General features: G+C 54.7%; 53 protein-coding genes and 2 pseudogenes. 28 read left to right on the forward strand and 27 right to left on the reverse strand.

The window, feature by feature from the left end; genetic code table 11:
- Positions 1–114: 114 nt before the first annotated feature.
- The gene (locus SK62_RS10885) at positions 115–1,614 is read right to left on the reverse strand and encodes an aldehyde dehydrogenase family protein (RefSeq protein WP_017384522.1); all 1,500 of its coding nucleotides are present in this window, start codon (positions 1,612–1,614) and stop codon (positions 115–117) included.
- Positions 1,615–1,855: 241 nt separating this feature from the next.
- Here SK62_RS10885 and feaR point away from each other — a divergent pair, with 241 nt between their 5' ends.
- Positions 1,856–2,764 carry a transcriptional regulator FeaR gene (gene feaR, locus SK62_RS10890; protein WP_032653456.1) on the forward strand — a complete coding sequence of 303 codons (909 nt, stop codon included), beginning with the start codon at positions 1,856–1,858 and terminating at the stop codon, positions 2,762–2,764.
- On the opposite strand, the gene SK62_RS10895 is transcribed toward feaR, so the two are convergent.
- The 3 genes and pseudogenes from SK62_RS10895 to SK62_RS10905 form a co-directional block, all read right to left on the reverse strand.
- Positions 2,765–3,082 (reverse strand): YdbL family probable chaperone protein, encoded by a 318-nt coding sequence (locus tag SK62_RS10895; protein WP_047719591.1) that lies wholly within the window; start codon positions 3,080–3,082, stop codon positions 2,765–2,767.
- Between the two features lie 7 nt (positions 3,083–3,089).
- The gene (locus tag SK62_RS10900; protein WP_003857369.1) at positions 3,090–3,281 is read right to left on the reverse strand and encodes a YnbE family lipoprotein; all 192 of its coding nucleotides are present in this window, start codon (positions 3,279–3,281) and stop codon (positions 3,090–3,092) included.
- Positions 3,278–5,916: pseudogene (locus SK62_RS10905) on the reverse strand (YdbH family protein). The gene SK62_RS10900 and the pseudogene SK62_RS10905 overlap by 4 nt, the downstream one beginning before the upstream one ends.
- A gap of 210 nt (positions 5,917–6,126) precedes the next feature.
- On the opposite strand from SK62_RS10905, the gene SK62_RS10910 reads away from it, so the two are divergent.
- The gene (locus SK62_RS10910; RefSeq protein WP_017384525.1) at positions 6,127–7,116 is read left to right on the forward strand and encodes a 2-hydroxyacid dehydrogenase; all 990 of its coding nucleotides are present in this window, start codon (positions 6,127–6,129) and stop codon (positions 7,114–7,116) included.
- A gap of 180 nt (positions 7,117–7,296) precedes the next feature.
- On the opposite strand, the gene SK62_RS22250 is transcribed toward SK62_RS10910, so the two are convergent.
- Positions 7,297–7,470, reverse strand: a complete 174-nt coding sequence (locus tag SK62_RS22250) for a GnsA/GnsB family addiction module toxin (RefSeq protein ID WP_006808842.1) — start codon at positions 7,468–7,470, stop codon at positions 7,297–7,299.
- A 305-nt stretch (positions 7,471–7,775) separates the two neighbouring features.
- Positions 7,776–8,054 (reverse strand): YdgH/BhsA/McbA family protein, encoded by a 279-nt coding sequence (locus tag SK62_RS10915; protein WP_003857380.1) that lies wholly within the window; start codon positions 8,052–8,054, stop codon positions 7,776–7,778.
- A gap of 227 nt (positions 8,055–8,281) precedes the next feature.
- Between SK62_RS10915 and SK62_RS10920 the strand changes: the two genes are divergently transcribed.
- Complete coding sequence (locus SK62_RS10920) at positions 8,282–8,872, forward strand: DUF4142 domain-containing protein (protein WP_017694065.1); 591 nt, start codon at positions 8,282–8,284, stop codon at positions 8,870–8,872.
- Positions 8,873–8,946: 74 nt separating this feature from the next.
- On the opposite strand, the gene SK62_RS10925 is transcribed toward SK62_RS10920, so the two are convergent.
- Complete coding sequence (locus SK62_RS10925; RefSeq protein WP_045344786.1) at positions 8,947–11,043, reverse strand: pyrroloquinoline quinone-dependent dehydrogenase; 2,097 nt, start codon at positions 11,041–11,043, stop codon at positions 8,947–8,949.
- Positions 11,044–11,053: 10 nt separating this feature from the next.
- Complete coding sequence (locus SK62_RS10930) at positions 11,054–11,419, reverse strand: hypothetical protein (RefSeq protein WP_047719593.1); 366 nt, start codon at positions 11,417–11,419, stop codon at positions 11,054–11,056.
- Between the two features lie 632 nt (positions 11,420–12,051).
- Here SK62_RS10930 and SK62_RS10935 point away from each other — a divergent pair.
- Together SK62_RS10935 and SK62_RS10940 are read left to right on the forward strand one after the other, a co-directional pair.
- Entirely contained in the window at positions 12,052–13,314 is a 1,263-nt protein-coding gene (locus SK62_RS10935) for an amino acid permease (RefSeq protein ID WP_080346152.1), read from the forward strand.
- An 87-nt stretch (positions 13,315–13,401) separates the two neighbouring features.
- Positions 13,402–13,641 (forward strand): DinI family protein, encoded by a 240-nt coding sequence (locus SK62_RS10940; RefSeq protein ID WP_003857390.1) that lies wholly within the window; start codon positions 13,402–13,404, stop codon positions 13,639–13,641.
- 320 nt (positions 13,642–13,961) lie between these two features.
- On the opposite strand, the gene SK62_RS10945 is transcribed toward SK62_RS10940, so the two are convergent.
- Together SK62_RS10945 and SK62_RS10950 are read right to left on the reverse strand one after the other, a co-directional pair.
- The gene (locus SK62_RS10945; RefSeq protein WP_033486758.1) at positions 13,962–14,708 is read right to left on the reverse strand and encodes a molybdate ABC transporter permease subunit; all 747 of its coding nucleotides are present in this window, start codon (positions 14,706–14,708) and stop codon (positions 13,962–13,964) included.
- Between the two features lie 14 nt (positions 14,709–14,722).
- The gene (locus SK62_RS10950) at positions 14,723–15,637 is read right to left on the reverse strand and encodes an extracellular solute-binding protein (RefSeq protein WP_047056683.1); all 915 of its coding nucleotides are present in this window, start codon (positions 15,635–15,637) and stop codon (positions 14,723–14,725) included.
- A gap of 325 nt (positions 15,638–15,962) precedes the next feature.
- Between SK62_RS10950 and SK62_RS10955 the strand changes: the two genes are divergently transcribed.
- The gene (locus SK62_RS10955; protein ID WP_023296544.1) at positions 15,963–16,466 is read left to right on the forward strand and encodes a DUF1543 domain-containing protein; all 504 of its coding nucleotides are present in this window, start codon (positions 15,963–15,965) and stop codon (positions 16,464–16,466) included.
- Positions 16,467–16,785: 319 nt separating this feature from the next.
- Here the strand turns inward: SK62_RS10955 and fhuE are convergent, their stop codons facing one another.
- The gene (gene fhuE, locus SK62_RS10960) at positions 16,786–18,954 is read right to left on the reverse strand and encodes a ferric-rhodotorulic acid/ferric-coprogen receptor FhuE (RefSeq protein WP_047719595.1); all 2,169 of its coding nucleotides are present in this window, start codon (positions 18,952–18,954) and stop codon (positions 16,786–16,788) included.
- Positions 18,955–19,118: 164 nt separating this feature from the next.
- Between fhuE and SK62_RS10965 the strand changes: the two genes are divergently transcribed.
- On the forward strand, positions 19,119–20,177 hold the full coding sequence (locus SK62_RS10965; protein WP_017694072.1) for a YncE family protein: 1,059 nt from the start codon (positions 19,119–19,121) through the stop codon (positions 20,175–20,177).
- Positions 20,178–20,438: 261 nt separating this feature from the next.
- Here SK62_RS10965 and dcp read toward each other — a convergent pair whose 3' ends face one another.
- The gene (dcp, locus tag SK62_RS10970; RefSeq protein ID WP_040117595.1) at positions 20,439–22,472 is read right to left on the reverse strand and encodes a peptidyl-dipeptidase Dcp; all 2,034 of its coding nucleotides are present in this window, start codon (positions 22,470–22,472) and stop codon (positions 20,439–20,441) included.
- A gap of 143 nt (positions 22,473–22,615) precedes the next feature.
- Here dcp and ydfG point away from each other — a divergent pair, with 143 nt between their 5' ends.
- Positions 22,616–23,362, forward strand: a complete 747-nt coding sequence (gene ydfG, locus SK62_RS10975; protein ID WP_040117594.1) for a bifunctional NADP-dependent 3-hydroxy acid dehydrogenase/3-hydroxypropionate dehydrogenase YdfG — start codon at positions 22,616–22,618, stop codon at positions 23,360–23,362.
- A 90-nt stretch (positions 23,363–23,452) separates the two neighbouring features.
- Positions 23,453–24,139 carry a GntR family transcriptional regulator gene (locus tag SK62_RS10980; RefSeq protein WP_003857403.1) on the forward strand — a complete coding sequence of 229 codons (687 nt, stop codon included), beginning with the start codon at positions 23,453–23,455 and terminating at the stop codon, positions 24,137–24,139.
- A gap of 35 nt (positions 24,140–24,174) precedes the next feature.
- On the opposite strand, the gene SK62_RS10985 is transcribed toward SK62_RS10980, so the two are convergent.
- Positions 24,175–24,606 carry a universal stress protein gene (locus SK62_RS10985; RefSeq protein ID WP_015570611.1) on the reverse strand — a complete coding sequence of 144 codons (432 nt, stop codon included), beginning with the start codon at positions 24,604–24,606 and terminating at the stop codon, positions 24,175–24,177.
- Between the two features lie 287 nt (positions 24,607–24,893).
- Between SK62_RS10985 and ydfZ the strand changes: the two genes are divergently transcribed.
- Complete coding sequence (gene ydfZ / locus SK62_RS10990; protein ID WP_003857405.1) at positions 24,894–25,097, forward strand: putative selenium delivery protein YdfZ; 204 nt, start codon at positions 24,894–24,896, stop codon at positions 25,095–25,097.
- A 44-nt stretch (positions 25,098–25,141) separates the two neighbouring features.
- Here ydfZ and SK62_RS10995 read toward each other — a convergent pair whose 3' ends face one another.
- From SK62_RS10995 to SK62_RS11025, 7 genes are all read right to left on the reverse strand, one after another.
- On the reverse strand, positions 25,142–26,605 hold the full coding sequence (locus SK62_RS10995; protein WP_047719596.1) for a mannitol dehydrogenase family protein: 1,464 nt from the start codon (positions 26,603–26,605) through the stop codon (positions 25,142–25,144).
- A 223-nt stretch (positions 26,606–26,828) separates the two neighbouring features.
- Complete coding sequence (locus tag SK62_RS11000; protein WP_015570613.1) at positions 26,829–28,367, reverse strand: MFS transporter; 1,539 nt, start codon at positions 28,365–28,367, stop codon at positions 26,829–26,831.
- A gap of 27 nt (positions 28,368–28,394) precedes the next feature.
- On the reverse strand, positions 28,395–29,801 hold the full coding sequence (uxaC, locus tag SK62_RS11005) for a glucuronate isomerase (RefSeq protein ID WP_047719597.1): 1,407 nt from the start codon (positions 29,799–29,801) through the stop codon (positions 28,395–28,397).
- Positions 29,798–31,183: an MFS transporter gene (locus tag SK62_RS11010; RefSeq protein WP_040117592.1), complete on the reverse strand. Its 1,386-nt coding sequence runs from the start codon at positions 31,181–31,183 to the stop codon at positions 29,798–29,800. Before SK62_RS11010 ends, uxaC begins: the two co-directional genes overlap by 4 nt.
- Before the next feature lie 73 nt (positions 31,184–31,256).
- Positions 31,257–32,276, reverse strand: coding sequence for a Zn-dependent oxidoreductase (locus SK62_RS11015; protein ID WP_033486750.1), 1,020 nt, complete (start codon positions 32,274–32,276; stop codon positions 31,257–31,259).
- A gap of 14 nt (positions 32,277–32,290) precedes the next feature.
- The gene (gene manD, locus SK62_RS11020; RefSeq protein ID WP_017384541.1) at positions 32,291–33,505 is read right to left on the reverse strand and encodes a D-mannonate dehydratase ManD; all 1,215 of its coding nucleotides are present in this window, start codon (positions 33,503–33,505) and stop codon (positions 32,291–32,293) included.
- Between the two features lie 111 nt (positions 33,506–33,616).
- Complete coding sequence (locus tag SK62_RS11025) at positions 33,617–33,943, reverse strand: YnfA family protein (RefSeq protein WP_047719598.1); 327 nt, start codon at positions 33,941–33,943, stop codon at positions 33,617–33,619.
- 150 nt (positions 33,944–34,093) lie between these two features.
- Here SK62_RS11025 and SK62_RS11030 point away from each other — a divergent pair, with 150 nt between their 5' ends.
- Together SK62_RS11030 and speG are read left to right on the forward strand one after the other, a co-directional pair.
- Positions 34,094–34,432, forward strand: a complete 339-nt coding sequence (locus SK62_RS11030) for a DUF1283 family protein (RefSeq protein WP_006808856.1) — start codon at positions 34,094–34,096, stop codon at positions 34,430–34,432.
- Positions 34,432–34,992 carry a spermidine N1-acetyltransferase gene (speG, locus tag SK62_RS11035; RefSeq protein WP_003857416.1) on the forward strand — a complete coding sequence of 187 codons (561 nt, stop codon included), beginning with the start codon at positions 34,432–34,434 and terminating at the stop codon, positions 34,990–34,992. The genes SK62_RS11030 and speG overlap by 1 nt, the downstream gene beginning before the upstream one ends.
- 17 nt (positions 34,993–35,009) lie before the next feature.
- On the opposite strand, the gene SK62_RS11040 is transcribed toward speG, so the two are convergent.
- A complete protein-coding gene (locus tag SK62_RS11040) occupies positions 35,010–35,720 on the reverse strand; it encodes a YnfC family lipoprotein (protein WP_047719599.1) in 711 nt (236 codons plus the stop codon).
- 192 nt (positions 35,721–35,912) lie between these two features.
- Here SK62_RS11040 and SK62_RS11045 point away from each other — a divergent pair, with 192 nt between their 5' ends.
- From SK62_RS11045 to SK62_RS11075, 7 genes are all read left to right on the forward strand, one after another.
- On the forward strand, positions 35,913–36,767 hold the full coding sequence (locus SK62_RS11045; RefSeq protein WP_003857421.1) for a glycosyltransferase family 17 protein: 855 nt from the start codon (positions 35,913–35,915) through the stop codon (positions 36,765–36,767).
- A 102-nt stretch (positions 36,768–36,869) separates the two neighbouring features.
- Positions 36,870–37,175 carry a DUF1161 domain-containing protein gene (locus SK62_RS11050; RefSeq protein ID WP_003857424.1) on the forward strand — a complete coding sequence of 102 codons (306 nt, stop codon included), beginning with the start codon at positions 36,870–36,872 and terminating at the stop codon, positions 37,173–37,175.
- 129 nt (positions 37,176–37,304) lie between these two features.
- On the forward strand, positions 37,305–39,743 hold the full coding sequence (gene ynfE, locus SK62_RS11055) for a selenate/tellurate reductase subunit YnfE (protein WP_047719601.1): 2,439 nt from the start codon (positions 37,305–37,307) through the stop codon (positions 39,741–39,743).
- Between the two features lie 10 nt (positions 39,744–39,753).
- A complete protein-coding gene (locus SK62_RS11060) occupies positions 39,754–40,371 on the forward strand; it encodes a DMSO/selenate family reductase complex B subunit (protein ID WP_048249541.1) in 618 nt (205 codons plus the stop codon).
- A gap of 1 nt (position 40,372) precedes the next feature.
- Complete coding sequence (locus tag SK62_RS11065) at positions 40,373–41,227, forward strand: dimethyl sulfoxide reductase anchor subunit family protein (RefSeq protein ID WP_048249543.1); 855 nt, start codon at positions 40,373–40,375, stop codon at positions 41,225–41,227.
- A 44-nt stretch (positions 41,228–41,271) separates the two neighbouring features.
- A complete protein-coding gene (dmsD, locus tag SK62_RS11070; RefSeq protein WP_015570619.1) occupies positions 41,272–41,886 on the forward strand; it encodes a Tat proofreading chaperone DmsD in 615 nt (204 codons plus the stop codon).
- 109 nt (positions 41,887–41,995) lie between these two features.
- Positions 41,996–42,307: a YebG family protein gene (locus SK62_RS11075; RefSeq protein ID WP_017384548.1), complete on the forward strand. Its 312-nt coding sequence runs from the start codon at positions 41,996–41,998 to the stop codon at positions 42,305–42,307.
- A gap of 114 nt (positions 42,308–42,421) precedes the next feature.
- Here SK62_RS11075 and SK62_RS11080 read toward each other — a convergent pair whose 3' ends face one another.
- The 3 genes from SK62_RS11080 to SK62_RS11090 all read right to left on the reverse strand — a co-directional run bounded on the left by SK62_RS11080 (position 42,422) and on the right by SK62_RS11090 (position 44,422).
- Positions 42,422–42,736 (reverse strand): hypothetical protein, encoded by a 315-nt coding sequence (locus tag SK62_RS11080; RefSeq protein WP_045339618.1) that lies wholly within the window; start codon positions 42,734–42,736, stop codon positions 42,422–42,424.
- 38 nt (positions 42,737–42,774) lie between these two features.
- Positions 42,775–43,452: a type A chloramphenicol O-acetyltransferase gene (gene catA / locus SK62_RS11085; RefSeq protein WP_047719425.1), complete on the reverse strand. Its 678-nt coding sequence runs from the start codon at positions 43,450–43,452 to the stop codon at positions 42,775–42,777.
- Between the two features lie 85 nt (positions 43,453–43,537).
- Positions 43,538–44,422 (reverse strand): LysR family transcriptional regulator, encoded by an 885-nt coding sequence (locus tag SK62_RS11090; protein ID WP_017384550.1) that lies wholly within the window; start codon positions 44,420–44,422, stop codon positions 43,538–43,540.
- Between the two features lie 114 nt (positions 44,423–44,536).
- Between SK62_RS11090 and SK62_RS11095 the strand changes: the two genes are divergently transcribed.
- The 8 genes and pseudogenes from SK62_RS11095 (at position 44,537) to clcB (ending at position 52,899) form a co-directional block, all read left to right on the forward strand.
- Positions 44,537–45,664, forward strand: coding sequence for an alpha/beta hydrolase (locus SK62_RS11095; protein ID WP_047719424.1), 1,128 nt, complete (start codon positions 44,537–44,539; stop codon positions 45,662–45,664).
- 57 nt (positions 45,665–45,721) lie between these two features.
- A pseudogene (locus tag SK62_RS11100) lies at positions 45,722–46,905 on the forward strand (MFS transporter).
- A 146-nt stretch (positions 46,906–47,051) separates the two neighbouring features.
- Positions 47,052–47,801: a YoaK family protein gene (locus tag SK62_RS11105; RefSeq protein WP_047719423.1), complete on the forward strand. Its 750-nt coding sequence runs from the start codon at positions 47,052–47,054 to the stop codon at positions 47,799–47,801.
- A gap of 250 nt (positions 47,802–48,051) precedes the next feature.
- Positions 48,052–48,762 (forward strand): osmoprotectant ABC transporter permease OsmY, encoded by a 711-nt coding sequence (osmY, locus tag SK62_RS11110; RefSeq protein WP_047719422.1) that lies wholly within the window; start codon positions 48,052–48,054, stop codon positions 48,760–48,762.
- An 18-nt stretch (positions 48,763–48,780) separates the two neighbouring features.
- Positions 48,781–49,680, forward strand: a complete 900-nt coding sequence (osmX, locus tag SK62_RS11115; protein ID WP_017694085.1) for an osmoprotectant ABC transporter substrate-binding protein OsmX — start codon at positions 48,781–48,783, stop codon at positions 49,678–49,680.
- Positions 49,681–49,688: 8 nt separating this feature from the next.
- Entirely contained in the window at positions 49,689–50,336 is a 648-nt protein-coding gene (osmW, locus tag SK62_RS11120) for an osmoprotectant ABC transporter permease OsmW (protein ID WP_022647970.1), read from the forward strand.
- The gene (gene osmV, locus SK62_RS11125; protein ID WP_003857446.1) at positions 50,336–51,484 is read left to right on the forward strand and encodes an osmoprotectant ABC transporter ATP-binding protein OsmV; all 1,149 of its coding nucleotides are present in this window, start codon (positions 50,336–50,338) and stop codon (positions 51,482–51,484) included. The genes osmW and osmV overlap by 1 nt, the downstream gene beginning before the upstream one ends.
- A gap of 104 nt (positions 51,485–51,588) precedes the next feature.
- Complete coding sequence (gene clcB, locus SK62_RS11130) at positions 51,589–52,899, forward strand: voltage-gated ClC-type chloride channel ClcB (RefSeq protein WP_045339624.1); 1,311 nt, start codon at positions 51,589–51,591, stop codon at positions 52,897–52,899.
- On the opposite strand, the gene bioD is transcribed toward clcB, so the two are convergent.
- The 3 genes from bioD to SK62_RS11145 form a co-directional block, all read right to left on the reverse strand.
- Positions 52,834–53,529 (reverse strand): dethiobiotin synthase, encoded by a 696-nt coding sequence (gene bioD, locus SK62_RS11135; RefSeq protein ID WP_015570628.1) that lies wholly within the window; start codon positions 53,527–53,529, stop codon positions 52,834–52,836. The genes clcB and bioD overlap by 66 nt on opposite strands.
- Positions 53,530–53,658: 129 nt before the next feature.
- Positions 53,659–54,879 (reverse strand): sugar metabolism global transcriptional regulator Mlc, encoded by a 1,221-nt coding sequence (mlc, locus tag SK62_RS11140; protein ID WP_003857451.1) that lies wholly within the window; start codon positions 54,877–54,879, stop codon positions 53,659–53,661.
- Positions 54,880–55,000: 121 nt separating this feature from the next.
- Positions 55,001–55,906, reverse strand: a complete 906-nt coding sequence (locus SK62_RS11145) for a LysR family transcriptional regulator (protein WP_047719421.1) — start codon at positions 55,904–55,906, stop codon at positions 55,001–55,003.
- A gap of 121 nt (positions 55,907–56,027) precedes the next feature.
- On the opposite strand from SK62_RS11145, the gene SK62_RS11150 reads away from it, so the two are divergent.
- Positions 56,028–57,281 carry an MFS transporter gene (locus SK62_RS11150; protein WP_017384556.1) on the forward strand — a complete coding sequence of 418 codons (1,254 nt, stop codon included), beginning with the start codon at positions 56,028–56,030 and terminating at the stop codon, positions 57,279–57,281.
- The last annotated feature ends 7 nt before the right edge of the window (positions 57,282–57,288 follow it).

Consider the following 57,288-nt stretch of genomic DNA (forward strand, 5'->3'; position numbering starts at 1 on the left):
ATCGGTGGTCGCTGTAAGTTACGCCGGGTGGCGCTGCGCTTACCCGGCCTACAAAACCAACCTTTTCCTCGATCCCGTAGGCCGGGTAAGGCGTAGCCGCCACCCGGCGTTTTTTTAATACCGCACACACACCGACTTGGTTTCACACCAGCCGTCCAGCCAGTCGGGGCCGAAATCGCGCCCGGTGCCGGACTGCTTCATGCCGCCGAACGGCAGGTTGGCGTCTATCAGCGTGTGGCTGTTCACCCACACGGTTCCGGCCTGTAACCTGTCGGTATACGCCAGCGCTTTACTGATGTTCTGCGTCCAGACGCTGGCCGTTAAGCCATATTCAGTGTCATTCGCCAGCTGAAGCGCCTCTTCCCCATCGGCCACACGAACCAGGTTCACCACCGGCCCGAAGACCTCTTCACGCGTCAGCCGCAGATGATTATCCGGGTTGACCACCAGCGTTGGCGAAACGTAATAACCTTTGCCGTCTGGCCCCCGGTTCCCGGCGATCAGCTCCGCATTGTGCGCCTTCGCCTCATCCAGGAACGCCTGAACCTTATCGCAGTGGGCGCGCGACACCAGCGGGTTGATAAACGCCTCCGGCGACATGCCCGGCCCGACGCTGAGGGATTTCACGGCCTGTTCAAACCCACTGACCAGCGTGTCGAACAGCGGAGCCTCAATATAAATGCGCGAGCTGGCCGCGCAGACCTGCCCCTGGTTCAGGAAGCTGCCGGTCATCAGCCCTTCAATCACCCACGCCGGATCGGCATCTTTCAGCACGATGGCCGGGTTTTTGCCGCCCAGCTCCAGCGTCACACCCGTTAGCGTGTCCGCCGCCGCGCGGGCAATCTGCTTGCCCGTCGCCGTCGAACCGGTAAAGCTCACTTTGGCAATGCGCGGGTGCGAGGTCAGCGCCGCGCCACAGACGGCGCCACTGCCAGTCACCACGTTGAACACACCCTCCGGGATCCCCGCCTCGCTCGCCAGTTCCGCCACCCGTAACAGGGTGAGCGGCGTGGTTTCAGACGGTTTGATCACGATGGAGCAACCTGCCGCCAGCGCGGGCATCACTTTCCACATGCCAATCATCAGCGGGAAGTTCCACGGCACAATCCCCGCCACGACTCCCACCGGCTCTTTACGCGTCCACGCCTGATAACGCGCGCCCTGCGGCAGTGGAATCGAGAGATCGAGGGTTTTACCGGCAATTTTGGTGGTCAGCCCTGCCGTGTAGCGCATCCAGTTCAGGGTGCAGCCCACCTCGAAGGCGCGGGAAATGTTAATCGATTTCCCCTGCTCCAGGGTTTCGAGCTGTGCCAGCTCTTCGCCATGCTGTTCCACCAGATCCGCAAACCGCAGCAGGATGCGTTCCCGCTCTGCCGGCAGCCGTCCGGCCCAGCTTCGGGCGACAAAGGCGCGCCAGCCAGACATCACCGCACGATCGACATCATCGACGCTGGCATCGGCGGTAGAGGCAATAACCTCTCCGGTCGCCGGGTTGTAGACGTTCAGACGCTTTTCGCTATCGGATGCCGCCTGACGCCCTTCGATCCACAGGCCGTGCTGGCGATCTAAAAACTGCTGCACGCCCGGCAGGATGGCGACATGTGATTCGGACATAGAATACTCCTTCGTTATGCTTCGCAGGGTGTGTATGCAGTCTAAGAGGGGATTCGCATTCCTGCTTTTGTCTGTGTGACATTCGCTTTGCCAGCTGTGACAGGGTCCGCAAATCGTGATAATTCCCGCTTATATCGCTGTAACCGTTGAGTGTTCTTTCCTATAGTCAGCCTCGTAGCCCTGACAAAATGCAACATAAATGCAACAATGCGAAAACAGTGACGGTGCAGCGAGAACATCAATGGCGTGTGCAAGCGAACAGGACAATTTTCAGCAGTGGCTGGCGCAAATTAACCAGGTTTGTGGGCGCTTTGCGGCACGTCCGTTAGAGGGGGCGTTTCTCGGCGAGCTGGAAACCAGCTACACCCAAAGTCTGAAGCTGAGCACGGTGACCGCCGCAGGCGTTAACCTGTTTCGCACCCGTCAGGAGATCAAAAACGGCAACGACGCCTGGTTCTACACCGTGTTTCAGCTGGAAGGCAGCGCCGGAATCGAACAGGACGACCAGCGCGCGATGCTGAAAGCCGGGGATATCACGCTGATTGACGCCTCCCGCCCGTGCTCCATTTACTGGCAGGAGCGTTCCCGCCAGATTTCGCTCCTGCTCCCGCGACAAATCATTGAGCAACACGCGCGTTTTCAGGAAGTGAGGTGCGCGCTGCCCCTCTCCCGCAATCTGCCTACCGTACAGCTGAGCTACCGACTGCTACAGGAGAGCATGGGCAATGCCGATCTCAGCGCCAGTGAAAGCGAAGCGGCGCTTGAGGCGATGGTGTGTCTGCTGCGTCCGGCCTTCCAGCAGCGTGACGAGGTGCTGCCGCGCAAGGAGCGTCAGTTCCGCCACGTTCTGTCCCTGATTGATGATCATATTCAGTCGGAGGCGTTAAGACCGGAGTGGATAGCTTCAGAGAGCGGCATGTCCGTGCGTAGCTTGTACCGCATGTTTGCCGGGAAAGGGCTGGTGGTAGCGCAGTATATTAAGAACCGTCGCCTCGATTTATGCGCTCAGGCGCTGCGTTCCATCAGCGATGACGAAAAGCTGGCGGGGATTGGCTACAGCTGGGGTTTCACCGACCATAGCCATTTTTCCACCGCCTTTAAGCAGCGTTTCGGGGTTTCGCCGGGCGAATACCGCAGGCGTTATCGCTAGCTATTTTTTCAGCCACTTGCCGTTAATTCCCATCACGTACTCACCCGGCTGCGCGCGGGCCACCAGCTTTTGTCCCGCCATTTTCGCCACCTCGTCGACGGGTAAATTATTACTGTCAGCCAGCTGCTGGTAACTTTCCGTGCGTGCGGCGTTGATACGGTTCACCAGCGCCAGGGTTTCAGCGTCGTGCTGAACGGGCGCAAGATAGCCGCTCAGGGTTTCCCCTACGCGCCCCTGGGCACGCGCATCGTTGAGCGTAAGCGTGGCGGCGTGAACGTTCATCCCCAGCGCCAGTAAGATCAGAGCTAATCGTTTCATGACATCCTCAGAACAGATCGCTGCGGGATTTCAGCAGGGCTTCAACGTCTTTATCCACCTTGATATGGATTTCATGCTCGATTTTCACGTTCATGTTGATGGTGATCGGCTCTTTGGGCGCCGCCACTTCAATGCGCGGCGTGCAGCCTGACAGCAGCGCGACGACGGCCACGGTGAGTACACCAGCCCTCTTTTTCATTGTTGTTCCTCACTTTCCTTGCCTGTCGAACCGCGGAGAAGGGGTATCGCCGCATGTTGCTCAAACCATGTTTGCAGATTGTCCCCAAAGCGCAGGCTGCGCCAGAGGGTAAAAATGTTCTCTTCATGGGTGTAATTCAGGTTTACGAAACTGCTTTTGCCCTCGACGCGGCTGGTGCCTTTAATGGCCGCCTGCATGGTTAACACACCCAGATTATCCACATTGAGTTTTGTCCACGACTGCGAAATTTCCATATAGCGGAGCCAGTTGATCGCCGCCCCGGCAACCATGTTGTCTTTCACAATGGCATCCGCCGTGTCCTGGTCGATGCGCAGCGTCATCGGCCCCGGGTTGGTCAGCCAGCCATCTTTAATGATCCATTTTTCATTGTCCAGCCAGAACGGCAGCGCGCCGCTCACCGGGCCGGACATGGCAAACTGCTTCGGATTCACCGCGCTTATCAGTTCGCTGGAGGAAATATTATCCACGCGCAGTAAAGCCGGATCATGCTGCGGCATTCTCAACTGCTGCATGGTGATTTTCCCGCCGAGCGCTTCCACCTTCACGTTGGTGAGCAGGAGCGGGTTCGCTTCGGTCCAGGGATAATCGCCCTGGAGATCCGCGGTGATATTTCGGGCTGTGACCAGGTTTTTCACCTCGTCGATTCGTAACGTTACCGGCCCGCGCGTGCCCAGCGACCAGGTACCCTGGCTTAAGCGGAACGGCAGAACAAAATCCACGCCGTTGATTTCGTTATCCGGCATCCACGCGCTGCCCGCTTTCAGCACCCCGTGCCCCCGGCCTCAAACCCCTGATCGGGCGCCGCAGAGAAAGCCACCTGCGCGTACATTTCGCCGCCGCGCAGGGTCATTTTCCAGTCTGGCGGGATCAGCGGCTGAAACACCGTAAGAGACTGTTTTGGCCACCAGGCCTGACCGCGAAGGCGTTCGCCGTCCCAGCGTCCATTCACCTGGACCGGGCCGATGTCGTCCGCGTGCAGGTTCCCTTTAAACTGGAACACCGTCGGGTCTGTCCCGTCAACGCTGAAGGTCAAAACGGACGGCGGCAGCACGCTTCCGCCTGAAAAGCTTGTTTGCCCGGCGTTAAGCGCGAGCGCGCCGCTAAAGGTGGGGTTATCCGGGTCCCGCGACCAGCGCACCGGGTGATCCAGCACCAGGCGCGGCTTGCTGACCAGCATCGTACCGTACTGCAATTTGTCGAACCCCGTGGAAAGATCGGTCAGTTCGATAACGTTGTCGCGCCACTCCCCGGTTCCCCGGACATCCCAGCGCGCGTTCATCGGCGTGAAGTTCCCTTTACCCCAGTAGCGCCACTGCCACAAACCGTTGTCCGGTAAAAAGTCGTTAGCCTGGCCGTCCAGATGCAGCTCAAAATCGCCCATTTCGTTTTCATGCGCCCGCAGAATGGCTTGCAGGCGGCCGTCCACGCCCTTCTGCGTGAGCTTCACGCCCGCCAGCGGCCAGCGGATCTCATCGATATCCAGCGAGTCGATGATGCGCCCGCGCGAGCGCAATAAAGCGCCGGGTTCAAACGTAAGCTGCGGATCGTAAAGGCTGCCGGTCAGCATCGCCGGGAGCCTGGCATACAGGATCAGATCGTTTTGCTTGGCTTCCCCGCTCAGGTGCAGCGGCATAGCGCTGTTATCCATACTGAGCGAGCCGGGACCGATATTCAGCACCGCGTTGCCCTTACCCGCATCCCCCTGGGTCAGCACGTTGAGCCGCCCCGTGAAGGTGGCTTTCTCCAGCCCCTGCTGCCAGTTATCCACTTTCAGTCCGACGCGTCCGCTCATTGGCACGCCGGAGGCTAACCAGTTCCAGCGTCCGTCGCTGATGGTCAACTGCTGAGCGGTGATCTGCCACGGTAAATCGAGCAGCGGATCGGGGTTGTCCCGCGCCATGACCACCAGCTGGCCCTGATTGTCCTCCCAGTCCAGATCGGCATCGACCAGCGAGGATAACTGTGGCACGTTAAAGGTCGCGACCGTATGCCCTTTCACCGGCACGCCGTCCGGCACCAGCGGCAGGGTAAATTCACCGACCAGCTTCACGGGCTGCGGCTGATCCGGCAGTTGCACATCGAACTGGCTGATGGAGAGGGTCTGGCCGCGCAACTGCCCCTTAATGCTCACCTGCTTGCCGTTATAGGTGATGTCCTGGCGGGCTGGCGTCAGTGAGGCATGCAGCTCACCCTCCCACTGCTGCCAGGGAGAAAGGGTAAAGCGATGGATGGTCAGCCAGGTGTTGGGCAGGATGGCCTGCCACTGCGCCAGCGTTTTCGGCGCCACCGTAGATGGCGCCGATTGCGGTAATTTGCTCAGGCAGACAGAGTTAAGTTCAAGTGCGCCAATATCCAGATCCCAGCGGCTGGGGTGTGACAGAGTCACGTTTTCCACGCGGGCAATTTCACACTCTTCTACCAGATAGCGGAGATCGGGGATGATCAGGGCGTGACGCGTGAGCCGTGGGCTTTTTTCAAACGCGATGCGCGTTCCAACGGGGAGCCAGATCCCGGCGAGCGTGGGTACCCACTGGGCGAGCGTCATCAGCAGCGTCAGCGGCACAAGAAATAGCAGCAGTAATAGCGCAATTGCGGCTTTGTATTTACCCTTCATGGGCAGTTAATATCCTGATTTTGCGAAAAAAATAAGCCGTTCTTGCCGCTCATTGTCGCATGTTTAGCCAGTCAGTTGAAGGTAATGCCATTTTTAAGAGTAGATGCTCTACAATAATTCATAGAACTTATTGATTTCAATGAATTTTGAAAAATTGTAAGATAATTTTAAACATGCTAACGTGGTTCCAAAATCACTGGAGAAAGTCTTATGAAACTCGCGGTATATAGCACAAAGCAGTACGACAAAAAGTATCTGCAACATGTTAACGAGACGTACGGTTTCGATCTTGAATTTTTCGACTTTCTGCTAACTGAAAAGACGGCTAAAACCGCCCACGGCTGCGAAGGCGTGTGTATCTTCGTTAACGACGACGGTAGCCGACCGGTGCTGGAAGAGTTGAAAAAACAGGGCGTGAAATACATTGCCCTGCGCTGCGCGGGCTTTAACAACGTCGATCTCGATGCCGCCAAAGAGCTGGGTCTGAAGGTCGTTCGCGTCCCGGCCTATTCTCCGGAAGCCGTGGCAGAACATGCGGTCGGGATGATGATGTCGCTCAACCGTCGTATTCACCGTGCCTATCAGCGAACCCGTGATGCTAACTTCTCTCTGGAAGGGCTGACCGGCTTTACCATGTACGGTAAAACCGCAGGCGTCATCGGTACCGGCAAAATTGGCGTGGCCGCCCTTCGCATCCTGAAAGGATTTGGCATGCGCCTGCTGGCGTTTGATCCGTACCCAAGCGCCGCTGCGCTGGAGCTGGGCGTGGAGTATGTCGATTTGAAAACGCTCTTCTCGCAGTCTGACGTTATCTCCCTGCACTGTCCGCTGACCCCGGAGAACTATCATCTGCTTAACCAGTCGGCGTTCGATCAGATGAAAGACGGCGTGATGATCATCAATACCAGCCGCGGCGGGCTGATCGACTCTCAGGCGGCTATCGAAGCGTTGAAAACGCAAAAAATCGGCGCGTTGGGTATGGATGTGTACGAGAACGAACGCGATCTGTTCTTTGAGGATAAATCTAATGACGTGATCCAGGACGACGTGTTCCGTCGCCTGTCTGCCTGTCACAACGTGTTGTTCACCGGACACCAGGCGTTCCTGACCGCCGAAGCGCTGATCAGCATTTCGGAAACCACGCTGGGGAATTTGCGTCAACTCGAAAAGGGCGAAGCGTGCCCGAACGCGATAGTGTAAGCCTGGTAAGCCGGGTGGCGGCTACACCCTGCCCGGCCTGCGGATTGCGTTAATTGTAGGCCCGGTAAGCGCAGCGTCACCGGGCTTTTTGGGCTTCAATCCTGCCACGCGCAGGATAGTCCTGGCTGACGTTTGCCGCTCTGCTTTATCCAGTGACCCGAAAACAGGTAATATTTTTGATTAAATAAGTTTGATTTTTACCTCATATCCCTCGAGGCCTGTCATGGCTTCACGAGCGATAAACTCAATTTCAGACACTTCCTGCCCTGTTTTTTTACGTAACTCTGAAATTTTTTTGGTTATAAGCGCTGAAATTTCTTCTTCTGCCTTTTGCGTCAGTGCGTCAACGTTCATGTTTACCTCTTGCAACCGTTTACTGTTTCCATTCTCCAGCAGGCGACAGCTAACGATTAACTGCCTTTCACCATAACTGTATGTAAAGAGTAGACTATCTGTGTAACGTATGCAGCCGTCGCATTTAAATATGCATTTAGATTGCATTATTTGAACAAGGTGTTATTGTCCCAAAGCCTTAGAGCAAAAAATAGATAAATATAAGAAAAGCTTTGACTCACACTCGCCCCGCATCAGGGGCATTTTTTTGGCTGTCTGTAAGCAAAAAACCCGCCAGAAGCGGGTTTTTGTGTTATTTGAGAAAATTATTTAAAGACTTCTGCGACGGCCTGGAAGTTAGGGCCATGCTCGCGGGCAGCAATGATGACGTAGTATTTCCCGCCCTTCTCGTCTGCCAGTTTTGAGAGTTTTTGATGAAGATCTGAAGGTGAAGAAATTTGTCCACCTGAAGCCCCTACAGATACATTACCAAGATATTCAAGCTTGAAGTGGTGCGCTTCATCCTTGGAAATCATATCTGCCGCAGACGCGCCGAAGCTTGCTACTGTTAAAGCCAATACACTCCCTAATAGTGCTTTTTTCATATCATTCCTCCTGTTGATGAATCTATATATTTAACATTAGCAGCAAATATGTAAATGATCCGTATCAATATTGTAGAAGGATTGAGCATCACGACCAGCCATTACTGACCTGAACAGCGGGTACAGCAGGTTCATCTACTATACTGACCTGTGCAGTCGTCATTTATCTGCCGGTTGCGCCTGAAGCAACCGAAACTTACCTGTACCATGACCATCAGGAGAACAATATGCACACGAGTAAAACCCTGAAAAGGCTGCTAGCCGTATCAGCAGTTGCAGCAATGTTCAGCACCGTTGGCGTACAAGCCCAGACAACCAGTGCCGCGCAAACTCAAACTGCGGGCCAGGCTCAACCGGACGCCAGACTCAGCTCCGGCGACGAGAAAGCATTGAAGGACATGGCGCAGGCCAATATCAACGAAGTTGCCGCCGCCAGGCTCGCCCTCGACAAGGCCCAAACCAGTGAAGTGAAAACATTCGCCCAGAAAATGGTCGACGATCACGGCGCCGCGCTGACCAAAGTCAAGACCGTTGCCCAGAAAAAGGGCGTGGAGCTGCCGACCGAACCAGACGCCGCGCATAAAGCCCTGAACTCAAGGCTGGAAAACCAGCGCGGTGACGCTTTTGACAAAATGTATATGGAATATGCTGGCGTGAAGGACCACGAGAAGGTGCTGTCGAAGCTTAAGAGCGACGCCAGTAAAATCGACGATCCGGATGTGAAGGCTCTGGCCAACGAGCACACTCCGGTCGTTGAGCAGCATCTGAAGTCCGCCGAGCAGATGTCAACGCGTGCTGGCGCATCAGCCGATAAATAACGCGTCGGTAAAACGACTACTGCAAAATAAAGTGGGGCCCGCAGGCCCCACGCTTATTTCCCCTTCCTGCTGAATTATTCCGGCAAGGCGTAGACCACCACCTGATCGCCCACCTGATCCTTCAGGATCGTATTCCCGCCTGCCACGAAGGCCACATACTGGCGACCTTTATATTCATAGACGGACGGGTTCGCTACCGCCGGAGCTTCGGCCTGATCGGACCACAGCTCTTCACCGCTCTCTACCGAGTAGGCACGCACTTTGGCATCCATTGAAGCACCGATGAAGATCACGCCGCCCGCCGTCACTGCCGGACCACCAATGGTAGGCGAACCCCAGCTTTCCGGCATGAAGAAGCCATACTGCTGGGAGGCGCCAACCGGACGACGCCATTTCACATCGCCCGTGTGCATGTCCAGCGCCACGATTTCACCAAACGGCGGTTGCCAGCACGGCATGCCCAGCCAGTTGCTCGCCACCAGCAGACGCATACCGTACGGGGCGCCTTCCTGTGGGGCAAAGCCGCTTTCGTTGCCGGAGTCTTTGTCTGCGTTATCGTAATCCTCACGGCTGTACAGCTTCACGTACTGGACGATATGTGAGGTGTTGACGATAGCGATCTGTTTTTGCGGATCGAACGCCACCCCACCCCACTGGACGCCGCCGGCGCTATCGGGATAGGTGAGCGTGCCTTCGCCTTTGGTGGTTGGCGGGGTATACATTCCCTCATAGGTCAGGTTATCCCACAGGCGGGAGCACTGGCCGCCACCGACGATATCCGCCAGCTTCCAGATTTCCGGTTTTTTCGACTGGTCGAGCAGCGGCGCGGGTTTGGTCGGGAATGGCTGCGTGGGCGAGAGAACTTCACCCTGAACCGACCCATCACCCTGCGGAACCGGACGTTCTTCGATTGGCCATACGTCCTCCCCCGTCAGGCGGTTAACCACAAACAGGAAACCCTGCTTGGTGGCCTGCACCAGCGCCGGGATCTGCTTGCCGTCTACGGTGATGTCCATCAGCGTCGGGGCGGAGTTGATATCGTAATCCCAGACGTCGTGGTGTACCCACTGACGGGACCAGACCACTTTACCGGTGTTGATGTCCAGGGCGGTGGTCGAGGTGCCAAGCGGAATAGCGTCCACGCGGTTGCCGCCCCAATAGTTGGGAGACGGCGATGAGACCGGGAGATAGACCAGCCCGTTGGCCTCATCGGCGGACATGTGCGTCCAGACGTTGGCAGTACCGGTACGCTTGCGGATCTCTGCCGGGATCGCCTCAAAGGTCCACTCAAGCTTACCGGTCTGGGCGTTGACTGAAAATACGGTGCCCGGAGGGGCTTCGGCATAGGCCCAGTCCTTCCCGGCCCAGCCCACCAGCAGATGGTTGCCGACAACGGTTGGCGGTTGCAGGACAGAGAGCGGATACTTCGCGTTAACGGTATTCCACTGGTTCAGATCCAGCACGCCGTTGTTCGCAAAGCCGCTGCACGGTTTGCCTGAATCGGCGTCCAGCGCAAAGAGCTTGCCGTCAACGGTGCCCATATAGACCATCTTCTGGCATGCCTCACCTGTCACCGGATTTTTGGCCTGCCAGTAGGAAACGCCGCGATTTTTCAGCACCGGCTGGGTCAGCGCCTTGCGCGACGATTTGGTGTCATAGTGCCACTTCTCTTTACCCGTCCCCGGATCCAGCGCAATCAGGCGATCGAATGGCGTGCCGATGTAGAGCGTATCGTTGGCGAAAATGGGCGTTGCGGACCAGACGGTAGCTGGCGTATCGCCTTTACCGTCCGAGACGTCGCCGGTATGGAACTCCCAGACTTTCGTTAATTTCCCGACGTTATCCGCCGTAATTTGGGTCAGGGGACTGTATTTCTGCGCGTTAAGCTGGCCGTGGAAGCTGTCCCAGGTGGCGGTGCCGGGCACCAGCGGCGTCGCTGGCTGGCTGGCCGAGGCGACTTTCTTTCCATCACCGCTGCCGGTTGAGGCATCGTCGGTGGTTTTTGTGGTTCCGGGCGCCTGCTGATCGGCCGCATCAATGTTCAGTGATTCCTTTGTCCCCTGAGAGGCTTCAGCGGCCTTATCCTGCGCCTGTAGCGCGAGCGGAGCGACCAGCAGCGCCAGCGCCGTCATGCTGACTTTTATGAAGGGATAATGCTTATCGTTGTGCACGGGCGGCTCCTCAGCTTCTGACGGGATGGTTGTAACGAGCGGAATGGCTGCTCAGCATAATCAGACCAATCAGGCCGACCACCATGACTGCCGTTATGATGTACTGGTGCAGCAGCGCGGCGGCGAAAGCAATACCCGCCAACACCATCAGGGTGACAATAATCAGAAAAACGCGCGCCCCGCGACGCGATGCCGCACGTAACATAAAGGTCAGTATCGCCAGCACTACGCTGGCAATGACCACGCCCAGTGCGCCAATGGTGCCAGTGACGCCGGTAAGCGGCGTCCACCAGGCGTATAGCGCCACCGCGAAGGCTATTATCGCGGTCAGCAGCAGCAAAATGCTGCCGACCCGCGAGGATTGAGAATGCAACATACCAGGAAACCCCCTCTAAAATGCAAAATTGACCATTATTCAGGCGTTTTCGTGAATATATACCCCTGCTGCCCGCCGCTATTAAGGGAACGCGACGTGTGGAGCGGCGGCATATTTCACTAAACGTAACTGAGTATAGAAGAGGATTTTCTTATGGGGCGTTTAATAGCAGGCATACGACGTCCTTAACCCCTTCGCCACCATAAAGAGAGCGTTATGTTACAAGACGGTTCGAAAGCTACGAGCGGGTTACGCGATTGTCTACATTCTGTTTTTTAATTTCAGGCATAAAGGGATAATTTCACGCCCAATAAAATAATTAAATAAGCCCCCCTTCAATATGATGGCGCCTTATGGTACTTAATAAAACAGGGTGTTTATTCTTTAATTAACAGACGTGCAGGCAGGGAAAGTCAGTCGTTATTCGTTCGTTAATTTAACAAATCCCTTTCTTAATTAACCGCCTGTTAAAGCATCGTCAAAGAATAACGATAGTTATTGCAGGCATACACATAAGGTTTTCGGTATGCAACATCAAACCCCTCCCACCCGTGACGTAATGGCGCAGCGACGACTACAGACAGATAAAAACTAAATAAGTCGTCGCCCCTCTAACAACGCGGTAAAATATGATGAATAAAGCCACAACTCTCTCAGCTAATATTACAACACGCTCTAACTGGCACTGGCAGGATAATATCTGGACGCTGGGCCTTTATGGTACAGCCGTCGGAGCGGGAACACTGTTCCTTCCCGTGGAAATCGGCACCCGTGGTCCGGTTATTTTTCTGGTTATGCTCCTGCTGGGGCTGCCGTTATCCCTGATCCCCCATTTACTCCTTTGTCGTGTATATATGCGTGAAGAGAAGACTGAAAACGGCACGTTGCCGATCTTCGGCTCCTTCTTCAGCGGAAGGGGTGAAAAGCTGATCACCCTGTTCTATTGTGTGACCTTCTTCCCGGTAACCCTGGTTTACGGGGTGGCGCTGATTAATGCGCTGAGTAATTTACTGGTGGAGCATCTGCATATTACCGCCCTCAGCCGTGGGCCATTGTCGTTTATCGTGGTTGCTGCGCTGTATGTGGTGCTTAGCAAGGGCCGGGACAGAGTCGTGGCCATTATGAGCGCACTGGCGCTGCCGTTCGCGGCATCTGTACTGCTGATCGCCGTATCACTTATCCCGGGATGGCATCTGTCTAACCTGACCGATACGGCCGCTGAAATGAACGCCACGCCGCTGCCGGTAACGCTGAAAAATATCTGGCTGACGCTGCCGCTTATTACCTTCTCGTTTTGCTGTGCGCCTATGGTCTCCCCGCTGAGCTCTTACTACCGGGAGAGGAAAGCGGAGGGTGAGAAAAAGGCACTGTTCGTGATCCGTATCGCCTACTTAGCTATCTTCGCCAGTATCCTCTTTTTCGTGCTGAGCTGCGTGCTGGGGATCCCCCATGACAACTTTGTGCGAGCGAAGGCGGAAAACCTGAATGTGCTGTCGGTGATGAAGGGAAACGGTGATTTCAGCCTGATTTACCACTTTGCCCCGCTCATCGCTATCATCGGTATGACGAAATCCTTCCTCGGCGTAGGTCTGTCGGTCGCACAAACGTTTGGTCAGCTGGCTGCCAGCGTATCCGGCAAAAAGGCCAACGCCAGCAAGCGGCTGGCCTCTCTGGCGCTGTTCCTGCTGACCTATGGCATTGTTTATGCCAATCCGGATGTGCTCAGCCTGATTGAAATGTTCTGCGGACCACTGATCGCGGTGATTCTGTTCCTTATCCCGGCGTACCTCATATACACCCGCCCCTCGCTGGCAGAGCTTCGCGGCGTGACGGTGTTTTTGGTTGTTCTGGGCGGGCTGGCAACGCTGTCTGCATTGCTCTGGACAATGCTTTAGTCTGAACGCCGTTTGACTGTACCCATATACAGTAGTATTTTACGTTCAGGCTGAATCACATGCGTAATATCCATAAGGTAAACAATCATGTTTGTGGAACTGGTTTATGACAAGCGAAACGTACAGGGGCTGGAGGGAGCCAGGGAAATCATTCTGGCTGAACTGACAAAACGCGTGCACCGGATTTTTCCTGATGCCAGCGTGACGGTTAAGCCAATGCAAGCGAACGGCCTGAACAGCGACGCCAGCAAAAGCGACCGTGAAAAGCTCAACCGCATGCTTGAGGAGATGTTCGAAGAGTCGGACATGTGGTTAATACAAGAGTAACCGGGCGCAAAGCCCGGTTCTGGCTTCGGGAGACAAAGAGCATACAACGTTAACTTTTCGTAATTTCTTCCGCTATCGCGACGTACCGATTTACGCCTCCATGGTTCCCCCAGCATAATCCCACCGATCCGATTGTAAGACATATCCAGCGCGCGCCACATTTTCTTCCTGCCCTGCACTTTCAGTCTGACTGACTGGAGGTTTCTGTGTGTGGCCTTTTGTGAAGAATCCGGTTTGGGGTTATTCGAGGTAGCCCGCTGAAATGGAAACGTGAGCAAGCTCATCCGCTATGAACGAGGAACGGACGATCTAAGGGGTGTTCATTTCCTGGCCATTCGTTTGCCAAGAGCAAAGCAGACCATTGGCAGGGGAAGCGTCACTACCAGCAGCATCCATAGCAAAGTATATACTGTGTCCACCCCGTCATTTTGCAGATTGGTATACAGCTTTACCGGTATACCCTGCGGGAAATAAGCAAAGATCATCACGATCCCGAACTCGCCTACCGCGCGAACCCAGGCGAGTGTTACGGCAGAAGCCAGCCCAGGCAATGCCAGGGGTAATGTAAGAAAACGAAAGCGGTTCCAGGGAGAAGCTCCCAACGTTTGTCCCGCTTCAAGAATATTTTTGGGAACAGTGGCAAACGCCGAACGCGACACCACGATAAAATAAGGCAAAGCGCCGTAAACCTGAGCCAGCACAAACGCCGCCGGATTATTTACCAGCGTAGCTCCCAACAGTGAAAGCCAGCGGCCAATCACGCCATAAGGCCCGAAAGCCGAAACCAGCAAAATCCCCATTGCCAGCGGTGGCGTCAGCAGTGGGATCATCACCAGCAGTTCACCGATCAATCGTTTTCGACCCGTGGCTTGTGACAGCCACCATGCCACCGGCATGCCAATAAGAATGATAATTCCGAGTGCCAGCACACCCAGTCCCATAGAGACGACAATGGCGCTGTCGTCGCGCCAGGCCAGCTTCAGATGATGCCAGGGCGTGACGCTAATCAGCGTGATAAAGGGGATACTTAACAGCAGGATAGCGGGCAGAGATAACCACCCCGCCACCCAGCCCGGTTTTCTTAGCGGGCGTATAAGCTGTCTCCTTTAGGTTCGGCGTAGCCAAACGCTTTGAACAATTTCTGCCCCTCGGCGCTTTGCATGAACGATACGAACTTTTGTCCCTGTTCTACACCATTCGGCGCGTTTTTCAGCACTGCCGCATAGAACACCATTGGTTGAGTGTGCAGGATTTGATCCTGGCCTTTGCTGTCTTTAATGGTAAAACTGACAGTGTCATACCACTGTTTCGTCATCGCCGGGTTGCTGAGGTTTATTTCATCCGGCAGCGCGACATACGGCAAATGCGCTGAGCGAACTTCACTCTCGTATCCCGCTGCTGCATCCACCTGACCGCTTTCCAGACGCGCCAGCAGCCCTCCTTCCTGATGAGTCTGCTGTGGGTTTTGCAGCGAGCCTAAAATTTTATCGGTGATGCCCGGCATGTTGTAATACTTTTCCGCCAGCATCAGGCTAAACACAATATTCTGGCCTTTTGGGTCGACATAAGGATCGGTGCGGCCAAATAAGACATCTTTCTGCGTCAGCAGAGTCAGCCACGAGCCGTCTTTCTTTCTGTTGGCCTGTTCAAACTGCGCTGCATATTTACCTTCAGGACTGTAAGCGACCACCATGCTGGTACTGGCGACAGGGACCGCCTCATCTATCAGCCCGGCGTCTTTGAGAATTTGCATCGGCCCCGGGGTGATGGAGACAAACACATCGGCCTCAATTTTGTGGCTTGCAAGCAGGCGTGCCATCCCGTATGCACCCTGGCCCTGCCCCTGATAGCCGTCGTTATTTGCTCTGGAAAAAGCCGGACCTAACCCCTGGTCCATTACTTTGCCCATGGAACCGGCATAAGTCACCCTGATATCCTTTGCCAGCGCCATGGATGGCATTTGCAGCAGCGCAACCGCCACCAGCACAACCTGCATTCGTTTCCTGGCCATAAACACCCTCTCGTTATATATTCTTTTATATATCGAATTTTCCAGAAAAATCACCGCAATGACAACCTCCTCAAGCGCGCCGTTGATGCAAGGTTGAATAAAAGGAAATCGGTCTGGGTGGTGCATGGTCGACTTAGTCAGATGTTGTCATCCAATTGTGGGCAATTGTTCATGAAACATGCTGCGTAAACTCCTCGTGGCTTTGCGTAGAAGAATCTTGAACTCATTGTCATCAATGTCTTTTGCACAGTTGTAGCCCAACTCGCTATATAGTTAAATATATAGCGATTAAATAACTTCTGAGGGTTGTATGAATTTGTATATGTTTTATGTCGGCGGAAATGCCGGTAAATCCAATATTGAGGTCCACGACATCCAGTTTGTGGCGGCACGTAAGCCCAATGATGCCTGGCCTGCACTGCGTGAAGCATGGTTTGGTGATAGTGATAAAATTCATATAGACGGCTATAGCCGTATCACGTGGGCCGACGGATACTCTGTCACGCTTTCCCCGGAGCCGCCCCAGTCTACGAAGAGATTATTTTTCGTCAATGCGGGTGGTTACAGGCCGGATACGCTTGCAGAACTGCACGAATATGATCTGTTCGTCGCCGAAAATGCCCGGCAGGCTAAGGAGAAAGCATTACTAACGCTACTTTGCGGTGTCGATCAACAACATAAGGATAATTTAAAAGAGGTTGATGATTGCCTGTTGCTTGAAAAGGTTGGAGGGTTGTTTATTCATCTGACACCCTGCGATACAGGGCACCGCGATCTTCCAGAGTGGCAGGGATATCTACCGATAGGCGCATGAAACTGCATAAAGAGACGCATCGCTTCAGGATGAAACAGGTCCCCTTTTAGTATTGCTCAGGATGCCCCTCGAGTCTGAGGGCGTCCTGTTCATTGAATATTTACGCTTTTGCGTCTGGCTGTTTTACTGCATATCCAACATACGTCTTCTTTAACTGATCCAATGTTTCCGGCACCAGGCTCGTCCCCCGTTCAAACCGGCACATTATTCGTTACCAGGATGGCAATGGCATGGCGGCCATCGCCGTGTCGTTGCCGCTGGTGGGGCTGAAGCGCATTTCGGAACAGGTGATGGCCAGGATAGCGATAAGCTGATTAGATCAGAATGTGTAACTCATGCTTACCGAGACGCTACGCGGTTCGCCATAGACGGCAGAGTCATCAAGGTATGAGTAGTATTCGCGGTCGAACAGGTTACGAACGTTTGCCTGCACCGCCAGCTGTTTCGTCAGCTGATACTGCGCGAACAAGTCGACGAGCGGATAGCTGCCCTGATAGAGGCGCTGCGTCTCGCCGTCCGGACCAGTGACATCTTTGTACACCTGATTCTGCCAGTTCACGCCGCCGCCTAGGGTCAGATCCGGAAGCGCCGGGACGCGGTAACGGCTGAACAGCTTAAGCTGCGTCTGCGGCGCGAAGCTGTTGAAGCGGCCATCTGAATCACGGGCAACATAGCGGGTCGCGCTGAAGGTAAGCTGTAGATTGTCGGTAACGGCACCGTTCACCTCAAATTCCGCCCCTTTGCTCACTGCGCCTTTGGTTGCCTGATAAGCTTGTTCGCTGGATCCATTAACGAATACCCCGCTGATTTCCTCCCCCGCGTTCTCCTGTTCTATGCGGAATACGGCAACGTTGGTGGTCAGTCGACCGTCCATCCAGTCTGCCTTCAGGCCGGTTTCATAATTTTTACCGGTGACGGGAGAGAGCCATGCACCCTCTTTCGTGCGTTTGGTTTGCGGGGCAAAAATTGAGGTATAGCTGGCGTAAGCGGAAAGGCTGTCGTTGATGTCATACACCAGCCCGCCGTAAGGGGTTGTGTTGTATTTACGCATATCGCCGCTGCTGCCATCTGAGCTGTACTGGGTATAACGTGCGCCAACGATTAGCGACAACGGATCCGCCAGCGACAGGCGTGCCGCCGTATACGCCGATTTTTGCCGCACGATATCATCCGCATTTTGATACCAGTCGCCCCACTCCGGCTCGGCCACGCTGCCGTCCCAGCTGTTGTTGAAGATGCCAATCTGAGCACTGTCCATTGGCCCGTCTTTGCTGAAGGTAGCATTGTGCTGTCGGCTATAGTTGGCTCCGGCCATCAGCTGATGTTGACGCCCGAGAAGTTCAAAAGGCCCGCTGGCGTAGGCATCAAAGGCGTCCAGAGTGCGCTTGCCGCGATCCTTACTACCCCAGCCTGATGCGCCTTCTCCGGTGGTGGCGTCCGGATTGCCCATCACATAAAGCAGGGTATCATTGAACGTTTGCTCGCCGTGGGTTCCATTGAAACGCACCGACCAGCCGTTATCCCAGTTGTGGGTGAGGTTAGCAAAAACTTTACGCGACTCAACGGAGTATCCCGTCCAGTCTGCCGAGGTATTGACGTTGCGATCGTAATGGGTACGGCTGCCGTTACTGTACAGGCTGGGTAATCCGCCCCAGGTCGGGTTGGCTGTGTTTGTTTGCTGATAGTCCCAGCCCAGCGAGGCCGTCGTGTGTTCCGTTACATCGCCTTCAATGACGCCATAGAGAAATTTCTTGCGCTTGCCATATCTGTCAAGCCAGCTGTCCTGATCCTGATAACCTGCCACGACGCGCCCACGCAGGCTGCCGTCGGAATTGAGGGGCGCGGAGATGTCGCCCACATAACGCTGTTTGTTCCAGCTTCCGTAACTTGCGCTGACGTTGCCCCTGAAGGTTTTACTGTCGGCACGTTTACGCACCATGTTCACCGTTGCTCCCGGATCGCCAGCGCCGGTCATCAGGCCGTTTGCGCCACGCACAATCTCTATACGATCATAAATGGCAGTATCTTCCTGCGCATCGCCAAAGTTCCACGCGTCGCCCATTGATGTGGGGATCTCATCGTAGGCGAAATTGGTGATTTCAAAGCCGCGGGAAAAGTAGCTGGAACGCTCGCTATCAACCTGCTGCGACGAAACGCCGGTGGCATTGGTAAGTACCTGGTCAATGGTTTGCAGGTCTTGATCCTGCATACGCTGGCGCGTCACGACGCTGACTGACTGGGGGATATCGCGCGGGGTCAGCAGCATTTTGGTGCCTGAACGCGTGGTTTTTACCGCATAATCCTGCTGCGAGTCGGCGCTCCCGTTCCCGTCACCGTAGACAACCATCTCTTGTTCTTGCGTATTTTCATCCGCCTGTGCCGGGTGCATGACGGCGGACATTGCCAGCGCAAGCAGTGAAAGTGAGAAGGAAGCAGGAATTAACCCTGCGGGCGCTTTCGCGCGATTAGCCCTGCCTTTAAAAATCATCATGTTACCTGTCTGTTGTTGTCGTTATGTGCAAATCATTCATCCAAATAAGAATGGAAATGATAATTATTTGCTTTATTATGCACAGGTAATTTTGTAAGTTAAATGTAAATAAATGTATATTTATCAAAATCAGCGCGGCTCGCGCATGACAGGAACAAAAAATGAACACATTCCATTGGCTAAAAGGAAAGACATGGGGCTTAAGCATTCTTACCGCGGCGTTAACCCTGAGCGCAACGGCGTCAGCAGCCCTCCCGGGTTCGGCTGAGCTCAAGCAGCGCGAACTCGCTGACGGTCTGTATGAGATGGTTTACTCCCCAACGGCAAACGCGTTGTACGTTGCGAGCGCACAGAGTTTCAAAAACGTCAACGGCGGGGTGCTCTATAAACTGGATCCCACAACGCTTGCCACGCAAGGTGAAACCCACACCGACCTGAAAAACTTCGGCATGGCAGCGGACGATAATGGCAAGGTCTACTACACCACCAACACCCTTGATGGCGGGGTATCGAAAGTGGACGTGCAAAGCGGCAAGGTGCTACAGCGCCTGATGTTTGAAGGCAAAGACAAGGATGGCGACCCGGTTGGTGCGCGTGAAATCCTCTTCCACAAGGGACAACTGTTTATCGGCGGCGTTGCCGACCCTGGGTTTATCTCCGTGGTTGATGCCAACACCATGACGCTAAAAGCCCGAATCGAAAATGCCGGGAAATGGGTGACGGGGATTATTTATTCGCCGCTGACAGACCGCCTTTATGCCGCCAATGGCGGCGGTGAAATTCTGGTGATTAACCCGGAGACGTATAAAATCGAACAGCGCTGGACGCCGGGAGATAAAAAAGCGTATTTGTTCCTGAATATGGCAGAAGATCCGGCCACCGGGCGCCTGTTCGTGACTGATGATTCAAAAGCCAAAACCACACTGGTATTTGATGAGCGCAGCGGGAAAGTTATCAAGCGTCTTAAAGGCGATGCGCTGGGAATTAAGTTTAACGCTGAGCGCAACGAAATTTTCATCACTCAGCGCGAATCCAGGAAGGTGTTGCAGCTTGACGCCGGGAGCTATGCTGTGAAAAACAGCTGGACGTTCACCAGCCATCCCAACAGTCTTCTGGTAACACCGGACGGTAAAACGTTATACGTAACCGTGAAGCAGGACTTCAATGACGACAACACGACGAAAGGCCCGGATAGTGTGGTTCGTATTTCATTAAATTAAACAATATACAGCCATCCTGTGAGGGATGGCTGACTTATAAACGTGGACGCTGAAGCAGTATCTTTAGTCCGGCCAACGGATAAAGTCGGGTTAAAGCGCCAGATGTTCTAAAGTCGCGGGGATCCTTACTGGGTAAAAGTAAAGGTGTAGCTACGTGAAGCTGGCCCCTATCCTCCTGCAAATTTCGCAGAATTAAGGATTCATTTTGGGAAAGAAAAAACCGGGCCTCGCGCCCGGTTCTGTTCCCACACTAAAAAAGCCTTACGCACTCAATCCGCGATTCTCCAGCATCGGTTCGATCTTCGGATCGTGCCCGCGCCAGTTCCGGTAAAGTTCAGCTAAATCAGTGCTGTTGCCGCGGGACAAAATCGCCTCGCGGAATTTCTGTCCGTTCACGCGCGTCAAACCGCCCTGCTCGACAAACCACTGATATCCATCGTCCGCCAGCATCTGCGTCCAGAGATAGGCGTAATAGCCCGCCGCGTAGCCGCCGCCGAAGATGTGGGCGAAATAGCTGCTGCGATAGCGCGGCGGTACGGCTGGAAGATCCAACCCCTCTTTTTTCAACGCGGCGGCTTCAAAGGCTTCCACGTCTTCAACGGGCTCCTGAATGCCGTGCCAGTTCATATCCAGCAGCGCGGCGCTCAATAGCTCCGTCATGTCATAACCCTTATTAAACTGGGTCGCATTGAGCATTTTTTCCCGCAGCGCATCCGGCATCGGTTCGCCGGTTTGATAGTGACGAGCAAAGTGCGCAAACACCTGCGGATGGCTGGCCCAGTGTTCATTGATTTGCGAAGGAAATTCAACGAAATCACGTGGCGTGTTGGTGCCTGAAAGCGTGGCATAGCGCTGGCTGGCAAACAGGCCATGCAGGGTATGGCCAAACTCGTGGAACAGGGTAATCACATCATCCCAGGAGATTAGCGCGGTCTGCCCGTTCGCCGGTTTTTGATAGTTGCAGACGTTATAAATCACCGGACGCGCGGCAAACTCGTAAGACTGCTCAACAAAATTCCCCATCCACGCGCCGCCCGCTTTGGAATCACGCGCGAAAAAGTCGCCGTAGAACAGCGCCATGCCTTCACCCGTGTGGTCGAAAATCTCCCACACGCGAACATCCGGGTGGTAAACCGGAATATCGAAACGCTCGACAAAGCGGATACCGAACAGCTGCGTGGCGGTCCAGAATACGCCATCTTCCAGCACGGTATTGAGCGCGAAATAGGGTTTGATTTGCGACTCATCCAGCGCGTATTTCGCTGAGCGCACGCGTTCGGCATAAAACGCCCAGTCCCAGGCCTGTACCGTAAAACCACCCTGCTCGTCGTCGATGACCTTCTGAATATCCGCCTGCTCCAGCGCGGCCCTGCCGCGTGCCGCAGGAACTATCCCGCGCATGAATTCGAGCGCGGCTTCCGGCGTTTTCGCCATCTGATCGGCAATGCTCCAGCTCGCATAGTTGTCAAAGCCGAGCAGCTGCGCCTGTCTTGCCCGCAACGCGGTAAGCCGACGGATCAGCTCGCGCGTATCGTTTTCGTCGCCTTTCTGAGTGCGTTCCCAGCCCGCGCTGAACAACTTTTTACGGGTCTCGCGCAACGACAGCGCCGCCAGCGCGGGCTGTTGCGTGGTATTCAAAAGCGGGATCAGCCAGCGATCCGTCAGCCCTTTTTCTGCGGCAGCGTGAGCCGCGGCAGCCACCTCCTCCGCACTGAGCCCGTCAAGCTGGTGAACATTGTCCACCACCAGCCCTCCCGCCTTGTTCGCCGCCAGCAGGCGCTGGTTGAACTGGCTGGTCAGGGTGGCGGCTTCGGTATTCAGGGCTTTCAGCTCGGCTTTTTCATCGGCGTTCAGACGCGCGCCCGCAAGAACAAAGTGCTGATACATCTCCTCCGTCAGTCGTCGGGATTCGGCATCCAGCGCCTCGCGATCCTGCCAGACGGCTTCCACGCGGGCGAAAAGCGTATCGTTTAGCCAGATATCGTTCGCCAGCCCGGCCAGTTCGGTGGAGAACTGCTCGTCCAGTGCCTGAAGATCATCGTTGGTGTGTGCGGACGTCATGGCGAAGAACACGCTGCTCACGCGCGACAGCATGGCCCCGCTCTTTTCCAGCGCCAGCACGGTATTGTCGAAGTCCGGCGCGGCGCGCTGCGCGATAATCGCGTCAATGTCTGCACGCTTCAGGCGCATTGCTTCATCAAATGCCGGACGATAATGGCTGTCGTTAATCGCATCAAAACGTGGCGCCTGATAAGGCAACAGGCTAATTTCAAAAAAAGGATTGTTGACCGACATCGTTTACTCCTGAGCACGGTATTTCTCCCCAGAGTAGGCCAGCCTGCGCTAGCCTGCAATGGCGTCATACAAATGTTGCCTTAACGACGTGCCGGAGAGCGTGCTATGTTAGTACAACACAAAAAGCGTTGAGGAACAGTGAGATGATTATTTTAGTTACCGGGGCGACAGCGGGTTTTGGTGAAAGCATCACGCGTCGCTTCGTCGCCAACGGACACAAAGTGATTGCAACAGGGCGTCGTCAGGAGCGTTTGCAGGAGCTAAAAGACGAGCTGGGTGACAGCATTCTGACCGCACAGCTGGACGTGCGCAACCGCGCCGCCATTGAAGAGATGATTGCCAACCTGCCTGCCGAATGGCGTGAAATTGACGTGCTGGTCAATAACGCTGGCCTGGCACTGGGCATGGAGCCTGCCCACAAAGCCAGCGTGGAAGACTGGGAAAACATGATCGACACCAACAACAAAGGGCTGGTGTACATGACCCGCGCCGTGCTGCCGGGCATGGTTGAACGTAACCGTGGCCATATCATTAACATCGGTTCCACCGCCGGAAGCTGGCCTTACGCGGGCGGCAACGTCTATGGCGCGACCAAAGCCTTTGTCCGCCAGTTCAGCCTGAACCTGCGCACCGACCTGCACGGAACCGCGATCCGCGTGACCGATGTTGAACCGGGTCTGGTAGGCGGAACTGAATTCTCCAACGTGCGTTTCAAAGGCGACGACGCGAAAGCGGATAAAACCTATGAAAACGCGAATGCGCTGACGCCGGAAGATATCACCGAAACCGTCTGGTGGGTCGCGAATCTGCCGAAGCATGTCAACATCAATACGGTTGAGATGATGCCCGTCAGCCAGTCCTATGCCGGACTCAGCGTGCATCGCGGTTAATTTACCCCACCCGGCCTGCGGGCCGGGTATGTGATGGCAGGGAAAAGAATGGTAGTATGTTCAGGTTAACTCTCTGAGAAATCACAACCCATGGCCGCTGAATCGCAACTTAATCCTACCCAGCCCGTTAATCAGCAAATATATCGCATCTTACGCCGTGATATTGTCCGCTGCCTGATCCCACCGGGAACGCCACTCTCAGAAAAAGAGGTTTCGGTACGTTTTGACGTTTCCCGTCAGCCCGTACGTGAGGCGTTTATTAAGCTCGCAGAAAACGGCCTTATTCAGATCCGCCCTCAGCGCGGCAGCTACGTAAATAAAATTTCGCTTTCGCAGGTACGGAATGGCTGTTTTGTTCGCCAGGCCATCGAGTGCGCCGTGGTGCGTCGCGCCGCGTCGCTCATCAACGATAACCAGTGCTACCTGCTGGAGCAAAACCTGCATCAGCAACGAATCGCCATCGACCGCAAACAGTTAAACGACTTTTTCCAGCTGGACGACGAGTTCCACCAGAAACTGGCGCAGATCGCCGAGTGCCAGCTCGCGTGGGATACCGTCGAAAACATCAAAGCTACCATCGACCGCGTGCGCTACATGAGCCTCGACCATGTTTCTCCGCCAGAGATGTTGCTGCGCCAGCATCATGATATTTTCAGCGCGCTGGAAAAACGCGACGTGGAAGCCGTAGATAAAGCGATGACGCTTCACCTTCAGGAAATTAGTGAGTCAGTTCAGTTAATTCGCCAGGAAAACCGCGAGTGGTTCAGCGAAGAATAAAACCTTGCCGCCCCCTTACGGTTGCGGCGAAGTAATTAGCGGACCACTAATACCGGAATAGTGGCGTAGCGCAGAATAGTTTCAGCATTTGAACCCAGCAGATGGGTTGTAATGCTCGGATTTTTTGATCCGATAACAATGACATCATATTTCCCCTCTTTGCTGAGCTTGATGATTTCATCGCGTACGTTGCCGAAGCGAACTTCACAGTCAATATTGTCCGGGGACATATCAAAGAGCCGTTTCAGCGCCTTCATCTTCTTATCAGACTCGGCGGTCATATACTCTTCGAACTTCTTAATATCGGCATTGAACCCCCGCAGTAACGAACGGCTGCTGTTAGGGAGAATGTTGACCAGGGTGATCGTCGCGCCTTCCGCCTTCGCGAGGTTGACCGCGTGGCGTACCGCTTTATCGCTCAAATCCATTTCAAACACATCAACAGGCATCAAAATTTTCTTATACATAAGCCTGACTCCTTTTCCGATGAAGGGTTATTTTCTGCCTCCAGAATGACATTGTGGATATAAACAAAGCCTAAACTCTTGCACCCGGAAACTATCAATTAAGGAAAATAACTGTCCGCTTTGTAAAGTGGTGTCCTGAACCGTCAACGCCTGCATGAAATAAGAAAAAAGTGTGAGCTTGATCAAAAGCAAATAATTTCGTTAAAGAGAGGCGTATTAATAGTGCCCCGTGAACGGCAGCCGTTGAATTAGCGCCGTAACGGATAAGTACGAGAGGAGAAAATACCATGATGACATACGACCGTAACCGAAATGCAATCACCACTGGCAGCCGCGTCATGATTAGCGGCACAGGCCAGTTCGGCGTGATTAAAGCGATCCACAGCGACGGCCTTAATGCCGAGCAGGTGCGTCGTGGTAAAACGGTTGAAGTCGAAGGATGCGAAGGTAAGTTCGAACCGATTGAGCTGATTCGCCTGGGGATGCACTAAGCTGCGCCCCGACATGCCGCCGCGGACGGCGGCATGTCATCGCGTTAAAGCCGGGAGGCGTACTCAGCAACCGTGGCCTTCGCGCCTTTTTGCAGCAACGTTTGATAGGCCTGCATGACCGCAGCCACAAACACCGCGTCCTTCGGCAGCTCGTTACCGAAAATAGCCTCAATGCCCAACAGCGCGCTAACGCGGCTTTCGCCTTCAGCGCTACCGTTTACCGCCGCCTGAATCACCGCCAGCTGCGGATCGCTCACCTCAATCGCGTTACCCTGCTCATCCACACCGCCGACATAACGCATCCAGCCCGCAACACCGAGGGCCAGCAGCGGGAAGGGTTTCTGGTGGACAAGGTGCCAGCGAACGGAATCGAGCATCCGCTGCGGCAATTTCTGGCTACCGTCCATGGCGATTTGCCAGGTGCGGTGGCGCAGGGCCGGATTGCTGTAACGTGCGATCAGCAGGTCGGCATAGTGAGCTAAATCCACCCCCTTCACTTTCAGCGTCGGCGCCTGCTCTTTCAGCATCAGCGCATGCGCGGCTGCGCGATAATGTTCATCTTCCATGCAGTCGTTAATGTGCTGATAACCGGCCAGGTAGCCGAGATAGGCCAGGAACGAGTGGCTGCCGTTAAGCATACGCAGCTTCATCTCTTCAAACGGAATGACATCAGAAACCAGTTCCGCACCGGCCTTTTCCCACTGTGGACGTCCGGCGACGAAATTATCTTCTACCACCCACTGGCGGAACGGCTCGCAGGCGACACCTGCCGGATCGCGTACGCCGGTTAGCTGTTCAATTTTATCCAGCGTTTCAGCCGTGACGGCGGGCACAATACGGTCCACCATGGTTGACGGGAAGGTGACGTTCGCTTCAATCCAGTCGGCCAGTTCGCCGTCAACAGCGCGCGCGTAGGCGCAGGTGACATTGCGCATCACGTGGCCGTTTTCCGGCATGTTATCGCATGACATCACGCTGAATGCTGGCAGCCCCGCCGCCTTACGCCGCGCCAGCGCTTCAACCACTACGCCTGGCGCAGATTTCGGCTGATGGGGGTTTTGCATGTCGGCAACGATTAACGGATGATCGAACATCAGTTGTCCGGTTGCCGGGGAGTGGCAATACCCTTTCTCGGTGATGGTCAGGGAAACAATGGCGACCTGCGGATCGCACAGCGCCGCCAGCACGGTTTCAAGGCCGTCGACCTGCGCATGCAGCGCATTTTTGACGACGCCGACCACGCGCGCCGTCCACGCATCGGCAGACATCTCTGCTACGGTATAAAGATTATCCTGTGCCTTCAGATCGGCGATCTGCTGTTCGCCGCCAATCAGGTTAACTTCGCAGTAACCCCAGTCGCTGCCCTGTTCTGCGGCGAGTATATCGGTGTACACCGCCTGGTGCGCACGGTGAAACGCGCCAAACCCTAAATGAACAATGCGTGCCTTGAGGCTGTCGCGATCGTACTGAGGACGCGTTGCCTTCGCCTGTAATAAACGGTTTTCCATGATTGAGACTCGTTAATTATGAACGCTGAGATCCGCAGCCGCTCTGGTGACAGTGCGGCTGCGCCGGTTGACTAAACCAACTAGAATGGCAGTGTCATTACTTTATCCTGCCGATCACAATACTGGTTATGCTGCCATGAACATTGATTTACATTAACTTTCGGCCAAGTGGTGTGATATAAAAATTAAGTTGTGTGACATCTGGCAAAAGATATAAACCAGATCATACAGGGGTGCGCACCGTCTGCTCGCCGGACCGGACCGTCGGCTCACGCCACAACCTGTCGTAGGAATAGCCTGTTAAATCTTCCACGACCCGGCGAGCTTCGGCGGATACGCGTTGGGGAGAGCCGTTGGCTTTCAGGCGATCCAGCTCATCCACAAAGATTTTGTGCGTACGCTTGTTCAGGTTAAATGTCAGAGCCTGCCACAGGGCCAGGATAAGCAAGGCAGCAGTGCCGATGAACATCAGCATTGCGATGGTGTGGATGGCTTCGGTTGGCTGCGTCTGGCTCCCTTTTACAAATCCGCCGCTTTGTAACAGGAGACCCACAATAAAGGTGGCAATAGCGACCGTGGTTTTTCGGGAGAATGTCATTACCGCGGCAAACAGTCCCTCACGACGCTGACGGCTGACCATTTCATCGATATCTGGAATGAACGGGAACACGTTCCACGGTGTAAACTCAAGGACGCAGCGCCCCACCTGATACACCCCGGCCAGAATGACCAGCGTCGCGACGGTATTCAGCGCAGGGATCTGGTACACGGCAAAGAAGCCCCCCAAACAGAGCAACATCAGTGAATAGGCAAATACATATAGCTTTGATGGCCCATATCTGATGATCCCTATACCCGCAATTAACGTGACGGGCAGCCCCACAATACTCATCGACAGCAGCGTGCCTGCCAGTGAGGAAGAGACATTCAGACAGTACACGCAGAAAAATACAAATACCGTGTTGTAGACATCTTTGCCGGTAAACGACAGCAGATAGATGGCGAGATGTTTCCTGAAGGCCCGGATTTTCAGGGTGGAACCATACTCCTTAAAAAGTCGTCCAAAGGCAGCCAGCTTCTCCCCTGCTGTTTGTGGGCGTGTGTTTTTTTCCAGCCCGGAGAGCATTTCCGGCGTCAACTCGCGTTCCCAGGTCACTTTCCACGAGATGAATACACATACCATAAACAGTACAGCAAAAATAACGCCGTTTATGAGGTAGGCATGGGCGCTGTTTTCCCCGAAATAGCCTATCAGTAATCCGGGAATAAATGTCGCCAGAAACGTCCCGGACGCTGAAAGAAACATGCGACAGGTAGAGAGTTTGGTCCGCTGGTTAAAGTCTTTTGTCATTTCTGACGGTAACGTTTCCCACGGGATCAGTACCATTGCAGCAATAATTTCAAATGCTAGATAGACGGCGAGATAAAAACCGTATGTCATGCCATCAAGCCACAGCAATGCATAGACCAGCATCAACGGTGCACCGATCAGCAAAAAGAAACGTCGGCGACCAAATTTTTTACCAAAATAGTTTTTGTAAAAATGGTCAGTGAAACTTCCCATAAACAAACTAACGATAGCATCGACAATGCGCGCTATAGCAACAATAGACGCCGCTTCAACCGGTGACAACCCAACAAATGTCGTATAGAAGAATAATAACCAGGCACCGATAACGGTAAAGGCACCGCCGCCCATAATATCCGTTAGTCCGTAGCCGATACTAACCGGAATAGTAATTTTTTTTGCAGTACGAGACATGTTCCATCCCCACTCAGTGAGTAGAATTTAGAATCTGAAATAGTTTTCAGCATTATCATGGCAAATATTTTTAACCATCTTCGTTAGGATGGCGTTATTATCCGGAACTTCACCACGCTCCACCCAGCCAACAATGATATTGCACAAAATACGTCGGAAATAATCGTGGCGAGTATACGAAACCAGACTACGGGAATCGGTTAACATACCGACAAAATTCATTAATAGCCCCTGATCCGCAAGGCTATGTAGCTGGTTTTCCATTCCGCGTTGAGTGTCGTTAAACCACCATCCGGAGCCAAACTGTATCGGCGATTTAACGCCCAATTCCGCAGTCTGAAAATTAGCGATAGTCGTCGCGACAATATCGTTATAGCTGGCGTTGAGGTTATATAGAATGGTTTTGGGCAAAGCTTCAGCCTGCGCCATTGCATCCAGGAGTTGGTTGAGATTGGCCGCAAGATTCGACTGATCGGTCAGCGAGTCAAAACCAGTATTACTACCCAAAGAACGGTACATGCGGGAATTATTATTGCGAATCGCACCGAAGTGTATCTGCATTGCCCAGTTATGCTGCCTGTAATTATGCGCCAGCATAATAAAAATGGCACTGTCAAGAATCGCATTATTACGGGCGTCCAGATTTTCACCCCGGCGCTTTCGGGCAAACACGGATTCAACCTGTCTTTCATCTGCTGACTGAAAATGGATCTCCACGGGTCCGTGATCGGAAATTCGGCACCCCATTTCGTGGAACCAGGCAATACGCTGGCTCATTCCCTTAACAAAATCGCTGAATGTCTGGATTTTAGATCCTGTCGTCTCACCTAATCGATCGATAAAGTCGGCAAACTGTTCCGCGTTTTGCGCAAAAACATCGTCCGGACGAAAGGTCGGTAATACCTTAACGTTGAACGTCGCGTCATCACGCAATAATTGATGGTAGCGTAAATCATCAAGCGGAGCATCTGTCGTGCAAATAACTTCTACCCTGGAGCGTTTAATGAGTTCCCTCGGCGTAAAATCAGGCTGCTGCAATAGCAGATTACAGTGCTCCATTATTTCACGCCAGTTATGCCTGCCCAGCGGTTCGTCACAGTTAAAATAGTGGTGAAGTTCTAAATGAGTCCAGTGATAGAGCGGATTTCCATAGCTCGCTTCGACCGTTTCAGCCCATGCCGCAAATTTATCCTCCGCCGGGGCATCGCCCGTAATGTATTTTTCGTCAATACCGTTGGCGCGCATGGCGCGCCATTTATAATGATCGCCAGCCAGCCAGAGTTCGGTAATATTATCGAGATTTTTATTCTCGAAGATATCTTTCGCGTCCAGGTGACAGTGATAATCAATAATTGGCAGCGCTTTCGCGACGTTTCGATAAAGTTCAACACCTCTCGCATTGCCAATCATAAAGTTATCGTTAATAAAACTCATGACAGGGCTCCATATTTCCGCTGCTTCGCTGCGGTATCGCTCTGGCGCAGGGGTTCAGCTGCATCTTCCACCAGGCTCAAATCGCGGTCGCGCACTTCTGGCATCAGCAAAGCGGAGACCAGCCCAATCAGCGAGTACGCCACCAGCATCGCCACAATCGGCCACCAGGACCCGGTCATATTGCAGAAGATCCCCGCCAGCACCGGACCAAAGCCTACCGCCACGAGACCGCCCGCCTCTTTGGAGATCGCCATGCGGGTAAAGCGGTTCCGCGATCCAAACATCTCCGCCATGGTGATGTTTTCCAGCGCAAACAGCCCGAGCACCGCAAAGTTATGAATAACGATGATAGAGAGCATAATCACGCCCGGCGCGTAACTCTTATCGACGATAATCGACAGCATCGGGTAAGCCAGAATAATGGCTGAAATGTTAAGGATGATATATGGCAGACGGCGCCCCACTTTATCGGACAGCCAGCCCAGCAGCGGGATAGAGACGAAGCCAAGAATCGAGCTGATCATCAGCGCATCGGTTGGGATCGCTTTATCAAATAACAGCGTCTGTACCAAGTACCCGGCAAGGAAGGTCTGGATAAGCCCAGAGTTACCGGCCTGACCAAAGCGCAGCCCCGTCGCCAGCCAGAACGATTTGCTCTTAAACATCGCGCCGACCGAGGTATCCTGCACAGCAACCGGCGCAACGGCTTCGGCATCGTTTACCTTCTCAAACACCGGGCTCTCTTTAAGGTTCATACGCAGCCAGATGGCGAAGATCATCACCACCACGCTGGCGAGGAACGGCACGCGCCAGCCCCAGGCAATAAGTTCTTCACGATCGAGGGCAAAGAACATCACGGCCCAGATCGCCGTGGCGCTCAGCGTCCCGCAGTTGGTGCCCATGGCCACCAGCGAGGAGATGATGCCGCGTTTACCCTGCGGGGCGTATTCGGCCAGCATGGTGCCTGCGCCGGAGATTTCAGCCCCCGCGCCCAGCCCCTGAATAATACGCAGCGTCACCAGCAGCACCGGTGCGAAAATCCCGATCTGCGCGTAGGTTGGCAGGACGCCGATTAAGGTGGTGCAGATCCCCATCATGGTGATGGTGATAAACAGCACTTTTTTACGGCCAATTCTGTCGCCCATTCTGCCGAAGATAAATGCCCCGACAATACGCGCGATGTAGCCTGCGCCGTAGGTGCCCATCGCCAGGATCAGCGCCATGGCCGCGGACTGCTCAGGGAAGAAAATTTCATGAAACACCAGCGCGGCGCCAAGGGAGTAGAGCTGGAAATCCATAAACTCCAGGGCGGTGCCCAGCCAGCCAGATACGGCGGCTTTCACCAGATCTGACGTACTTCTTTGAGGTTGTGCTTGAGTCATAATGGCTATCTCTGCAAGGTAAGATGCGTACCACTGAGAGCCTGTCTTCGCAGGCTCTTAACCGCGTGAATTATTATTGGTCGAACGTGAGCAAGACTTTGCAGCACTGCCGCTGGTCTTTTTCAAACAGTTCGATGGCGTCTGTAACGTGGTGATAGTCAAATGTATGGGTGACCAGTTTTTCAGGGTCGATCAGCCCTTTTTCCAGCCAGTCAATGACCACCGGGAATTTGTTGGCATTCAGGCGCGAAGAGAAGATCGACAGCTCTTTGCCGGTGATCCCCTGCTGCACAATCTGGCTCGGGTCGCTGGAGAAGCCCATCAGCACGATGCGCGCCGCCGGAGACGCCAGCGTAATCGCTTCCTGTAAAATGGACGGATGACAGGCAGCATCGATGATTAACGTCGGCTTGATGCCTTTTTCATCCAGCGCGGTCTGTAAGGACTGCTCGCCGTTGTTGAAAACCCAGTCTGCGCCGCTGCGTTGCGCCATCTCCAGCCGCTCATCAATGCGATCCACCACGATGACCTGCTTCACCTTGTAAACGCCCTTCAGCGCCTGCACGGTGACCAGCCCCATCGGGCCTGCGCCGTAAATCAGCGCCACATCCTGTTCGGTGGGTTTCGCCTGCCCCGTTACGTTGGCGGCAATGGTGAATGGCTCAACCATCACCGCGTGGTGGTCAGGGATCGCATCCGGAATGCGCCAGGCATTTTTCGCCGGCACCACGGCGTATTCGCTGAAGCCGCCGTCACGGTGGACGCCCAGCACCACCAGCGAAGTACAAACGTTCGGTTTTCCAACGGAACACGGGTAGCAGTGCCCGCAGCTGATCACCGGATCAACCGAAACGCGCTGGCCCAGTCGGGTGCCCTCCACGCCTTCGCCAACCGCGTCTATTTCGCCAAAGAACTCGTGACCGATTACCCGCGGGTATTTTGCAAACGGGTTATGCCCGCGATAGATATGGCTGTCTGAACCGCAAATACCGGCGAGCTTAATTTTGACGCGGACGTCGCCTGCGCCCGGCAACGGGAGAGGACGCTCTTCAATCACCAGCACATCCGGCTGTTGGATCACTACGCTTTTCATCATTCGCTCCTCGTTTACCAGTTCCAGAGGGTGCCGTCTTCCAGACGAGCCACCGGCAGATAAGCCGGATCGTACGGGTATTTCGCCGCCAGCTTCTCATCAAACTCAATGCCCAGCCCTGGCTTGTCGCCCGGGTGCATATAGCCGTTATCGAAGCGCCAGCTGTGCGGGAACACTTCCAGCATCTGCTCCGAATACCCCATATACTCTTGCACGCCAAAGTTCGGTACCCACAGGTCAAAATGCAGCGCCGCGGCGTGGCAAATCGGCGACAGATCCGACGGGCCGTGTGAGCCGGTACGCACCTGATAAAGTGAGGCAAAGTCCGCAATGCGACGCATCCCGGTGATGCCGCCCGCATGGGTTATGGTGGCGCGGATATAGTCAATGAGCTGCTCTTCAATCAGCTGCTTGCAGTCCCAGATGCTGTTGAACACTTCCCCCACCGCAATGGGCGTGACGGTGTGCTGGCGGATCAGGCGGAAACACTCCTGGTTTTCAGCGGGAGTCGGATCTTCCATCCAGAACAGACGGTACTCTTCAATGCTTTTGCCGAATCGCGCCGCTTCGATGGGCGTCAGACGGTGGTGCATGTCGTGAAGGAGATGTTCATTGAAGCCGAACTGACTGCGCACTGCGTCGAACAGTTTCGGCGTGAAGTCGAGGTATTTTTCAGTGGACCACAGCTGCTCTTCCGGCCAGGCGCCCTTGGTCGCTGGCTCATACGCCAGCCCTTTTCCTTTTGCCATGCCGTAGGTGGTTTTCATTCCCGGCACGCCGCACTGCACGCGAATTGCCTTGAAGCCCATCTCTTTATGACGGGCATAATCTTCCAGCACGTCGTCAATGGTGTGCCCGGTGGTGTGACAATAAACCATCACCCCTTCCCGGGAGGCTCCGCCCAGAAGCTGATAGAGCGGCATGTTCGCGGCTTTCGCCTTAATGTCCCACAACGCCATATCCACGGCAGAAATCGCTGACATGGTGACCGGACCACGACGCCAGTACGCGCCTTTATAGAAGAACTGCCAGATATCTTCGATGCGGTGCGCATCGCGGCCAATCAACTGAGGGCACAGGTGATCTTTCAGGTAGGAGGCAACGGAAAGTTCACGTCCGTTCAGCGTGGCATCACCCAGGCCGACAATGCCCTCATCGGTGGTGATTTTAAGGGTGACAAAGTTACGCCCCGGGCAGGTGACAAATACTTCAGCCCCGACAATCTTCATAATCCATTTCCTTACATCGCTCGTTGTGATGCAGGAAATTTACGCAACTACACTACTACCATACAAGTATAATGATCGTAAAATCAGCGGGCGATCACACTATAAGGACGCTTATGCGCGTCCCCAACCGGCCACGATGATCAACATGCCGCACAGGGCAATCAGCGCGCCTGCCCAGTCATACAGGCTTAGCCTGACGCCATCGACAACGCGCAGCCACAGCAGCGCGGTACAGACGTACACTCCGCCGTAGGCCGCATATACCCTCCCGCTGGCGGCCGGATGCAGGGTGAGCAGCCAGACAAAAAGGGCCAGGGACAAACCCGCCGGGATCAGCAGCAGCGCGGAAGCGCCCCGCTTTAGCCAGAGCCACGGCAAAAAGCATCCGATGATTTCGCACAGCGCGGTCGCGAAAAAAAGCAGCGTCGTTTTGAACATTTTTCTCGTTTCGTGAGGATTGATTTAGACATCATACGCGATAATGTTCACATCGTTCCCATACCTGCCGCGCGGGTATGACACCCTTTCGGATTGGTGTAGAATCCAACGGGGTAATCCGATTGTCTGCACCCGTTTAAAGGAAACGCTATGACTACATTAAGCAAACGCCTTTGTCTGACAGCCGTACTGGCGCTGTCATCGTTCGCCTTCGCCGCAACGGCATCAGCCGAAACCAGCAAACTCATCATTGAGTCTGGTGACAGCGCGCAAAGCCGTCAGAACGCCGCCATGGACAAAGAACAATGGAATGACACCCGCAGCCTGCGTCAGAAAGTGAATAAGCGCGTGGAAAAAGAGTGGGATAAAGAAGACGTCGCGTTTGATGCCCGCGACAAATGCCAGCAAAGTGCCAACGTCAACGCCTATTGGGAGCCTAACACCCTGCGCTGTCTGGATCGTCGCACTGGCCGCACGGTAGCACCGTAATGTCGACGCCGTGTGACGTTAAGCTCCGTCCGCTGGAGCGCGAAGATTTACGCTTTGTTCACCAGCTCGACAACAATGCCAGCGTGATGCGCTACTGGTTTGAAGAGCCTTATGAGGCGTTTGTCGAGCTGTCCGATCTCTACGACAAGCATATCCACGATCAGAGTGAACGCCGGTTTGTGGTGGAGTGCGAAGGTGAGAAAGCCGGGCTGGTTGAACTGGTTGAGATCAACCACGTTCACCGTCGAGCGGAATTTCAGATCATTATTTCACCGGAGCACCAGGGGAAAGGTCTTGCGTCGCGGGCGGCAAAGCTGGCGATGGATTACGGGTTTAACGTCCTGAATCTCTACAAGCTTTACCTTATCGTCGACAAAGAGAACGAAAAAGCGATTCATATCTACCGTAAGCTGGGCTTTATGGTGGAAGGTGAACTGATCCATGAGTTCTTTATTAACGGCGAATACCGTAACACCATCCGCATGTGCATTTTCCAGCATCAGCATCTGGCCGGGCATAAGTCCTCCTCCGCCAGCCTGCTTAAACCCACCGCGCAGTAACCTGCGCGGTTTTATTCTCAATAATATTCAATGCTGTTTTTGATGGTGTACTTGTGCTCAACGGCAGGTTTGACGCTGTCATCGGTGATCACCAGCTCACAGCTCACCGGGTTATTGTGGCGATCGTAATCACAGCTCTGCTTTACATTGCCCATCGGTTTATCGTTCAACAGGCTTACCGCCGTATAATCCATGCGCTTGCGCAGATCTTTCGACGGCACCGACTTGACCGATAAACGCTTGTCGCCGGAAACTGTAGTTTTACCCAGCGGGTAGCCGTCGGCGTCATACTGGTACTTCACTTCCATCTCTTTGCTGTGCGCGGCAACCACAAACCCGTTATCGTCGGTGTCCCACGTCAGGCCGGCAGACGGCAGTTCCGCCAGCTGACATTTTCCCTGCAACTTTACCTTCTGCTGCTGGGTTTCCGCATCGACGTAGTAGTTAGCATCCAGCACCATCGCAACGCCCGTATTAGCGTCGAGATCGTGCAGTTCAAGCGTATCGAAACACCCTTCCGTTGACATCGTGCCGGTCACACGTTTAGAGACTTCACCCTTATCGTTGAACAGCGTCTGGGTAAAATCCTTCACCGGCCCGCGCAGAGGATCAAAGTCAAACTCGTTCGAAAAACTCGCCATCTCCGGCGTAAATGACAGCGGCGCGGTGTTGTTGTCGCATCCCACCAGTACCGTTGCCAGTAGCGTTATCGCTGCGTATTTGTTCACATCATTTACCGTTCAAAGAGAGATACAATCATATTAGCAAATACAGCAACTTACATAACAGCACTTCATTTGACTCTTTGCGCTGTATAAATCCGTCGTTTGCATTGACGAGACCTGTCAAAGTGGCTACTTTGGGCGCGGAAGATTCCACACTATTATAAAATTAGATTCTTAAATTTTCGGGTTAACATCATGATTTACGACTGTTTTTTATACTATGACGAAGATATGTTGCTCGACATCAGATTACATACTCTCGCTGATGTCGTTGACCGTTTTGTCATTGTAGAAGCAACACACTCTTTTACGGGCATACCGAGAGAATTGCATTTCGATATTACAAAGTTTGCCAAATTCAAAGACAAAATCATTTACGTGCCTTTTGACGCGCAGCCTATTTTAAACCGTGCGGATAATAACCAGGTTGATGCCTGGGCAAATGAAGCAGCGCTTCGCAACTCCATTATGAACGGGTTAAAAGACGCGGCAGACGACGATCTGATTCTGGTGTCAGACGTTGACGAAATCTTCTCTCCCGACACGGTCAGGGCCATTAATCCGCGCGCGCTCTGCACGACTATTCATCAAAACGTGTTCAACTATCAGTTTAATCTCCAGGTTCACAACACGGATGGTACGCCGAGAAAATGTACCTTGCCCCGCGCGACGTCCTATTACAACCTTAAGCATTTCTTCCACGGTGAGCCTGAATCTTTCAGAAACTGGAAGCGTGCGCGCAAAGATAAAAACTGGTCATGGTTTAAATGGAACTGGCTAAAAATCAATAATAAAATTGTGAAAGATGGCGGCTGGCATTTCTCATGGGTAATGACTCCAGAAAGAATTTCCGAAAAAATGTCTACCATTTCTCATACCGAATACGATCTGCCGGAATTTAATAACCCGGAACATATTATGAAGGTTATTACCAACGCCGAAGATATCTGGGGACGAGACCGAAAACTGGTCAGGCAAGAGGTATCAAAACGCACCCTGCCTTCTTATCTGGTAGACAATCAGCACCATTACTCGCAATTTATTTTATGACGCAGGCAGGGCTCCAGGACAATTCAGAAAGACAGGTCCAAAAACAAAAGCTTACCCTAACCCTGCTATGCTTACAGTCCACACAGTGAAAAGGAGCTACAGATGAAACGGTTACCCTGGATTACCGCCCTGCTGTTAATGAGTGCTTCACCCGCTCTTCTTGCGGCCCCGGACTCCTGCGAGCGCGTGAAAAGCGACATTCAGCAGAAGATTATCAACAACGGCGTACCGGAGTCTGGCTTTACCCTGAACATCGTCCCGAACGATCAGGCCGATCAGCCGGATGCGCAGGTCGTTGGGCATTGTGCCAACGATACTTTCAAAATTTTGTACACCCGCACCAGTAGCGGCAACTACCCGGTGAGCGGCGCAGGTACGCAAGAGAATGCGCCCGCTGAGCCGCAATGATTTTCCCACTCAATTCCCCTGATTTGACGAGGATTAATATTTAATACCTCTAAATAAGTAACACCCCCCCATCATTAGCCCGGTTGTAGTCACGGGTGAAAATAATTATTAACAATGATGGGGTGAGTTATGTCCGAAGTTGAACATCACGGCGGTATAAGCCGTCGAACTCTGGTTAAATCTACTGCCATAGGATCTCTGGCGCTTGCCGCCGGTGGGATCGCATTACCTTTTGGTCTGAAAAGCGCCGCCGCCGCTGTGCAGTCCGCTATTCAGCCCGCAGAAGACAAAGTTGTCTGGGGCGCCTGCTCGGTAAACTGCGGTAGCCGCTGCGCGCTACGTCTGCACGTTCGCGATGACGAAGTCTACTGGGTTGAAACGGATAATACCGGCGAGGATATTTACGGCAACCATCAGGTTCGCGCCTGTCTGCGAGGCCGTTCAATTCGCCGTCGCATTAATCACCCAGACCGTCTGAACTATCCGATGAAACGCGTGGGCAAACGCGGAGAAGGCAAGTTTGAGCGTATCACCTGGGAAGAAGCGCTGGACACCATCGCCGCGAGCCTGAAAAGCGTGGTCGAAAAATACGGCAACGAAGCGGTCTACATTAACTACTCCTCCGGAATTGTAGGCGGCAACATCACCCGCTCCTCCCCTTATGCCTCGCTGGTCGCGCGCCTGATGAACTGCTACGGCGGCTTCCTCAGCCACTACGGCACCTACAGCACCGCGCAGATCGCCTGCGCAATGCCCTACACCTACGGCAGCAACGACGGCAACAGCACATCGGATATCGAAAACACCAAACTGGTCGTGATGTTCGGCAATAATCCGGCGGAAACGCGCATGAGCGGCGGCGGGATCACTTACTACCTTGAGCAGGCGCGCGAACGGTCAAACGCGCGGATGATCGTTATCGATCCGCGCTACACCGACACTGCCGCAGGGCGTGAAGACGAGTGGATCCCGATTCGTCCGGGCACCGATGCCGCGCTGGTGGCAGGTATTGCGTGGGTGCTGATTAATGAAAATCTTGTCGATCAACCTTTCCTCGATAAATACTGCGTGGGTTATGACGAAAAAACCCTGCCGGAAGGCGCACCGGCTAATGGTCATTACAAAGCCTATATTCTCGGCCAGGGTGATGACAAAACCGCGAAAACCCCTGAGTGGGCGTCTCGCATAACGGGCATCCCTGCCGATCGCATCATTAAGCTGGCCCGTGAAATCGGTTCGGCGAAACCGGCCTACATTTGCCAGGGCTGGGGCCCGCAGCGTCAGGCTAACGGGGAGCAAACGTCCCGCGCCATCGCCATGCTGCCGATCCTGACCGGCAACGTCGGCATTAACGGCGGCAACAGCGGCGCGCGCGAATCGACCTACACCATCACCATCGAACGCATGCCGCTGCCGGAAAATCCGGTGAAAACGCAAATTTCCTGCTTCAGCTGGACGGATGCCATCGTGCGTGGACCGGAGATGACCGCCCTGCGCGACGGCGTACGCGGCAAAGATAAGCTCGATGTGCCGATCAAGTTCATCTGGAACTACGCGGGTAATACCATCATCAACCAGCACTCCGATATCAACAAAACTCACGACATTTTGCAGGATGAGAACAAGTGCGAAACGATCGTCGTCATCGACAACTTCATGACCTCGTCCGCGAAGTATGCCGATATTGTTCTGCCGGACCTGATGACCGTCGAGCAGGAAGATATCATCCCCAACGATTACGCCGGCAACATGGGATACCTGATTTTTCTCCAGCCGGTTACCGCCCCGAAGTTCGAGCGCAAGCCCATCTACTGGATCATGAGTGAAGTGGCGAAACGCCTCGGACCGGATATCCATCAGAAATTCACTGAAGGCCGTACGCAGGAGCAGTGGCTGCGCTACCTGTACGCCAAAATGGTCGCCAAAGATCCGCTGCTGCCGTCCTACGACGCGCTGAAAAAAATGGGTATTTATAAGCGCAAAGATCCTAACGGACATTTCGTGGCCTATAAAAAATTCCGTGACGATCCGGATGCCAATCCGCTGAAAACCCCGTCGGGCAAAATCGAGATCTACTCCAGCAAGCTGGCGGATATTGCGGCAACCTGGGAACTGCAAAAAGACGAGACCATCACCCCGCTGCCGGTCTATACCTCAACCTTTGAAGGCTGGGACGCGCCCGAGCGCAGCAAATTCCCGCTGCAACTGTTCGGTTTCCACTTTAAAGCCCGTACCCACTCCAGCTACGGCAACGTGGATGTGCTCCAGGCCGCCTGTCGCCAGGAGGTGTGGCTTAACCCTGTGGATGCGGAGCAACGTGGAATCAAAAACGGGGATATGGTGCGCGTCTTCAACGACCGCGGCGAAGTGCGTATTGCCGCGAAAGTCACCCCGCGCATCATGCCCGGAGTAAGTGCGATGGGCCAGGGCGCCTGGCATGACGCCAACATGAACGGCGATCGTGTCGATCACGGCTCCTGCATCAATACCCTGACCACGCACCGCCCGTCACCGCTGGCGAAAGGCAACCCGCAGCACACGAACCTGGTGCAGATCGAGAAGGCATAAGGATTAACCGATGACTACCCAGTATGGATTTTTTATTGATTCCAGCCGCTGCACCGGGTGTAAAACCTGCGAGCTGGCCTGCAAGGATTACAAAGACCTGACCCCGGACGTTAGCTTCCGGCGTATTTATGAATATGCGGGCGGCGACTGGCAGGAGGACAACGGCGTCTGGCATCAGGATGTCTTCGCCTATTACCTGTCGATTGCCTGCAACCACTGCGAAGATCCGGCCTGCACCAAGGTCTGCCCGAGCGGGGCAATGCACAAGCGCGACGACGGTTTTGTGGTGGTGGACGAGGATGTCTGCATCGGCTGTCGCTACTGCCACATGGCCTGTCCGTACGGCGCGCCGCAGTACAATGCCGCCAAAGGCCACATGACCAAGTGCGACGGCTGCCACACCCGCGTGGCGGACGGCAAAAAGCCCATCTGCGTCGAGTCCTGCCCGCTGCGCGCGCTGGACTTTGGCCCGATTGAGGAGCTGCGCAAAAAACACGGCCAGCTTGCTGCCGTCGCGCCGCTGCCGTCTGCGCACTTCACGAAGCCGAGTATTGTGATTAAACCTAACGCCAACAGCCGTCCGACGGGTGACACCACCGGCTACCTGGCAAACCCGAAGGAGGTGTGAGATGGGAAGTGGATGGCATGAATGGCCGCTGGTGATCTTCACCGTTTTCGGGCAGTGCGTGGCCGGCGCGTTAATCGTGATGGGCTTCGTCTGGCTTAAGGAAAATGATGACAAGGCCAGAATGCGCATCGTGCGCAGCCTGTTTTTTCTCTGGCTGGTAATGGGTATTGGGTTTATGGCCTCGGTACTGCATCTTGGCTCCCCGCTGCGTGCCTTCAACTCGCTTAACCGCGTGGGCGCGTCAGCGCTGAGTAATGAGATCGCGGCGGGTTCGATCTTCTTTGCCGTGGGCGGTTTCTGGTGGCTGGTGTCGGTTATCGGTAAAATGCCCCCAGCTTTGGGCAAAATCTGGCTGGTTGTCAGCCAGATCCTGGGCATCGTTTTTGTCTGGGCGATGACCCGGGTCTATCAGATTGAGACTGTCCCGACCTGGTATACGGGTTACACCACGCTGAGCTTCTTCCTGACGATGGTCCTTGCTGGTCCTCTGCTGGCTGCACTGCTGCTGCGCGCCGCAAACGTGACATTCAAAGGCACTCTTGCCGCGTCTGTCAGCGTACTGGCACTTATCGTCTGCGTGGCGGTCGTCGTGTTGCAAAGCAATATGCTGGGGACAATACAGAGTTCCATCCAGCAGGCTAACGCCCTGCTTCCGGATTATGGTTCGCTTCAGGTATGGCGCATCGCGCTGCTGGCGGCGGGTTTAGGCTGCTGGATCTGCCCGCTGATTCGTCGTCAGGAGCCAAAAACGCTCGGCCTGTTTGCAGGTGTCGTGCTGGTGGCACTGGGTGAACTGATTGGCCGTGGGCTATTTTATGGTCTGCATATGACCGCAGGGTTAGCAATTGCAGGTTAACACAGGTGCGCGGGGCTACCCGCGCGCAAGTAAGGAAAGTTGTAATGAATGACGTCTCACACCGCGAATCGTTCGCGTTCAGCGCCCGGGTACTGGGCGCGCTGTTTTATTTCGCTCCAGACAGCGAGCAGACCGCGCCGCTGGTGAGTGCCCTGACCGCAGGTGACTGGGTTCAGGACTGGCCGCTGGCGGAGGAAAATCTGCTGCCTGTCGCCAGTATGTTTAAGACCCCATCGGATGAAGCGTTGAAAGACGCCTGGCAGCGTCTGTTTATTGGCCCGTATGCCCTGCCCGCCCCCCCGTGGGGCTCGGTCTGGCTTGATCGCGAGTCCGTGCTGTTTGGCGATTCGACCCTCGCGTTGCGTCAGTGGATGCGTGAAAACCATATCGCCTTTGAGATGCAGCAGAATGAGCCCGAAGATCATTTCGGAACGTTGCTGATGCTGGCGGCATGGCTTGCCGAGAACGGTCGCGAAACAGAACGCGACCAGCTTCTTGCCTGGCATCTGCTGCCATGGAGCACGCGTTTCCTTAGCGTATTCGTTGAAAACGCGGCCCATCCGTTCTACACCGCGCTGGGTAAACTTGCCCAGCTGACGCTGGCGGAATGGCAGTCCACTTTGCTGATCCCGATTGCCGAAAAAACGCTGTACCGATAACAGCACCTGGCTTGTCCACCCGTTGTGCAGGCCAGGCTCGCACATTTTTGCTGCAACACAACGTCACAACTGCTATACTGTATATAATTACAGTATACAGGGGTGCACAATGGCTGTTGAAACAAAATTTGTTGTCGTAAGAAAAGGTGAAGAAAAAATGACATTTGCCAGTAAGAAAGAGGCTGACGCTCACGACAAACTGCTCGATATGGCAGAAGCGTTTACCGACTGGCTGTTGCAAAGTGGAATGCAGATGGATGAAACGCAGGCGGAGAACCTTGGTCTTTATCTCGCCGAGCAGAAAGAGTCCGTGCAGCATATCCTGCGTACCAGCAAGCTTCCCGAGCTCAATGCTGAAACGGATAAAACAGCATCAGATGCGGACAGCAGCAAAAAAATCCGGGCCGTCAAAGCCGCCTGATCGTCAGAACGTCTAATCACCTGTCCTTCCGCCGCGGGCCGGAAACGGCTCGCGGCTTTATTAAGGTCGGCTGAACCTTATATTCATCAACCGTAACCCTGAAAATACGTCCTGTTATCTTGATTTGTCCGCCTCAACGTTTACGCTGATATTCAGCCTTTTTGCTTCCATGGTTATCATTGTTTTGGCCAGGTCCTTATCGCCCCCGTGCACTTTATCTATCAGATCCTGTACAAGTGTCATCATCAGGAAGTTTTTATTTGCAGGATAGAAATCTGTCATAGTGATCCCGTTATCCTTCAGGCGCTGATGCGCCACCGTCTCTGTATCTGCGATTATTTCAGCTACTTTCTCATGCATGATCTCGATCTGCTCGAAAACAATGCGGTTAATCATTTCAATCTGTTCTGGCGTAAAATTCGGTTCCATTATTTCCCCTCGTCAGGCGTATGTTAAAAACACGTGAATCACACGTTGAGCGCCTCTGAATGGTGCGGTAAATTATCACACAACTCTTGTAACTCGTTGATCAGCCTGGCCACATGGAAACCGTCACAGACAGAATGATGGACCTGAACGGCGAAAGGCAACAAGACCTTTCCATCCTGGTTATAGTATTTTCCAAACGTGAACATGGGCGCAAAAAAATTCCGCATGTTAGCGACGTTGACGTTGAAACTGCTAAAGCTGACCCACGGAATATCCGATATGAAGAATATATTTTCCCGGGACTCTTCCTTAGGCCAATAAGCAAGGATATTGCCATAGCGGGCGACATCTTCTGCATAAACGCGCTGAAAATGGTGAATATTTCCATCGTAATGACTCCATAACGATGAAAACGTCTCCGTTTCTTTATGGAAAAGGGTATAGCTTGGATGAACCTCATTCCATATTACAAGCTCATCATCCTTCATGGCCATACGGAATTCCGGATGCCGGTTTACGACGTCAGAAATAAGGGAAATAATCGCAGGATAAAATTTCCAGCCAACCTCTTTGATATGCTTTAGCAGCACGGTAATGTCCAGCTGAACCGTTTGGTTAAATGTAGATTGAGCAAAGCCCTGAAATACTTCAAAGTGTTCCTTTCTTGCCCAACGTGATAAGTCAACTACCGTATATTCTGGCACTATTTTTGTCATTTCAGAGCCTTAGTTGAGCTGCGCTATATAAAATAGTAGCGTATCACAAACGTAGGGGCTGTATAGACCGTAGCGAAGAGGCACCCTAAATTTTCAGCGTATCAATCACCGCTCTCAGCGCCGGGGATACGTTGCGGTGTGGATAATAGAGGTACAGTCCGTCCATCCGCAGGCTGTAGCGCTGTAAGACGCGTATAAGCGTGCCACGCTCCAGATCGTCAGCCACCAGCTCAACCGGGACATAGGCCAGCCCGAGTCCCAGCCGGGCCGCTTCGGCCTCCATGTAGCTGTCGGAAAAGGCCCATTGTCCCTCCGGGCGGTGAGTAACATGCTTCCCGTCCTGAACAAGCTCCCATTGATAGTGGTTACCGTCGGCAAACTGGTAGGCAATGCAGGGATGAGCATCCAGATCGGCGGGCGTCTGCGGGAAACCATAGCGCCGAAAATGCGCCGGAGCGGCAACCACAGCCATCTCCATATCGGGCGTGATGCGCACGGCAATCATTCCTTGTCCCACCTCCGGCCCAAGCCGGACGCCCGCGTCGAATCGCTCGGCAATGATATCCACGAACCGGCTCTCATTCATCAATTCCAGACGGATATCCGGGTAACGCTGTTTGAAGATAGCGAGCTTTGGCAGCAGGCATTTTTCGATGGCGTGCTGGCTGGCATTAATGCGCACCGTGCCGGATGGCGTCTGGCGGTAATGCGCCAGTCTGGTCAGCCCGGTATCGAGCGCATCAAAGGCTGAACCAGCGGTCTGGTAAAGTTGCTCCCCGGCGTGGGTCAGCGACAGTTTGCGCGTTGTACGCACCAGAAGCCGAACGCCCAGCCGCTCTTCCAGCTCGCGAACCGATCGACTGATCCCGGATTGTGCCAGCCCGAGCCGTTGCGCGGCTGCCGTGAAGCTTCCCTCCCGCACCACCTGGATAAACAGATACAGCTCATTGTAGTTTTCCCGCTTCGCCATCATGCCTCATCAATTCATAACAATATGATATTAATCCTAGCAGCCTTTGGCCTCTAATCAGCACTATTTCTGCTAACTATAATGACCGCATTACAACAACACACGGTACCTCTTATGCAAACATTCACCCAAAAACTGTCCGTTGCGCTGCTGCTATGCGCATCATTAAGTGGAGTGACAACAATGAGTTATGCAGAATCACGAAATCCTGCCGCCCCCGTTTCGATGGTGACAACCTGGGATAAGACCTTCGCCGAGAGCAATAAAGTCGACCACCGCAAGGTGACGTTCGAGAACCGATACGGGATCACCCTGGTCGGCGATCTGTACATTCCCAGGAACAGCGGCGACCAGAAGCTGGCGGCGATTGCCGTCAGTGGACCGTTCGGTGCGGTAAAAGAACAATCCAGTGGTCTTTACGCCCAGACTCTGGCTGAACAGGGGTTCGTGACCCTGGCCTTCGACCCATCCTACACGGGTGAAAGCGGCGGCCAGCCGCGTAACGTTGCCTCCCCTGACATCAACACCGAAGACTTTAGCGCCGCAGTGGATTTCCTCGGATTACAGAAAGAAGTCGACCGTAACCGTATCGGCATTCTCGGGATCTGCGGCTGGGGTGGTATGGCGCTGAACGCGGCATCCATGGATACCCGCGTGAAGGCGGTCGCCACCAGCGTAATGTACGATATGAGCCGCGCGATGGGTCACGGCGTGGGCGACGGGAAAGATCGTTATTCAGCGGCCGATCGCCGGGCCGTGTTGCAGTATCTGAACGCGCAACGCTGGAAAGATGCTGAAAGCGGCACCTTCGCCCATGGCGGCCACGATATTTATGTCGATGAAAACGGTAAGGTAACGGCGGCCGGGCGTATTCTGCCGGAAGCATTGCCCGCCGATCCGCATCCGGTACTGAAAGAGTTCTATGATTACTACCGTATGCCGCGCGGCTTCCATGCCCGTTCCGTAAACTCCACCGGCGCATGGACCGCGACCATGCCGTTGTCCTTTATGAATATGCCGCTGCTGAGCTATGCCGGGGAGATCACCATCCCAACGCTGATTGTGACCGGTGAAAACGCGCACTCACGTTATTTTGCGGAAGATGCGTTTAAAGCTGTCGGCAGCAAACAGAAAGAACTGGTGATTGTTCCCGGTGCGAATCACGTTGATCTCTACGATAACGTCGCAGGGAAAATCCCGTTCGCGCAGTTCGGGCAGTTTTTCAAAACCAGTCTGGATTAATTCTCTTAGCCCCCGGCAATCAGGGGGCTTATCTTCTCTTCGCCGTGAATTACACCTATGTCCACACTGAATCAAACCTCATCCCGTGATGCTGAGCGTGCACACTGGGGCGGTATTTTTGCCATGACCCTGTGCGTTTTTGTCCTCATTGCCTCGGAATTTATGCCCGTCAGTCTGCTCACGCCCCTCGCCAGAGATTTAGGGGTGACAGAGGGGACGGCTGGCCAGGGGATCGCCCTCTCTGGTGCGCTGGCTGTCCTGACCAGCCTTTTTCTTTCCCGGCTTGCCGGGAATATGAATCGCAAACATCTTCTTTCAGGCATGACCGTCCTGATGGCGCTGTCAGGGATCATTATCGCCTTCGCCCCAAACGCTTTGATGTATATGGCAGGCCGGGGCTGATCGGCATCGCCATCGGCGGTTTCTGGTCGATGTCTGCTGCCACCGCCATTCGGCTGGTGCCTCAGCATCAGGTCTCTCGTGCGCTGGCGATTTTTAACGGCGGCAACGCGCTGGCGACGGTGGTCGCCGCCCCGCTGGGCAGTTATCTCGGCTCGACCATTGGCTGGCGCGGCGCGTTTCTTTGCCTGGTTCCCGTGGCGATTGTGGCGTTCATCTGGCAATATTTTAGCCTGCCCAACATGGGCGGGAACCAGGGTCCGTCGCCACGTAAAAGCGTATTTCGCCTGTTCCACCGGCCTGCTGTTTCGATGGGTCTGATGGCGTGCGGCCTGTTCTTCATGGGACAGTTTGCGTTATTTACCTATGTACGCCCCTTCCTCGAAACCGTCACCCACGTCAGTCCTTCCGCCTTATCGCTAATCCTGCTCACTATCGGTATCGCAGGTTTCATCGGCACGCTGATCGTCGCGCTGGCCCTGAATGCCGCGTTTTACCTCACCTTAATGGCCATACCGCTGCTTATGGCGCTGATTGCAGGGGTATTAATGCTCACCGGGGACAGCCTGTGGATCGTGGCCCTGCTGTTAGGTTTCTGGGGAATGCTGGCAACTGCGGCCCCCACGGGCTGGTGGACGTGGATCGCCCGTACGTTACCGGAAGATGCCGAGGATGGCGGCGGGCTAATGGTCGCGGTGATCCAACTGTCCATTGCGCTTGGCTCAACGGCGGGTGGCGTGGTGTTTGATGCCTTTGGCTGGCAGAGCACCTTCGCTTTAAGCGGCATATTACTCCTGAGTGCCGTAATACTGACTTTTACGACGTCGCGCCACCGGAAATAAGGCATTCTATTAACAAGGTTATTTTATTTAATTACAAAACCTCGCACTCCTCCCGTTGAAATAATAATTAAGCAATATCCTGGTCAGCCAGCGACATCGCTTTGTTAGCTTGAGCGTTCAGGCAAAGCTCAAACCGGAGGTATTCTTTGCTGATTAAATTAAAGAAAGAACGAACGCATCAGGAGGATCGTCGTCTTGCCCTCTGGCTGGCGACCTCTGCGGGACTGCTGAATGCCATTGCGCTGGGCGCGTTCGGTTTTTTTCCCTCGCATATGACGGGTAATACCTCGCAGTTATCCAGCGAAGTTTCCTCCACCGATCTCAGCGATATTCTTTTCTTTGGCGCCATTATTCTGTCGTTTGTCTCAGGCGCCATCGCTGCGCGGATTATTGTTATCTGGGGGATTATCCATAACGTCAGGCTGGTATTCAGCCAGGTTCTGTTTGTTGAAGGGCTATTACTGGCCGGGGTATCCCTGTACGAAATGTATTTTCACTCCTTCGCCACGAATCAGGAGATTATTATTTTCCTGTGCGGGTTGATGGGCATTCATAATTCCACCTCCACTCAGCTATCCGGCGGTCGGGTGAGATCCACGCACATCACCGGCACGCTGACCGATGCGGGCATTTCGCTGGCCTCCGTTATGGTCGCCATGCTGCGCCGGGATTACTCCAAAGATACGGCCGCGCAAAAGAGTCAGCTCAAGACCCATTTAACTACCCTTTTCTCCTTTATCAGCGGCGGGATCGCGGGGCTGATCCTGTTCAGAGCGTTTGGATTCCACGCCATGCTGGCGCTGGGCCTGATGCTGGTACTCGTTGCCGCCTTCTCTATCGTCCGCATCTCGTGGCGGGTACGCAAGGTGCGCGCCGCGCTCAGTCGTCAGGTTTAATCAGCACGCTTTACGTGACGTTGTCACCTAAGGCGTGCTTCTTTAAGACTATTCTGCCTGCCCACTGACAGCCCTTATGCCATAAGGCTTCACTCCGGTTGTCACTAATTTCATAGGGTTACTGTTTTACCCCCTTCGCTGGAACCCTTCCGTTTCGCTTGCTATAGGTGAAGTACCCCTGCCGAAACATGGCATAACAACAGGCAACCGGTGGTTGCTATAACGCATGCGCACAGGGAGACACACCGCAATGCACCCATTACTTAAACGTTCGCTGCTTTTTGTCGGCGCGATTATCGTGGTTCTCGCTCTCCTCACCTGGGGAATTGGACTGGAGACGATTAAGGCGCGCCAGGTTGACCTGATTTACCTCGGGCAACAGCACCTGATTCTGGTCTTTTCATCCATGTTCTTTGCCCTGCTGGTGGGCATTCCAAGCGGTATTCTGCTGAGCCGTCCGGCCGCGCGTGGTATCGCCGAATATGTGATGCAAATCTTTAACGTGGGCAACACCCTGCCGCCGCTGGCCGTTCTGGCGCTGGCGATGGTGGTGATTGGCATCGGTGATAAACCGGCCATTATCGCCCTCTTTCTGGCTTCCCTGCTGCCGATTGTGCGTAACACCTATGCCGGGCTGTGCTCTGTTCCCGCGTCGTTGCTGGAAGCGGCAAACGGCATCGGCATGACCAAATGGCAGCGCCTGCGTCAGGTCGAACTGCCTAACGCCTGGCCGGTGATGCTTTCCGGTATTCGCATTGCCACTGCGATTAACGTCGGTACCGCACCGCTGGCATTCCTGATTGGCGCCAGCAGCTACGGCGAGCTGATATTCCCGGGGATCTATCTGAATGACTTCCCGACGCTGATCCTGGGCGCGGCGGCCACCGCCCTGTTCGCCCTGATTCTGGATACGCTGCTGGCGGCACTGGGCCGACTACTGAGCCCGCATCTCGCGCGATAATTATAACAAGGAGCTTCTATGAGACTGTTTTCCGGCCTGACGGCGCTGTGCGCCGCCGCGCTCTTCACCAGCCAGGCGCTCGCCGCGCCGCTGATCCTGGCAACCAAGAGCTTTACCGAGCAGCACATTCTCTCGGCCATGACCGTGCAGTATCTGCAAAAGAAAGGGTTTCAGGTACAGCCGCAGACCAATATTGCAACGGTGATTTCCCGCAATGCGATGATCAACAAGCAGATTGATATGACCTGGGAGTATACCGGCACGTCGCTGATCATCTTCAACCACATCAACAAACGCATGTCGCCGCAGGAGTCATACGAGACGGTGAAACGCCTCGATGCGAAGCACGGTCTGGTGTGGCTTAAACCTGCCGATATGAACAATACCTATGCCTTTGCCATGCAGCGCAAGCGCGCCGAGGCTGAACATATCAATACCATGTCTGAAATGGTGGCAAAGATTGAGCAGATCCGTAAAACCGATCCGGATAACAACTGGCTGCTGGGCCTTGACCTGGAATTTGCCGGGCGCAGCGACGGGATGAAACCGTTGCAGGCGGCCTACAACATGGAGCTGGATCGCCCGCAGATCCGCCAGATGGATCCTGGCCTGGTCTATAACGCGGTGCGCGACGGGTTTGTCGATGCGGGGCTGATCTACACCACCGACGGGCGCGTAAAGGGCTTCGATCTTAAAGTGCTGGAAGACGATAAAGGCTTCTTCCCGAGTTACGCCGTGACGCCAGTTGTTCGGAAAGACACGCTGGAGGCTAATCCGGGGCTGGAGGAGGCGCTGAACACCCTCTCAGCCCAGCTCAATAACGACGTTATCACCGAACTGAATAAGAAGGTGGATATCGACCATCAGTCACCGCAGCAGGTCGCCCGTGATTTCCTGCGTAGCAAACAGTTGCTGTAGGAGGCGCTATGGAGACGATTCACTATATTCTCGACAACTGGGACTATCTCTTAACCCTGACGCTGCAACACCTGTGGCTGGTGGCGCTCGCCGTGGGCCTGGCGATTGTGATTGGCGTGCCGCTGGGCATTTTAATTGTCCGCCATAAATGGCTGGCAACGCCGGTGCTGGGGATTGCCACCATTGTGCTCACCATCCCGTCAATTGCGCTTTTCGGCCTGATGATCCCGCTCTTTTCGCTGATCGGTCAGGGCATTGGCGCCCTGCCCGCGATTACGGCGGTGTTCCTCTATTCGCTGCTGCCGATTGTGCGTAACACCCACACGGCGCTCGACAGCCTGCCGCCGGGCCTGCGAGAAGCGGGACGCGGCATCGGCATGACCTTCTGGCAGCGTCTGCGCTGGGTGGAAATCCCGATGGCGCTGCCGGTGATTTTTGGCGGCATCCGCACCGCCGTGGTGATGAACATCGGCGTCATGGCGATTGCCGCCGTGATCGGTGCGGGCGGGCTGGGCCTGCTGCTGCTTAACGGTATTGGCGGGAGTGATATTCGTATGTTGATTGCGGGCGCGCTGATGATTTGTCTTTTAGCGATTGTGCTCGACTGGTTGCTGCACCGTTTGCAGGTGGTACTGACTCCGAAGGGGATTCGATAATGATAAAACTGGAAAACCTCACCAAACAATTTTCACAGAAACACGGCCAGACGTTTAAGGCCGTCGACAACGTCAACCTGAACGTGCCTGAAGGGGAAATGTGCGTGCTGCTCGGCCCGTCCGGCTGCGGGAAAACCACTACCCTGAAGATGATCAACCGTCTCATTACGCCAAGCAGCGGGACGATCCTGATTAACGGCGAAGACACCAGCGGAATGGACACCGTGACCCTGCGCCGCAACATTGGCTACGTGATCCAGCAGATTGGCCTGTTCCCGAACATGACCATCGAAGAGAACATTACCGTCGTGCCGCGCATGCTGGGCTGGGATAAAGCGCGCTGTAAATCCCGTGCCGAGGAGCTGATGGATATGGTGGCAATGGATCCGCATAAATTCCTTCATCGCTATCCGCGCGAAATGTCCGGCGGTCAGCAGCAGCGTATCGGCGTCATCCGCGCGCTGGCAGCGGATCCTCCGGTCCTGCTGATGGATGAACCGTTCGGCGCGGTCGACCCGATTAACCGTGAGGTGATCCAGAACCAGTTCCTGGAGATGCAGCGCAAGCTGAAAAAGACCGTGATGCTGGTGAGCCACGATATTGACGAAGCGCTGAAGCTGGGCGACCGTATTGCCGTCTTCCGTCAGGGTCGTATCGTGCAGTGCGCCAGCCCGGACGAGCTGTTGGCGAAACCCGCGAATGAGTTTGTCGGCTCGTTTGTTGGTCAGGACCGGACGTTGAAACGCCTGCTGCTGGTATCGGCGGGCGACGTCACCGACCAGCAGCCGACCATTACGGTACGCGAATCGACGCCGCTGCCGGAGGCCTTCGCCACCATGGATGACAACGATATTCGCGCCATTACCGTGGTTGATGAGCACGGCAAACCGCTCGGCTTTGTGAAGCGCCGCGAAGCGCGTAACGCCAGCGGCAGCTGCGGGGATATTCTGCATCCGTTCCGCATGACCGGTAAGGCCGAGGATAACCTGCGCGTGGTGCTTTCTCGCCTGTATGAGAGCAACACCAGCTGGATGCCGATTGTGGACGAGGACGGACGCTATAACGGCGAGATATCCCAGGATTATATTGCGGAGTATTTGAGTTCAGGGCGTACGCGCCGGGCATTAAATATTCATAGCGAGAGTTAAGCATTCAGGCCGGGTACTGCCCGGCCTTTTCCGCACGCATACCTTTTGCTAACCTCCCGATTTCCCGCCACAATATTGTATCGTCCCCGTTAAATCACGACTCCATGCAACGTCTTCACGCTTACCCCGACATCCGCGCGATGTTTCGCCGTCTCCTGATTGCTACCGTCACCGGCGTGCTGGCGGCGCTGGCCGTTGCGGTGTTCCGCCACAGCATGTATCTGCTGGAGTGGCTATTTCTCAGCAACGAAAGCGGAAGTCTGGTGAACGCCGCGGCCGCGTTATCGCCCTGGCGGCGGGCGCTGACGCCTGCGCTGGGTGGTCTGGCCGCGGGAGTGCTACTGTGGGGATGGCAGCGCATGACGGCACAACGTCCCCACGCCCCCACCGATTATATGGAAGCGCTTGAGACCGGTGACGGCCAGTTTGATTATGGCGCCAGCCTGGTGAAATCCCTCGCGTCGTTGCTGGTGGTCGCCAGCGGCAGCGCCATCGGCCGTGAAGGCGCCATGATCCTGCTCGCCGCCCTCGCCGCCTCCTTTTTTGCACAACGTTGTACGCCGAAATCCGAATGGAAACTGTGGATCGCCTGCGGTGCCGCCGCCGGGATGGCCAGCGCCTATCATGCGCCGCTGGCGGGCAGCCTGTTTATCGCAGAGATCCTGTTTGGCACGCTGATGCTGGCCTCCCTCGGCCCGGTGGTGATTGCTGCTGTAGTGGCCCTGCTGACCACGCGCCTGTTAAGTCCCGGCGCGAATACGCTATATGATGTCCATCTCAGCGAGATGCTTACGGCGGTGGATTATTTCCTGATCGTTGGCGTGGGTCTGCTGGCTGGCGTTTGCGGCCCGCTGCTGATGTGGCTGATGGCGGCCAGCCACAGGCTGTTTCTGCGTCTCAAACTTTCACCGCCGTGGCAGCTGGCGCTGGGTGGTCTGATCGTCGGGCTGCTGTCGCTGCTAACGCCGAAGGTATGGGGGAATGGCTATAGCGTGGTTCAGGCGTTTTTGCAGTCGCCGCCGCTGCTGTCGGTGATTGCTGGCGTCTTTATTTGCAAGCTGCTGGCGGTGCTGGCAAGCAGCGGGTCCGGCGCGCCGGGAGGCGTGTTCACGCCAACCTTGTTCGTCGGTATGGCAACGGGAATGCTGTTTGCGCAGATCTTTGCGCTGTGGTTTCCTGGCTCTGAGACGGCGATCCTGCTCGGACTGGCGGGTATGGCGACGCTGCTCGCCGCCACAACGCATGCGCCAATCATGTCGGCCTTGATGGTATGTGAGATGACCGGGCAGTATTTTTTACTTCCCGGTTTGCTGGTTGCCTGTGTTGTGGCGTCGGTATTGTCGAGAACGCTACGCCACGACTCGATCTACGGCCAGCATACCGCCGAAAGCCGAGAGATCGATGTAGTGCGCTAATTCGCGCTGCTCGGCGCGGGGCAGATAAGGCAGTTCGCCCACCAGCGGGCCAGGCAGCTTTTTGCTCAGCACATCGATGATTTCAGCGTAGTGCGCAAGGCCCGGGTTAATACGGTTCGCCACCCAACCAATCAGCGGCAGGCCGTCATTAGCGATAGCCTGCGCCGTCAGCAAGGCATGGTTGATGCATCCTTCCTGAATGCCCACGACCATAATCACCGGCAACTGCTCCTGCACCACCCATTCGGAAAGGGGACGTAAATCGTTCATCAGGCTGCGCCAGCCGCCGGTCCCTTCAACGACAACGTGGTCAACCTTTTCACTCAGATTTGCCAGGCCATCAGAAAGCAGGCTGTAGTTGATAAGCCCACTGTGAGCGACGCTGCTTTCCTCTTCGCTTAAGGCGATAGGATTAACGGCATCATAAGGCAGTTCCAGAGACGAGACGCTTTGCAGAACCAGGGCATCCTTATTGCGCAGCCCTTCTGGCGTCTCTTTACTGCCTTTTGCAACCGGCTTGTATCCTGCAACGCGTTTACCGCTTGCCGCCAGGGCCTGAAGTAACGCGCGGGATACGACTGTCTTCCCGACAGACGTATCCGTACCAGTAATAAAGAAACGCTTAAGCATGACTCATTCCACCTCTTGGGTATGCTTCAAAATATAAACCAGGTAAATAATTCAGTGGGGAAAGTCTACGGGATGCGTGCGCTACCGGGCTTGAGATAGCGCAATTTTTCGTACATCTCTGGAAAAGAGTTAGCCCTGTAGCAAACGAATCAGTAACGAGCCGTTGTACATCGCATCTTTTACCAGCGCGGCGCCGGCCATCGTACCCTGGTTGGAAAATTGCGTACTTTCGACCACGATGTTTTTACTGTACGCGGGAAGCGCCTGCTGATTGATGCAGGCGGAAATCGCCGGAAAGAGGATATCCGCCGCCTGGCTGAGCGGGGAGCCGATCAGTATTTTTTGCGGGTTAAACAGGTTCACCATAATGGCCAGAATGCGCCCGACATTATTGCCCACGCCGGTAATAATGTCCTTCGCCAGCAGATCGCCCTGCCTTGCCGCAGCGCACAGTGCCTCGACGCTTAACGGTTGACCGTGCAGCGTGGAGCTCATCGACTGGCTGAGCCGCACCTGCGCCAGCTCCAGCACGCTTTCGACGCTGGCAATCGTCTCCAGACAGCCATGGTTACCGCAGTAGCAGCGTTTTCCGTACGGATCGACCTGCGTATGGCCGATCTCCACCAGGCTACTGCTGCCAGCATGCAACAGACGCCCGTCGGTGATCACACCTGCGCCAACGTTATGATCAATCACCACCTGAATTACGTCGCGCGCGCCCCGGGAGGCACCAAACAATGCCTCCGCCATCGTCCAGGCGCTGATATCATGCTGAATGTAGACCGGCACACCGGTGTGGTTTTCCAGCACGTCGCCCAGCGGCATCTCTTTGACGTTTTCATAAAACGGCATGCGGTGAACAATGCCATTTTCGGTATCAATAATTCCCGGCAGGGTGATCGCAATCGCCGTTAAACGTTCAAGACGCTGCTGGTGACGAATAAAGAACTGGTCGATGTGGGTCAGAATGGCATCGAGAAGTGGTTGCTCTGCATTAAGCGGGAGTTCCAGCCGGTCCTCCACCACCAGCTTGCTGCTGAGGTCGCGCAGCGCGAGGAAGATTTCCCCGCGGCTAATCCGCAGCGACAGGTAGTGCCAGGCTTCCGTTTCCACCACCAGCCCTACCGCCGGACGGCCACGGCTGCCCGGCTCCTGAATTTCTGTTTCCTGAACCAGATGGGCTTCCAGCATTTCGCGGACAATCTTGGTAATACTGGCGGGTGCCAGTTGTGCCAGGCGCGAAAGATCGATACGCGAAACCGGACCAAGCTGATCAATCAGGCGATAAACGGCACCCGCGTTGGTCTGCTTGATCTGATCGATATGCCCTGGCTGACTATCAGCAACCACCTCGTACTCCCTTATTTTCGAGCTTCGAAATAAACTGAGGACTATGGTGAAGCACTTCAATGGCTGACGTCAAATTTTTACTTAGCCATGTGATTTACTGCACATTTTCGCCCACTTTTCCCTATAAATAATGCCCGCGAGAAGCGGTAATTAATTGTTCTTTGAAACGCTGTGCCGCATGGCTCTGTTCATGATGTTTAGACCACACCAGCCACATCTCTGAGACTGCATCCTGCTCGGCTATCTTCACCCAGCGCATTTCCGCCAGTTGTACCCGTTTAAATGAGGCCGGGAGAATCGATACGCCAAGCCCTGCGGCAACGAGACCAATGATCGTCATGGCTTCCCCCACCTCCTGCGCGATAGTCGGGACAAGGCCATATCGCCGCATCAGACCAAGAATATCGTCATACAACCCGGTACCCACCTGTGGGTCAAAAAAGACAAACGGCTCTTTCGCCAGTTCAGCCAGCGTGACGCTGTCCTGCGCGGCGAGCGGATGATCCCGGGGGATCATCGCCATCAGCGGTTCGCGGAGGATCACCTGCCACGCCAGGGTATCAGGCAACTGCGTGTTACGCATCAGCCCCAGGTCGAGCGATCCTTCGTTAAGCGGCGATATCTGCTCCCGGGTATTTATTTCGCGCGTCTGAATATGCACATCCGGAAAGTTACGGCGAAACGAGGATAGCGTTTGTGAAACAGCGCTGATAAAGGGGGCCGATGAGGTAAACCCGATGCGCAGCTCCCCCGTCTCCCCAAGATAAAGCCGTTCCGCTCTGGCGGCGGCGTCCTCCACCATACTCAGGATCTGCCGGCTATCGGCGAGAAACTGTTTTCCCGCCGCCGTCAGGCTCACGCTGCGGTTGGTTCGCGCCAGCAGACGCGCCCCGACCTGCTGCTCCAGGATCTGGATCTGCTGGCTTAGCGGTGGCTGAGAGATATTCAGCCTTGCCGCCGCACGACCAAAATGCAGCTCTTCGGCGACGGCGACAAAATAGCGCAGATGGCGCAGCTCGATATTCATATTTTTAAAGTATCATTTGAGATTATTAATATATTAGACAGAATATTTACATTTTCCTACCCTAATCTTGTGGTCATACCCGTCACCAGAAACCACGGGGATGTTTAAGCAAGGATTATGTGTGAGCCGTACAACGACCGTTGATATCGCGCCGGCCAGCGACATTGATGATTTACCCGCAGCACCGCAGCCGGTTCAGTTTATTAAACGTGGTACCCCCCAGTTTATGCGCGTCACGCTGGCGCTCTTCTCAGCGGGTCTCGCCACTTTTGCCCTGCTCTACTGCGTTCAGCCGATCCTGCCGGTCCTGTCGCATGAATTTGGCGTGTCGCCAGCCAGCAGCAGTATTTCGCTCTCCATTTCAACCGGGATGCTGGCGATCGGTCTGCTGTTCACCGGGCCACTTTCGGATGCCATCGGACGTAAGCAGGTCATGGTAACGGCGTTAATGCTGGCCTCCGTGTGTACCTTGCTGTCCACCATGATGACCAGCTGGCACGGCATTCTGGTCATGCGCGCGCTGATTGGGTTATCCCTGAGCGGCGTGGCGGCGGTCGGGATGACCTATCTCAGCGAGGAGATCCACCCGAGCTTCGTGGCCTTCTCCATGGGGCTGTACATTAGCGGGAACTCTATCGGCGGGATGAGCGGACGCCTGCTCAGCGGTGTGTTTACTGATTTCTTTAACTGGCGCATTGCGCTGGCCGTTATCGGCTGCTTCGCCCTCGCTTCGGCGCTGATGTTCTGGAAAATCCTGCCGGAATCGCGCCATTTCCGCCCGACCTCCCTGCGTCCGAAAACGTTATTTATCAACTTTCGTCTGCACTGGCGCGATCAAGGGCTGCCCCGTTTGTTCCTGACCGGTTTCCTGCTGATGGGCTCGTTCGTGACGCTGTTTAATTACATCGGCTATCGTCTGATGCTTTCACCGTGGCATCTTAGCCAGGCATTGGTGGGTTTGCTCTCTGTGGCATATCTCACCGGGACATGGAGTTCGCCAAAAGCGGGCGCTATGACCGCGCGCTTCGGTCGAGGTCCGGTGATGCTGGTTTCCACCGCCGTGATGCTGTTCGGACTGCTGATGACGCTTTTCTCTTCCCTGTGGCTGATTTTTGCCGGAATGCTGCTCTTCTCTGCGGGCTTCTTTGCCGCGCATTCCGTTGCCAGCAGCTGGATTGGCCCACGCGCGCGCCGCGCCAAAGGTCAGGCTTCGTCACTGTATCTGTTCAGTTACTATCTCGGTTCCAGCATAGCCGGTACGCTCGGCGGGGTGTTCTGGCATAACTACGGCTGGAACGGCGTGGGCGGATTTATCGCGCTGATGTTGTGCGCGGCACTGCTGGTGGGCGCGAGCCTGCATAAACGACTGCATTAACATTCAG

The organism is Enterobacter sp. BIDMC109 (genome assembly GCF_001037885.1).
Lineage (GTDB): Bacteria > Pseudomonadota > Gammaproteobacteria > Enterobacterales > Enterobacteriaceae > Enterobacter > Enterobacter hormaechei_C.

What these genes read in the sequence shown, in the direction of transcription:
- SK62_RS10940 (WP_003857390.1), top strand. Translation starts at nt 13,402, where the DNA reads ATGTTTGTGGAACTGGTTTATGACAAGCGAAACGTACAGGGGCTGGAG.
- dmsD (WP_015570619.1), top strand. Translation starts at nt 41,272, where the DNA reads ATGAATGACGTCTCACACCGCGAATCGTTCGCGTTCAGCGCCCGGGTA.
- SK62_RS10885 (WP_017384522.1), bottom strand. Translation starts at nt 1,614, where the DNA reads ATGTCCGAATCACATGTCGCCATCCTGCCGGGCGTGCAGCAGTTTTTA.
- SK62_RS11145 (WP_047719421.1), bottom strand. Translation starts at nt 55,906, where the DNA reads ATGAATATCGAGCTGCGCCATCTGCGCTATTTTGTCGCCGTCGCCGAA.
- SK62_RS10995 (WP_047719596.1), bottom strand. Translation starts at nt 26,605, where the DNA reads ATGGAAAACCGTTTATTACAGGCGAAGGCAACGCGTCCTCAGTACGAT.
- speG (WP_003857416.1), top strand. Translation starts at nt 34,432, where the DNA reads ATGTCGACGCCGTGTGACGTTAAGCTCCGTCCGCTGGAGCGCGAAGAT.
- SK62_RS10910 (WP_017384525.1), top strand. Translation starts at nt 6,127, where the DNA reads ATGAAACTCGCGGTATATAGCACAAAGCAGTACGACAAAAAGTATCTG.
- SK62_RS11000 (WP_015570613.1), bottom strand. Translation starts at nt 28,367, where the DNA reads ATGTCTCGTACTGCAAAAAAAATTACTATTCCGGTTAGTATCGGCTAC.
- osmX (WP_017694085.1), top strand. Translation starts at nt 48,781, where the DNA reads ATGAGACTGTTTTCCGGCCTGACGGCGCTGTGCGCCGCCGCGCTCTTC.
- SK62_RS11025 (WP_047719598.1), bottom strand. Translation starts at nt 33,943, where the DNA reads ATGTTCAAAACGACGCTGCTTTTTTTCGCGACCGCGCTGTGCGAAATC.
- SK62_RS10920 (WP_017694065.1), top strand. Translation starts at nt 8,282, where the DNA reads ATGCACACGAGTAAAACCCTGAAAAGGCTGCTAGCCGTATCAGCAGTT.
- SK62_RS11030 (WP_006808856.1), top strand. Translation starts at nt 34,094, where the DNA reads ATGACTACATTAAGCAAACGCCTTTGTCTGACAGCCGTACTGGCGCTG.
- SK62_RS10895 (WP_047719591.1), bottom strand. Translation starts at nt 3,082, where the DNA reads ATGAAACGATTAGCTCTGATCTTACTGGCGCTGGGGATGAACGTTCAC.
- ynfE (WP_047719601.1), top strand. Translation starts at nt 37,305, where the DNA reads ATGTCCGAAGTTGAACATCACGGCGGTATAAGCCGTCGAACTCTGGTT.
- SK62_RS10950 (WP_047056683.1), bottom strand. Translation starts at nt 15,637, where the DNA reads ATGCAGGTTGTGCTGGTGGCGGTTGCGCTGCTGCAAATGCCATCCATG.
- catA (WP_047719425.1), bottom strand. Translation starts at nt 43,452, where the DNA reads ATGACAAAAATAGTGCCAGAATATACGGTAGTTGACTTATCACGTTGG.
- SK62_RS10915 (WP_003857380.1), bottom strand. Translation starts at nt 8,054, where the DNA reads ATGAAAAAAGCACTATTAGGGAGTGTATTGGCTTTAACAGTAGCAAGC.
- SK62_RS11095 (WP_047719424.1), top strand. Translation starts at nt 44,537, where the DNA reads ATGCAAACATTCACCCAAAAACTGTCCGTTGCGCTGCTGCTATGCGCA.
- ydfZ (WP_003857405.1), top strand. Translation starts at nt 24,894, where the DNA reads ATGATGACATACGACCGTAACCGAAATGCAATCACCACTGGCAGCCGC.
- bioD (WP_015570628.1), bottom strand. Translation starts at nt 53,529, where the DNA reads ATGCTTAAGCGTTTCTTTATTACTGGTACGGATACGTCTGTCGGGAAG.
- feaR (WP_032653456.1), top strand. Translation starts at nt 1,856, where the DNA reads ATGGCGTGTGCAAGCGAACAGGACAATTTTCAGCAGTGGCTGGCGCAA.
- SK62_RS10900 (WP_003857369.1), bottom strand. Translation starts at nt 3,281, where the DNA reads ATGAAAAAGAGGGCTGGTGTACTCACCGTGGCCGTCGTCGCGCTGCTG.
- osmY (WP_047719422.1), top strand. Translation starts at nt 48,052, where the DNA reads ATGCACCCATTACTTAAACGTTCGCTGCTTTTTGTCGGCGCGATTATC.
- ydfG (WP_040117594.1), top strand. Translation starts at nt 22,616, where the DNA reads ATGATTATTTTAGTTACCGGGGCGACAGCGGGTTTTGGTGAAAGCATC.
- SK62_RS10935 (WP_080346152.1), top strand. Translation starts at nt 12,052, where the DNA reads ATGAATAAAGCCACAACTCTCTCAGCTAATATTACAACACGCTCTAAC.
- SK62_RS11060 (WP_048249541.1), top strand. Translation starts at nt 39,754, where the DNA reads ATGACTACCCAGTATGGATTTTTTATTGATTCCAGCCGCTGCACCGGG.
- SK62_RS11065 (WP_048249543.1), top strand. Translation starts at nt 40,373, where the DNA reads ATGGGAAGTGGATGGCATGAATGGCCGCTGGTGATCTTCACCGTTTTC.
- fhuE (WP_047719595.1), bottom strand. Translation starts at nt 18,954, where the DNA reads ATGATTTTTAAAGGCAGGGCTAATCGCGCGAAAGCGCCCGCAGGGTTA.
- dcp (WP_040117595.1), bottom strand. Translation starts at nt 22,472, where the DNA reads ATGTCGGTCAACAATCCTTTTTTTGAAATTAGCCTGTTGCCTTATCAG.
- SK62_RS10980 (WP_003857403.1), top strand. Translation starts at nt 23,453, where the DNA reads ATGGCCGCTGAATCGCAACTTAATCCTACCCAGCCCGTTAATCAGCAA.
- osmV (WP_003857446.1), top strand. Translation starts at nt 50,336, where the DNA reads ATGATAAAACTGGAAAACCTCACCAAACAATTTTCACAGAAACACGGC.
- SK62_RS10930 (WP_047719593.1), bottom strand. Translation starts at nt 11,419, where the DNA reads ATGTTGCATTCTCAATCCTCGCGGGTCGGCAGCATTTTGCTGCTGCTG.
- clcB (WP_045339624.1), top strand. Translation starts at nt 51,589, where the DNA reads ATGCAACGTCTTCACGCTTACCCCGACATCCGCGCGATGTTTCGCCGT.
- manD (WP_017384541.1), bottom strand. Translation starts at nt 33,505, where the DNA reads ATGAAGATTGTCGGGGCTGAAGTATTTGTCACCTGCCCGGGGCGTAAC.
- osmW (WP_022647970.1), top strand. Translation starts at nt 49,689, where the DNA reads ATGGAGACGATTCACTATATTCTCGACAACTGGGACTATCTCTTAACC.
- SK62_RS10955 (WP_023296544.1), top strand. Translation starts at nt 15,963, where the DNA reads ATGAATTTGTATATGTTTTATGTCGGCGGAAATGCCGGTAAATCCAAT.
- SK62_RS10985 (WP_015570611.1), bottom strand. Translation starts at nt 24,606, where the DNA reads ATGTATAAGAAAATTTTGATGCCTGTTGATGTGTTTGAAATGGATTTG.
- SK62_RS11075 (WP_017384548.1), top strand. Translation starts at nt 41,996, where the DNA reads ATGGCTGTTGAAACAAAATTTGTTGTCGTAAGAAAAGGTGAAGAAAAA.
- SK62_RS11090 (WP_017384550.1), bottom strand. Translation starts at nt 44,422, where the DNA reads ATGGCGAAGCGGGAAAACTACAATGAGCTGTATCTGTTTATCCAGGTG.
- SK62_RS11010 (WP_040117592.1), bottom strand. Translation starts at nt 31,183, where the DNA reads ATGACTCAAGCACAACCTCAAAGAAGTACGTCAGATCTGGTGAAAGCC.
- SK62_RS11015 (WP_033486750.1), bottom strand. Translation starts at nt 32,276, where the DNA reads ATGAAAAGCGTAGTGATCCAACAGCCGGATGTGCTGGTGATTGAAGAG.
- SK62_RS11050 (WP_003857424.1), top strand. Translation starts at nt 36,870, where the DNA reads ATGAAACGGTTACCCTGGATTACCGCCCTGCTGTTAATGAGTGCTTCA.
- SK62_RS10965 (WP_017694072.1), top strand. Translation starts at nt 19,119, where the DNA reads ATGAACACATTCCATTGGCTAAAAGGAAAGACATGGGGCTTAAGCATT.
- SK62_RS22250 (WP_006808842.1), bottom strand. Translation starts at nt 7,470, where the DNA reads ATGAACGTTGACGCACTGACGCAAAAGGCAGAAGAAGAAATTTCAGCG.
- SK62_RS11080 (WP_045339618.1), bottom strand. Translation starts at nt 42,736, where the DNA reads ATGGAACCGAATTTTACGCCAGAACAGATTGAAATGATTAACCGCATT.
- SK62_RS11045 (WP_003857421.1), top strand. Translation starts at nt 35,913, where the DNA reads ATGATTTACGACTGTTTTTTATACTATGACGAAGATATGTTGCTCGAC.
- uxaC (WP_047719597.1), bottom strand. Translation starts at nt 29,801, where the DNA reads ATGAGTTTTATTAACGATAACTTTATGATTGGCAATGCGAGAGGTGTT.